At 47.3% G+C, this 56,677-nt stretch carries 50 protein-coding genes and 1 tRNA gene; 26 read left to right on the top strand and 25 right to left on the bottom strand.

Annotated features, from left to right (window positions below; genetic code table 11):
- The first annotated feature begins 147 nt into the window (after positions 1-147).
- From Q7P68_RS07185 to Q7P68_RS07155, 7 genes are all read left to right on the top strand, one after another.
- Positions 148-1,545: an ABC transporter substrate-binding protein gene (locus Q7P68_RS07185; RefSeq protein WP_304224414.1), complete on the top strand. Its 1,398-nt coding sequence runs from the start codon at positions 148-150 to the stop codon at positions 1,543-1,545.
- Between the two features lie 105 nt (positions 1,546-1,650).
- Positions 1,651-2,541, top strand: a complete 891-nt coding sequence (locus Q7P68_RS07180) for a carbohydrate ABC transporter permease (protein WP_304224413.1) — start codon at positions 1,651-1,653, stop codon at positions 2,539-2,541.
- A 1-nt stretch (position 2,542) separates the two neighbouring features.
- Positions 2,543-3,400, top strand: coding sequence for a carbohydrate ABC transporter permease (locus Q7P68_RS07175; RefSeq protein ID WP_304224412.1), 858 nt, complete (start codon positions 2,543-2,545; stop codon positions 3,398-3,400).
- Positions 3,401-3,453: 53 nt separating this feature from the next.
- Positions 3,454-5,769, top strand: a complete 2,316-nt coding sequence (locus Q7P68_RS07170; RefSeq protein ID WP_304224411.1) for a glycoside hydrolase family 65 protein — start codon at positions 3,454-3,456, stop codon at positions 5,767-5,769.
- A 3-nt stretch (positions 5,770-5,772) separates the two neighbouring features.
- On the top strand, positions 5,773-7,974 hold the full coding sequence (locus Q7P68_RS07165; RefSeq protein ID WP_304224410.1) for a glycosyl hydrolase family 65 domain-containing protein: 2,202 nt from the start codon (positions 5,773-5,775) through the stop codon (positions 7,972-7,974).
- Positions 7,968-8,615, top strand: a complete 648-nt coding sequence (gene pgmB, locus Q7P68_RS07160) for a beta-phosphoglucomutase (protein WP_304224409.1) — start codon at positions 7,968-7,970, stop codon at positions 8,613-8,615. The genes Q7P68_RS07165 and pgmB (Q7P68_RS07160) overlap by 7 nt, the downstream gene beginning before the upstream one ends.
- A gap of 119 nt (positions 8,616-8,734) precedes the next feature.
- Positions 8,735-9,646 (top strand): hypothetical protein, encoded by a 912-nt coding sequence (locus Q7P68_RS07155; RefSeq protein WP_304224408.1) that lies wholly within the window; start codon positions 8,735-8,737, stop codon positions 9,644-9,646.
- A gap of 74 nt (positions 9,647-9,720) precedes the next feature.
- Here Q7P68_RS07155 and Q7P68_RS07150 read toward each other — a convergent pair whose 3' ends face one another.
- A complete protein-coding gene (locus tag Q7P68_RS07150) occupies positions 9,721-10,500 on the bottom strand; it encodes an AraC family transcriptional regulator (protein ID WP_304224407.1) in 780 nt (259 codons plus the stop codon).
- A 160-nt stretch (positions 10,501-10,660) separates the two neighbouring features.
- Between Q7P68_RS07150 and Q7P68_RS07145 the strand changes: the two genes are divergently transcribed.
- From Q7P68_RS07145 to Q7P68_RS07120, 6 genes are read left to right on the top strand one after another with little or no spacing between them, the layout of a single operon-like run.
- Positions 10,661-11,872: an ABC transporter substrate-binding protein gene (locus tag Q7P68_RS07145; RefSeq protein WP_304224406.1), complete on the top strand. Its 1,212-nt coding sequence runs from the start codon at positions 10,661-10,663 to the stop codon at positions 11,870-11,872.
- A 60-nt stretch (positions 11,873-11,932) separates the two neighbouring features.
- Positions 11,933-13,102, top strand: coding sequence for a carbohydrate ABC transporter permease (locus Q7P68_RS07140; RefSeq protein ID WP_304224405.1), 1,170 nt, complete (start codon positions 11,933-11,935; stop codon positions 13,100-13,102).
- Entirely contained in the window at positions 13,099-14,022 is a 924-nt protein-coding gene (locus Q7P68_RS07135) for a carbohydrate ABC transporter permease (RefSeq protein WP_304224404.1), read from the top strand. Before Q7P68_RS07140 ends, Q7P68_RS07135 begins: the two co-directional genes overlap by 4 nt.
- The gene (pgmB, locus tag Q7P68_RS07130; RefSeq protein WP_304224403.1) at positions 14,019-14,684 is read left to right on the top strand and encodes a beta-phosphoglucomutase; all 666 of its coding nucleotides are present in this window, start codon (positions 14,019-14,021) and stop codon (positions 14,682-14,684) included. The genes Q7P68_RS07135 and pgmB (Q7P68_RS07130) overlap by 4 nt, the downstream gene beginning before the upstream one ends.
- A gap of 20 nt (positions 14,685-14,704) precedes the next feature.
- A complete protein-coding gene (locus tag Q7P68_RS07125) occupies positions 14,705-17,017 on the top strand; it encodes a glycoside hydrolase family 65 protein (RefSeq protein ID WP_304224402.1) in 2,313 nt (770 codons plus the stop codon).
- 50 nt (positions 17,018-17,067) lie between these two features.
- Positions 17,068-18,312 carry a lysophospholipid acyltransferase family protein gene (locus tag Q7P68_RS07120; protein WP_304224401.1) on the top strand — a complete coding sequence of 415 codons (1,245 nt, stop codon included), beginning with the start codon at positions 17,068-17,070 and terminating at the stop codon, positions 18,310-18,312.
- Here the strand turns inward: Q7P68_RS07120 and Q7P68_RS07115 are convergent.
- Genes Q7P68_RS07115 through Q7P68_RS07100 form a run of 4 tightly spaced genes read right to left on the bottom strand, consistent with a single transcriptional unit; the run spans position 18,302 to position 21,957 of the window.
- Positions 18,302-19,708, bottom strand: coding sequence for a sodium/glutamate symporter family protein (locus tag Q7P68_RS07115; protein WP_304224400.1), 1,407 nt, complete (start codon positions 19,706-19,708; stop codon positions 18,302-18,304). The genes Q7P68_RS07120 and Q7P68_RS07115 overlap by 11 nt on opposite strands.
- Before the next feature lie 24 nt (positions 19,709-19,732).
- Positions 19,733-19,972: a sensor histidine kinase gene (locus tag Q7P68_RS07110; RefSeq protein WP_304224399.1), complete on the bottom strand. Its 240-nt coding sequence runs from the start codon at positions 19,970-19,972 to the stop codon at positions 19,733-19,735.
- A 9-nt stretch (positions 19,973-19,981) separates the two neighbouring features.
- Positions 19,982-20,914 carry a sensor histidine kinase gene (locus Q7P68_RS07105; RefSeq protein ID WP_304224398.1) on the bottom strand — a complete coding sequence of 311 codons (933 nt, stop codon included), beginning with the start codon at positions 20,912-20,914 and terminating at the stop codon, positions 19,982-19,984.
- Positions 20,911-21,957: a cobalamin-dependent protein gene (locus Q7P68_RS07100; protein WP_304224397.1), complete on the bottom strand. Its 1,047-nt coding sequence runs from the start codon at positions 21,955-21,957 to the stop codon at positions 20,911-20,913. The genes Q7P68_RS07105 and Q7P68_RS07100 overlap by 4 nt, the downstream gene beginning before the upstream one ends.
- Positions 21,958-22,064: 107 nt before the next feature.
- Here Q7P68_RS07100 and Q7P68_RS07095 point away from each other — a divergent pair, with 107 nt between their 5' ends.
- Positions 22,065-23,030, top strand: a complete 966-nt coding sequence (locus tag Q7P68_RS07095) for an aromatic ring-hydroxylating oxygenase subunit alpha (protein ID WP_304224396.1) — start codon at positions 22,065-22,067, stop codon at positions 23,028-23,030.
- On the opposite strand, the gene Q7P68_RS07090 is transcribed toward Q7P68_RS07095, so the two are convergent.
- From Q7P68_RS07090 to Q7P68_RS07080, 3 genes are read right to left on the bottom strand one after another with little or no spacing between them, the layout of a single operon-like run.
- On the bottom strand, positions 23,027-23,425 hold the full coding sequence (locus tag Q7P68_RS07090; protein ID WP_304224395.1) for a DUF6941 family protein: 399 nt from the start codon (positions 23,423-23,425) through the stop codon (positions 23,027-23,029). The genes Q7P68_RS07095 and Q7P68_RS07090 overlap by 4 nt on opposite strands.
- 41 nt (positions 23,426-23,466) lie before the next feature.
- The gene (locus Q7P68_RS07085; protein ID WP_304224394.1) at positions 23,467-24,297 is read right to left on the bottom strand and encodes a TIGR03915 family putative DNA repair protein; all 831 of its coding nucleotides are present in this window, start codon (positions 24,295-24,297) and stop codon (positions 23,467-23,469) included.
- Between the two features lie 42 nt (positions 24,298-24,339).
- A complete protein-coding gene (locus Q7P68_RS07080; RefSeq protein WP_304224393.1) occupies positions 24,340-25,710 on the bottom strand; it encodes a putative DNA modification/repair radical SAM protein in 1,371 nt (456 codons plus the stop codon).
- Between the two features lie 38 nt (positions 25,711-25,748).
- On the opposite strand from Q7P68_RS07080, the gene tpx reads away from it, so the two are divergent.
- Positions 25,749-26,258, top strand: coding sequence for a thiol peroxidase (gene tpx, locus Q7P68_RS07075; RefSeq protein WP_304224392.1), 510 nt, complete (start codon positions 25,749-25,751; stop codon positions 26,256-26,258).
- A 63-nt stretch (positions 26,259-26,321) separates the two neighbouring features.
- On the opposite strand, the gene Q7P68_RS07070 is transcribed toward tpx, so the two are convergent.
- The 8 genes from Q7P68_RS07070 to Q7P68_RS07035 all read right to left on the bottom strand — a co-directional run bounded on the left by Q7P68_RS07070 (position 26,322) and on the right by Q7P68_RS07035 (position 33,391).
- Positions 26,322-26,918 carry a DUF6657 family protein gene (locus tag Q7P68_RS07070; RefSeq protein WP_304224391.1) on the bottom strand — a complete coding sequence of 199 codons (597 nt, stop codon included), beginning with the start codon at positions 26,916-26,918 and terminating at the stop codon, positions 26,322-26,324.
- 64 nt (positions 26,919-26,982) lie between these two features.
- Positions 26,983-27,666, bottom strand: a complete 684-nt coding sequence (locus Q7P68_RS07065; protein ID WP_304224390.1) for a 5-formyltetrahydrofolate cyclo-ligase — start codon at positions 27,664-27,666, stop codon at positions 26,983-26,985.
- 2 nt (positions 27,667-27,668) lie between these two features.
- On the bottom strand, positions 27,669-28,025 hold the full coding sequence (locus tag Q7P68_RS07060) for a hypothetical protein (protein WP_304224389.1): 357 nt from the start codon (positions 28,023-28,025) through the stop codon (positions 27,669-27,671).
- A gap of 62 nt (positions 28,026-28,087) precedes the next feature.
- Entirely contained in the window at positions 28,088-28,912 is an 825-nt protein-coding gene (locus tag Q7P68_RS07055; RefSeq protein WP_304224388.1) for a carbohydrate ABC transporter permease, read from the bottom strand.
- Positions 28,909-29,763 carry a carbohydrate ABC transporter permease gene (locus tag Q7P68_RS07050; RefSeq protein WP_304224387.1) on the bottom strand — a complete coding sequence of 285 codons (855 nt, stop codon included), beginning with the start codon at positions 29,761-29,763 and terminating at the stop codon, positions 28,909-28,911. The genes Q7P68_RS07055 and Q7P68_RS07050 overlap by 4 nt, the downstream gene beginning before the upstream one ends.
- A gap of 183 nt (positions 29,764-29,946) precedes the next feature.
- Positions 29,947-31,227 (bottom strand): ABC transporter substrate-binding protein, encoded by a 1,281-nt coding sequence (locus tag Q7P68_RS07045; RefSeq protein WP_304224386.1) that lies wholly within the window; start codon positions 31,225-31,227, stop codon positions 29,947-29,949.
- A gap of 182 nt (positions 31,228-31,409) precedes the next feature.
- Entirely contained in the window at positions 31,410-32,111 is a 702-nt protein-coding gene (locus Q7P68_RS07040) for a response regulator transcription factor (protein ID WP_304224385.1), read from the bottom strand.
- The gene (locus tag Q7P68_RS07035; RefSeq protein WP_304224384.1) at positions 32,111-33,391 is read right to left on the bottom strand and encodes a sensor histidine kinase; all 1,281 of its coding nucleotides are present in this window, start codon (positions 33,389-33,391) and stop codon (positions 32,111-32,113) included. The genes Q7P68_RS07040 and Q7P68_RS07035 overlap by 1 nt, the downstream gene beginning before the upstream one ends.
- Positions 33,392-33,877: 486 nt before the next feature.
- Here Q7P68_RS07035 and Q7P68_RS07030 point away from each other — a divergent pair, with 486 nt between their 5' ends.
- From Q7P68_RS07030 to Q7P68_RS07015, 4 genes are all read left to right on the top strand, one after another.
- Positions 33,878-34,378, top strand: coding sequence for a hypothetical protein (locus Q7P68_RS07030; protein ID WP_304224383.1), 501 nt, complete (start codon positions 33,878-33,880; stop codon positions 34,376-34,378).
- A 166-nt stretch (positions 34,379-34,544) separates the two neighbouring features.
- Positions 34,545-35,966 carry a DUF2147 domain-containing protein gene (locus tag Q7P68_RS07025; protein ID WP_304224382.1) on the top strand — a complete coding sequence of 474 codons (1,422 nt, stop codon included), beginning with the start codon at positions 34,545-34,547 and terminating at the stop codon, positions 35,964-35,966.
- Positions 35,967-36,064: 98 nt separating this feature from the next.
- Positions 36,065-36,137: transfer RNA gene (locus Q7P68_RS07020), tRNA-Asn, on the top strand.
- A 116-nt stretch (positions 36,138-36,253) separates the two neighbouring features.
- The gene (locus tag Q7P68_RS07015) at positions 36,254-37,153 is read left to right on the top strand and encodes an Rpn family recombination-promoting nuclease/putative transposase (protein ID WP_304224381.1); all 900 of its coding nucleotides are present in this window, start codon (positions 36,254-36,256) and stop codon (positions 37,151-37,153) included.
- A 186-nt stretch (positions 37,154-37,339) separates the two neighbouring features.
- Here Q7P68_RS07015 and Q7P68_RS07010 read toward each other — a convergent pair whose 3' ends face one another.
- The 5 genes from Q7P68_RS07010 to Q7P68_RS06990 form a co-directional block, all read right to left on the bottom strand.
- Entirely contained in the window at positions 37,340-37,819 is a 480-nt protein-coding gene (locus tag Q7P68_RS07010; protein WP_304224380.1) for a flavodoxin family protein, read from the bottom strand.
- 28 nt (positions 37,820-37,847) lie between these two features.
- Positions 37,848-39,704 (bottom strand): ABC transporter ATP-binding protein, encoded by a 1,857-nt coding sequence (locus Q7P68_RS07005; RefSeq protein WP_304224379.1) that lies wholly within the window; start codon positions 39,702-39,704, stop codon positions 37,848-37,850.
- Positions 39,701-41,470 (bottom strand): ABC transporter ATP-binding protein, encoded by a 1,770-nt coding sequence (locus tag Q7P68_RS07000; RefSeq protein WP_304224378.1) that lies wholly within the window; start codon positions 41,468-41,470, stop codon positions 39,701-39,703. Before Q7P68_RS07000 ends, Q7P68_RS07005 begins: the two co-directional genes overlap by 4 nt.
- Positions 41,471-41,537: 67 nt before the next feature.
- Positions 41,538-43,220: a SulP family inorganic anion transporter gene (locus Q7P68_RS06995; RefSeq protein WP_304224377.1), complete on the bottom strand. Its 1,683-nt coding sequence runs from the start codon at positions 43,218-43,220 to the stop codon at positions 41,538-41,540.
- A 133-nt stretch (positions 43,221-43,353) separates the two neighbouring features.
- On the bottom strand, positions 43,354-43,965 hold the full coding sequence (locus Q7P68_RS06990) for an NUDIX hydrolase (protein WP_304224376.1): 612 nt from the start codon (positions 43,963-43,965) through the stop codon (positions 43,354-43,356).
- A gap of 108 nt (positions 43,966-44,073) precedes the next feature.
- On the opposite strand from Q7P68_RS06990, the gene Q7P68_RS06985 reads away from it, so the two are divergent.
- The 3 genes from Q7P68_RS06985 to Q7P68_RS06975 are packed head-to-tail and all read left to right on the top strand — an operon-like array spanning position 44,074 to position 47,414.
- Positions 44,074-45,990, top strand: coding sequence for a glycosyltransferase (locus Q7P68_RS06985; RefSeq protein ID WP_304224375.1), 1,917 nt, complete (start codon positions 44,074-44,076; stop codon positions 45,988-45,990).
- Between the two features lie 53 nt (positions 45,991-46,043).
- Positions 46,044-47,054, top strand: coding sequence for a hypothetical protein (locus Q7P68_RS06980; RefSeq protein ID WP_304224374.1), 1,011 nt, complete (start codon positions 46,044-46,046; stop codon positions 47,052-47,054).
- Between the two features lie 27 nt (positions 47,055-47,081).
- Complete coding sequence (locus Q7P68_RS06975) at positions 47,082-47,414, top strand: YqfO family protein (RefSeq protein ID WP_304224373.1); 333 nt, start codon at positions 47,082-47,084, stop codon at positions 47,412-47,414.
- Here the strand turns inward: Q7P68_RS06975 and Q7P68_RS06970 are convergent.
- Together Q7P68_RS06970 and Q7P68_RS06965 are read right to left on the bottom strand one after the other, a co-directional pair.
- Positions 47,402-48,568 carry a nucleotide sugar dehydrogenase gene (locus tag Q7P68_RS06970; protein ID WP_304224372.1) on the bottom strand — a complete coding sequence of 389 codons (1,167 nt, stop codon included), beginning with the start codon at positions 48,566-48,568 and terminating at the stop codon, positions 47,402-47,404. The two genes, Q7P68_RS06975 and Q7P68_RS06970, sit on opposite strands and share 13 nt — an antisense overlap.
- Before the next feature lie 107 nt (positions 48,569-48,675).
- Complete coding sequence (locus tag Q7P68_RS06965) at positions 48,676-49,491, bottom strand: AAC(3) family N-acetyltransferase (RefSeq protein ID WP_304224371.1); 816 nt, start codon at positions 49,489-49,491, stop codon at positions 48,676-48,678.
- A 192-nt stretch (positions 49,492-49,683) separates the two neighbouring features.
- On the opposite strand from Q7P68_RS06965, the gene Q7P68_RS06960 reads away from it, so the two are divergent.
- On the top strand, positions 49,684-50,916 hold the full coding sequence (locus Q7P68_RS06960; RefSeq protein ID WP_304224370.1) for an LA_2272 family surface repeat-containing protein: 1,233 nt from the start codon (positions 49,684-49,686) through the stop codon (positions 50,914-50,916).
- A gap of 24 nt (positions 50,917-50,940) precedes the next feature.
- On the opposite strand, the gene Q7P68_RS06955 is transcribed toward Q7P68_RS06960, so the two are convergent.
- Both Q7P68_RS06955 and Q7P68_RS06950 read right to left on the bottom strand, forming a co-directional pair.
- On the bottom strand, positions 50,941-51,561 hold the full coding sequence (locus Q7P68_RS06955) for a carbonic anhydrase (protein ID WP_304224369.1): 621 nt from the start codon (positions 51,559-51,561) through the stop codon (positions 50,941-50,943).
- Position 51,562: 1 nt separating this feature from the next.
- On the bottom strand, positions 51,563-52,534 hold the full coding sequence (locus Q7P68_RS06950) for a carbohydrate kinase family protein (protein ID WP_304224368.1): 972 nt from the start codon (positions 52,532-52,534) through the stop codon (positions 51,563-51,565).
- A gap of 209 nt (positions 52,535-52,743) precedes the next feature.
- Between Q7P68_RS06950 and Q7P68_RS06945 the strand changes: the two genes are divergently transcribed.
- The 3 genes from Q7P68_RS06945 (at position 52,744) to Q7P68_RS06935 (ending at position 56,660) form a co-directional block, all read left to right on the top strand.
- Positions 52,744-54,093: an MATE family efflux transporter gene (locus Q7P68_RS06945; protein WP_304224367.1), complete on the top strand. Its 1,350-nt coding sequence runs from the start codon at positions 52,744-52,746 to the stop codon at positions 54,091-54,093.
- Positions 54,094-54,154: 61 nt separating this feature from the next.
- Positions 54,155-54,922, top strand: a complete 768-nt coding sequence (locus Q7P68_RS06940) for a substrate-binding periplasmic protein (protein ID WP_304224366.1) — start codon at positions 54,155-54,157, stop codon at positions 54,920-54,922.
- Between the two features lies 1 nt (position 54,923).
- A complete protein-coding gene (locus tag Q7P68_RS06935; RefSeq protein WP_304224365.1) occupies positions 54,924-56,660 on the top strand; it encodes a sensor histidine kinase in 1,737 nt (578 codons plus the stop codon).
- Positions 56,661-56,677: the final 17 nt, after the last annotated feature.

Genomic DNA, 56,677 nt, shown 5'->3' with positions numbered 1-56,677 from the left:
GGGGATATCTCAAAACCAGTATTGAAATAAAATATTAATTTGAATCAATTGGTTGACAGTACCATTTTTATGTGTTTAAATAACGTTAGGTTTAACGTTAAACCTGCAAGGTTAGGTGCGGGGAATATACGAAACAAGGAGCGATGTATGAAGAGGACGATCGTTGCATTATGCCTGATATTGGGCATTGTAAGCATGGTTGCCGCGAGCGGTGCTAGTGACAAGGGTAGTGGTAATTCGGCGGGTAAGGTTATCGTTAAGCTGGGGATATGGCCTGAGGATACCCTCGCAGGGGATATTGCCATGCACCAACAATTTGTTAAGGATTTTAATGCTTTGTATCCGAATGTAGTAATTCAGCCGGCAAATTATAAATATGCCACTGATACTTTTGTTTCTTTGGCGGAATCGGGTAAACTTCCGACTATATTTGAAACTTGGTTTACTGAACCTCAAAAATTAATTGCCGGTGGTTTTGTAAAAGATATTACACAGGAGTTAAAAGCCCTCGGTTGGGATACTAAAATGAACGAAAGTATCCGAAATCTGCTATCCAAGGATGGAAAGATTTATGGCGTTCCCCGGGATGCGTATGCTTTGGGACTTATGTTAAATGTAGATCTATTCAGAAAGGCAGGGCTTGTAGATAAAAATGGGATTCCGCTATATCCGAAAACCTGGGCTGAATTAGCGGAAACCGCGAAAATTATCAAAAATAAGACCGGGAGTGCAGGGCTTTGTCTCTTAGCAAAGGACAATGCAGGGGGCTGGCATTTTACTAATATTGCTTGGGGGTTCGGTGCACAGTTCGAAGTTCAAAAAGGCGGAAAATGGATAGCACAGCTGAATACACCAGAGGTAATCGCCGCTGTTCAATATGTACAAGATTTAAAATGGAAATATGATGTATTGACTCCTGATCCAACCAATGAAGACTGGGGAACTGGATTCCGGGCTATAGGAACTGGAGCAGCTGCAATGTATATTGCTGCTCAGGATGCGGTAAATCAGCCCACCCAGGTGAATGGACTTCCGGTAACTGATCTTGCCCTTGTTCCAGTGCCTGCTGGACCAAAAGGTCAATTTTCGCTTATGGGTGGGACACCTTATATGTTCGCTGCAAATGCAAGCAGTGACCAGGTTAAAGCAGCTCTCAAATATCTAGAAATTATGGGTAAGGCTCCTGTTGTAACTGAAAAGTCAATTGCAGGTATGAAGGCAGATGCTCAGAATCGGCAGAATGAGGGAATTCCAGTAGTACCTACTTTCCCCGCATGGACTGATCCCTCATATCTCAAGGCTCAGCAGGATGTCATTAACCAATATTCCAATGTGGATATGCGCTTGTACAAGGACTATTATACTAAGGTTGCAGAAAAGACAAATCTAAAGACCGAAGAACCTATGCTAGCCCAGGATCTATATGCAGAATTAACTAAGGTTTTGCAGGCAGTGCTCACTGATAAGAACTCGGACATAAAAGCTCTTCTGGATAGGGCACAGAAAAATTTCCAAGGCTTGCTTGATGCTCAAATAAATAAATGATGTTTTTTCAAAAGAGATTGGTATTCGAAATGAGCTCTACCTAAAAAATCTATAATTCCGGTTTCAGCTTAAAAAGCTGAAACCGGAAAACAAAGGAGGCAGATTGTGAGCTTACCTGGAAAATATAAAAAACCGTTCATCAATGATGTTCCTGGCTGGCTTATGATGCTGCCAAGTGTTTTACTTTTCGTTTTTTTTGTCTGGGAACCTCTATTAGAGAGTGTTCGGTTATCCCTATTTCATGCACAGGGCATGAGGCTCATTAATTTTGTTGGTTTGGATAATTATTTTGTCGTTTTCAATCATCCTGATTTCATCGCAGCAATCCGTAATACCTTTTTATATACAATATGGTCTTTGGTTATCGGTTTTTTGGTGCCTATTGTACTTGCAATTCTAATAAACGAAATAAGAAGGGGTCAATCTGTTTTCAAGATTGGTGTGTATTTGCCTAGTATTGTTCCAGGGATGGCTATTGTTTTTATGTGGGGCTTTATTTTTAGGCCCGGGCCAACAGGAATCTTGAATATTCTTCTTAATTATATTGGTGTTGAACCACAGCCATGGCTGACTAATCCGCAATGGACTATTCCTCTTATCGTTCTTACTTTGACCTGGAAAGGTGCAGGAGCAACTACACTATTATATATCGCAGGTCTACAGAGTATTGATCCTGAATTATACGAAGCAGCAATAATTGATGGAGCTGGAATAGTAAAACGAATTAAACATATCACAATTCCGCAAATCTATAATCTGGCAAGAACTTTGCTGATATTGCAAATTATTGCGGTGTTCCAAATTCTGTATGAACCGCTTGTTTTAACTAATGGAGGTCCAAACAATGCATCAATTTCAATTATGCAGCTTGTGTTTAAATATGCTTTTGAAAAATATGATTACCCAAAAGCTGCAGCAGTTTCAGTTGTTGTTTCGATTATCCTTGTAGCTCTGACTGCTATTTATAGTAAAATGAATAAACCGAAGGAATATTAAAATGAATAATGGAATTATCCGTGATCTTGATTTAAAGCAAGCTTCAGTACGATTCATTTATGATGTAATACTTTTTTTTGCAGTAATGACTCTTTTTCTCTGTTTAGCTCCGGTTGTATGGGTTTTGTTTTCCGGTTTTAAGGATATTAAAGAATTTACGATAGGTAAAAATATCTTGCCTGAACGGTTTGACTTGCAAAGATATATTGAAACCTGGAAACGGTTGCGATTCGTACGATATTACCAGAATTCTTTCATTTCTGTAGTAGGTAGTGTTTTTTGTGCAGTCATTTTTAATGGGCTTTTAGGATATGTGCTTTCCAAGATAAAACCCCGGGGGGCAAAACTTATTTATGGTCTTGTTATGTGGAGTATGCTCATACCAGCAACAACTAGTATAGTTCCACTTTTTATCAATATAAACCGAATTGGTCTTAGTGGTAGTTTTATTCCTCTCTGGCTATCCATGGGAGCAAATGCCTTTTATGTCATCATGTTTAAAAATTTCTTTGATGTGCTTCCTATGTCGCTTGTTGAAGCTGCAAAGATTGACGGAAGCACAGATCTCCAAATATTTAGAGATATCGCTATACCCCTGAGTCAGCCAATCATTATGGTTATTATAATGTTTTCTATAAATGCAGCTTGGTCAGATTTTCTCTTGCCATATTTGGTCTTGAACAATACGGGTCTTGAAACAGTTATGGTAAGACTCTTTCAATTTAGAACAGCAACAAAGGCTACCGATGTAGAAATACTGAGGGCGGTAACCTTTGTCATGGTTCCGCCTATACTTTTGTTTTTAATTTTCCAAAAACAAATCACACAGGTAAATCTGCAATCAGGAATAAAGGGATAAACATTCCGTTTTTCTTTTTTTTGCAGAAATAGAATACAAGGGAGATATTAGTAATGCAAAAATACGCTGACAAGTTCTTAATTGTTGATCCCTGGAAAATTGTTGAAAATAGCTTGGATTCAGATCATCGGTTGGTTGCAGAATCAGTATTCTCATTAGCAAATGAATATATTGGTATACGGGGATATTTTGAAGAAGGTACTGTTCTTCAAACACTCAGAGGAAGCTATTATAACGGTGTCTTTGATGTTGAACGTTCAACAAACCAATCTGCATACAAAGGTATCGTTAATGAAACTCATTTTATGGTGAATGCTCCTGATTGGCTGTATACAACTGTGATCATTGATAATGAACAACTACAAATGGGGCATTCAGATATATCAAGTTATAGTCGTGTACTGGATATGAAAAATGGTACTCTCACCCGTTCATTTATTTGGAGGACCAGAACCGGCAAAGAAATTGAAATGATTTTTGAACGTTTCCTAGATATGACAGATGTTGAAAAGGCTTATCAAAGGATCTCCTGCACACCTCTGAATTTCTCTGGACAACTATATATTTGTATTGGGCTCAATGGTAATATTATACAGGAAAGCAGGAAAAAGAAATATTGGAAGGAAGAGAGCTTTCAATTTTTTACTGATGGTGCGGCTATGGCTTGGTCTACTATAGGGACAGGCCAATCAGTTGCATCTGCTTATTTATGGAAGACTTCAAATGTTAAGGATGTCCATAATATACATGAAACAGGTATAGTCGCCCAAGAATTGATATTAACACTTACTCAAGGGGTGGAAGCGATTGTTGATAAGTTTGTAATTAATCGGGTTTATAAAAATGGTTGGAACGAGGAAAAAAATAAAGAAAACTTGTTAGCATATCTTCAAAAAGAAATAATAGATCTTGATTATAAAAAAGCTTTGAATGCACAAGAAGAATATTGGTCACGAGTTTGGAATACTACTGATATTGAAATTGATGGTGATGATATAAATCAACAAGGTATACGGTTCTGTATTTTCCAAATGCAGCAAACCTATCACGGCCAGGATCCTGAACATAATATAGGTGCCAAAGGCCTTACGGGAGAAGCTTATAACGGTCATGCTTTTTGGGATACTGAAACGTATTGCCTTTCCTTTTATCTTTTTAATAATCTAAATGCTGCAAAGAACCTGCTTTTATACCGTTATAATACATTGCCCCAGGCGAAGGCGCGAGCGAAAATGCTTGATTGTCACGGTGCTTGTTATCCTGTTGCAACACTGAACGGAAACGAAGCCTGTGATTTATGGCAGCATGCGAGTTTGCAGTTTCAACCAAGCACTGCTGTAGCATACGGTATTTATCATTATCATCGGCTAAGCGGAGATGATGATTTCTTATTTCAATATGGTGCAGAAATCCTTGTGGAAGTAAGCCGGTTTCTTATTTCTCGGGGAGCATGGAATGCTGATAGAAGTGGATTTGGTTTCTATGGTGTTATGGGGCCTGATGAATTTCACATGATGGTAAATCATAATACATATACTAATTTTATGGCAAAAAAAACTTTTGAGTTTACATTGCAAACATTAGAAAGGATGTCACGGGAGGCATCTCAATTATATCAACACTTAAAGGAATCAATCAATTTTACAGAGCAAGAATTAGATGAGTTTAGAATTTGTGCGGATCGTATGATTATTTTGTATAATGAAAAGACAAAGCTTTTTGAACAGCATGAGGGCTTCTTTAATCTTCCCCATACAGATATTCGTAGTATACCTGTAACTGATTTTCCATTATATCACCACTGGTCCTATGACCGAATATACCGGACGGATATGATTAAACAACCCGATGTACTCATGTTTCTACTGCTTCATAATAGCGAATTTGACCCTGATATCATCAGAGCCAATTATAATTATTATGAACCAAAAACGATACATGAATCATCCTTGTCACCCTCGGTTCACTCTATTCTTGCTGTTGAACTCGGTGAGTATGATCAGGCATACCAATTCTTTAATTTTGCAACCCGTATGGACTTGGACAATTATAACCGTAACACTGGAGAAGGTCTCCATACAACTAGTATTGCCGCTGCCTGGATGAATATAGTGTATGGATTTGGTGGGCTTCGGAGTGACGGATCAATGCTTAAATTAGCACCAATACTTCCTGCAAAGTGGCATTCCTATTCATTTAGTATAACATATAAGGGGTATCAATTAAAAATCTTAGTTATGAGAGACAGCCTTAAGATTAAAGCTGAACAGGGAGAAGGAACTCAATTGCAGATTGTCTTGTATGGAAAGCCCGTATCTCTAGTACCCGGGGTAAACAATTTTGAAATTCCTCAGAAAATAAGAGGCTAAGATATGTTTAAATTAGGGGAATGGACAATAAGCGATACTGGGACTAATGACTCGGAGATTATCACTAACGGTAATAGATTTATAATCGGCAATGGATATCTTGGATACAGGGGAACAGTTGAAGAAGCAGATGCTTCGTATCTACCAGCAACCATTGTTAATGGACTGTATGATAAGCAGGGAACAAAATGGCGTGAACCGGTAAACCTGCCGAATCCCATAGTTGTCAGACTTTATACGCTGCATGAAGAGCTACTCAGCATAAAGTCTCCTCATTTAATCAGTCATGAACAGCAACTCAATTTTAAATACGGAATATTTTCAAGAAAAAGCAATTGGCGCATTAATGAAGTGACGGTGAGTGTTCAATCAGAGCGATTTGCCAGTATGGTAGATATTCGCAGGCTTTATCAGAAATACACTGTCACAGCAGACAAATCAGTTGATTTGCGTATTGAACGGGGAATAGATGGAACTGTTCATGATATTAATGGACCTCATCTTATACAGTTCGAATGCAGTTCCATAGAAAATAAAATGATTCTTTTATGCAAAACACAAGAGAGAGGCATTCCTATTCAAATAATATCAGAGGGGTTTGTAGAAGGGAGGAGTTTTCGTAAGCAAATTAAAGATCAACCTCTTAAAACAACCTTTTCTGCAGAAACAATCTACATTCATCTCGAAGCTAATGAAGTATTTACTTTATATTGTAATGCACAGATGTTTATAGGAAGTACAGAAGTTGCATATGAAGCTGATTGTTTATTACGGAAGGATCATGGCCGCTCTTTGTATACGAAAGCACTTCAGATCCATAAAGAACGGTGGGATAAGATATGGTTGGATGGAGATGTAAAAATAGAAGGTGATCCTATCTCACAATCTCAGGTAAGATATAATTTGTATCAGCTGCACATTATCGCTCCACGTCATGCAAATGCTTTGTCCATACCAGCTCGGGGGCTTTCAGGCCAGACCTATAAAGGCGCAGTCTTTTGGGATACGGAACAGTTTATTTCACACTATTTTTTAAGCACTGATCCTGTGGTGGCAAATAGTTTTATCAATTATAGAATACAAACACTTCCCGGCGCAAAAAGAAAAGCTCAAGAGTATGGATATCTAGGAGCTTTTTATGCATGGGAAAGTCAGGAGTCCGGAGATGACGCTTGTTCACACTTTAATGTGGTAGATGTGTTTACTGGCAGACCTCAGCGTACATATTTTCGTGATAAGCAAATTCATATCAGCGCTGATGTGGTATATTTAATCAAGCGTTACTGTGACGTAACAGGTGATTTTACTTTGCTGAGAAATGGCGCTTTAGAAGTAATTGTAAACTGTGCATTGTTTTATATTTCCTATATTGTATATGTTCCTGCAAAACAAAGATATGAAATACGGGATGTAACGGGTCCTGATGAATATCATGAACGGGTAAATAATAATGCTTTTACAAATATTATAATATTGTTTACCCTAAAAACCGCTGCTGATTATCTAGAATACTATGACAAAGAAGATACTTCATTCTACAAAGAAATCATAGAAAAGACAGGCATAGAACCTTATCTTCAAATTATAGAAGATATTATTAAAAAATTGTATATACCTGAACCAAATTCTGAAGGGATTATTGAACAGTTTGATGATTACTTTAAGTTAGAAGATATCGATATAGATAATTTGAAAAAACGACTTCTGGATCCGAAAGAATATTGGGGCGGAGCGAACGGTATTGCATCCCATACACAGATAATTAAACAAGCTGATGTTGTTGCCATGCTATACCTGTTTAAAGATGACTATTCTGAATTTATCAAAAGAAATAATCTTTTGTTTTATGAGAGCAGAACCGAACATGGTTCTAGTCTCAGTGCATCCATGCATGCCCTCCTTTATTGTGATATCAACGAACCTGATAAGGCTTTTAACTATTTTAAAAAAACAGCTGAAACAGATTTGACGGGAGAATCAAAACAGTTCGCCGGGCTCATCTATATTGGAGGCACTCATCCCGCTGCAAATGGTGGGACATGGATGAGTGTTGTGTATGGATTTTGCGGCTATTCTGTTAAAAATGGAGTTATACAGGTCAATCCACGATTACCCAGGGAATGGCGTAGCGTCTCCTTTGTTTCATATGTCAAAGGAAAACGATATACAATTACCGTTACTAAGGATGGATATACCATATGCTGAAAGATTTGCATCATGTTATGCAGGGCTTTATTTTTGATTTAGATGGAGTTCTTGTCGATACCGCCCGTTTTCATTACCAGGCATGGAAACGGCTTGCTGCTGAAATGGGTTTTGACTTTTCGGAAAGGGACAATGAACTGCTGAAAGGGGTAAGCCGAATGAGATCCCTTGAAATATTGCTAGAAATCGGGAAGTTAACTATTTCTGATGAAGAGAAAACATTCCTAGCGGAAAAGAAAAACCACTGGTATGTTGAACTGCTGAACCAGATTGATGCTAGTCATCTTCTTCCTGGGACATGGGAATATCTTAATATGCTTAAGACAGCACAAAAAAAGGTTGCATTAGGATCTGCTAGTAAGAACGCTAGTTTTATTCTGCAAAAACTTAAAATTTATCATTATTTTGATGTAATTATAGACGGAAATTTAGTTTCAAAGGCAAAGCCTGATCCTGAAGTCTTTGTAAAAGCAGCAGATGGCTTAGATGTGCCATATCAAAAATGTGTGGTATTTGAAGATTCACAGGCAGGAATTATGGCTGCGAAATCAGCGGGTATGAATGTGGTGGCAGTTGGAAATAGAGAGCTTTTGCCTGGTGCAGATTGGTATGTTCAGGATTTATCCCAGATAATCGAATGATAAAAAAGTATTTAACATTATAATTATAGTATATTTCCCCTTGATACCTCAGCTTTTGAAAGCTATTTTTAACGTATGCCCTAAAGGCATATGCTCTTAAGGGTGGGGGAGTATCGATTATGGTTCGCAGAAACATTTCTGGTTTACTTTTGTTTTTTATCTCCATATCAGTTGGCATGAGGCTTTTTGCTCAAGAGATTCCCCTTTTAAAGGTGAACGAGAGCTTTATCCTCAGGGCGGCCTCTGAACTTGCTCCCGAGGGCAAGTATCCTACTATTGGCGGGGGCTACTACACCAGTGTGTGTCGCATCGCTCTTGAGAAGGGCAGGAAATATACCATGCGCTCTGTCTGGAAGACCGAAGGGCGGGAACCCCGACTTATTATGGTCCTTGGTTATGATCCTACCCTCAAGTCCCGGCCTTCTCGTTCGGGGGTCACAGCGAGCATCGCTTTAAACACCTCAGGGAGTTCCGCGGGGGAATTTAAAGACTGGACAAGCTTTACGGTAAGCGAAAAAAGCGAAGGCAGTTTTGCCTGGGTTGTTTACGCAGCCAAGCAACCGGGAGAATCAACGACGGTGTATTTTGCCGATCCGGCGGATCCTGATGATTTTGTGAAGGGATCGGAAAAGGGCTTTACCCGAGGCCAGGTCTGGTCAACGCCGCTTTACCTGGAGCGGGATCCAGAGCCTGCGGTGCCCGCTCTGGGGAATCTTGTTCTGGCCCTGGGCCGGGATACGAAAGGTTTCGCCATTGGACCTTCCCTGCGTTTCCCAGTCTCTACCGGCACCATTCGCGTGGTATTTGCTGTTAATGGTATCTCTGGCGCACCAAGGCTATCTGTAGCGGTTATGCATCTCGCGTCAGGTAAAATTGTTCTCCAAGGCGATGTCACGGCTTCCGTCTCAGGCGATGTGGGTGACATCGCTCTCGAAGCTCCAACGGGTTCCTGGCGGCCGGGCTGGTACAAAGTAACGATTGGCTTGGGGGCAACAGAGCGGCATGAACTTTATTTCCTAGCGGTGGAGTAGGGCTGCTCAGCTCAATTCCGGCACTGCAGCCGGTATTGAGCCCGTCGCCCGGCTTTCACCGAGACGGTAGTCCTTCAGCTCAATTCCGGTTCCACATGCCGCTTTCGGTAACACTGGGGTGAAATCCCTTCGTACAATTTGAAGATCCGTGAAAAATAGAACTCATCCTCATAGCCCAGCTCCCGGGCTATAGTCCGGATTGGTTTATCCGAATTGCGGAGGCTGTCCTTGGCGGCGTCCATTTTAAGGTTAAGATAATAGCGAAGGGGGCTCGTGCCCATGGTTTTTTTAAAAAGCCTGATAAAATAGGATTTGTCGATACCGAGCCGCTGGACAAGATCGTCCATTTTAAGGTCCCGCCGTATCTGGGCCTGCATATAGTTAAGCGCCTCATTAATATAGATCTGACCCTGATGGCCTGTGCTTTGCCCTTCGCCGCTTAAAAGTTCATAGAGATAAGCTAAAAGCTGGAATTCTGCCGAATGCCTCAGCCAGCTGTCCCGGCTTGCGTGCTTTCGCCGGATTTCTTCAAAAACTAGGTTAGTTGCCCGGCCCACCTTCATGGCCGCCTGGCCTAAAAATCGTTCCCGCAGGGCATGCTTTAGATTCTGGTCCTCAGGATAGAGCCAAAAGTTACAGTAATAAAGAACCATAGGTATACTGCTTCGGGCTGCATGGGTTTCCTCAGGCAGAGAAAAAAAGAGGGTCCCCGGTTCCAGGGGATAATCCCGGTCTCCGTTATAAAACAATCCCTGCCCTTCCAATACCAGGTGAAATTCGTAGACTCCCTCATCTCGGTGGCTATGGGCTTCAAAGGCTTCACCGATACTCAGGCCGATATAGCGCAGATCCATGGCTTAAGTATGGATGTCAATATTATCCATGTCAATGCCAATTATTGTAATGGCGGGCCTATCAAAGGGGTGCTACCATTCATCCATAACAGAGCGGACGCTGCGGATACCCGGGATCCGCAGCTAGTTCCGTATCAGATTATCAAGAAGGAGGACATTCATGAAACGTAGTGCCCTATTTGTATCGCTGTTTTTGGTATGCGCCCTGATTGGCGTACCGCTTTTTGCCCAGACCCAGATCCGTATTTCCGGTTGGCCCGGAAACCCCGATGAAGAAGCGGCCATAAAGGCCATGGTAGATGCATTTAATGCAAAAAATAAAGATATTGTTATGGTATGGGAACCCACACCGGGGGATTACAACCAGACCTTAAAGACCCGGCTTGCTGGCGGAACCGCAGCGGATCTTTTCTATCTTGATGTTTCAGCCTTTGAAGAATTCGCCCGTTCCGGCAATCTTTTGCCCTTGGACAGCTACCTCAAAGATGGCACCCTGAAAGATTTTCCCCAGCCCTTAATTGATGGCTTTACCTTTAACTCCCGTATTTATGGTATCGCCAAGGATTTTTCTACCCTGTCGGTATTGTACAACAAAGAAATCTTTGATAAGGCCAAGGTTCCCTATCCCAAGGATGGCATGACCTACAGCGAGTTCATCAAAATGCTTGAAACCCTTAAGGCCAAGGGTGTGGCCAATCCCATGATTATCAACGCGGACTTTAACCGCATGATTCCATTTATCATCGCTAATGGCGGCAGGGTAACCGATGACAACATGAACATTGCCTTTGCGGAACCAAAAACCAAGGCTGCTATCCAGATGTATGTGAATATTTACAAAAAGGGTCTTGGCGTAGAGGCCTCCTCAGTAGGTGCGGGCTGGGAAGGCGAGGCCTTTGGCAAGGAGCAGGTAGCCCTTATTATGTCCGGCCCCTGGTGCCTTGGGTACCTCAAGGGAAGTTTCCCCAATGTATATAAGAAACTTGGCGTTGTGGAAATGCCCCGGGGAACCCAGAAATCTACCATGATTTACACCGTAAGCTGGTCTATTAACAAGCAGACCAAAAACCGGGCTGCGGCTATTACAGCCTTGAAATTCCTTGTGAGCGAAGGCCAGAGAATATTTGTAGAAAAGGCCGGTGTCCTTGCGAGCAACAGGACCATTGCTGCCCAGGATAAGGATCCAATCAAGTTGCCCTTCTACCGGGGCGCAGAATACGGAACCGCTTGGCGGATCAAAACGCCTTCGGGCCTTTTCTCCCGGGCCAATGACGAAATCAACTCCCGTATTAAAGATGCTTTCTACGGAAAGCTTTCGGTGGATGACCTGGTTAAGCAGGTTACCGAAAACTACGACAGCTGGGTCGAGTAATTACTTAGCGCAGCTCCAGCCTCAATGCATGGGGCTGCGCTTTATACCAGGAGTGCTGTGATGCGTTCAGGTTTACGGAATCGGATTCTGGAGGGAATGTACGGGTACCTCTTTACCTTACCAGTTATTGTGGGGGTCCTTGTTTTTACGATTATTCCCATTTTTAGAACCTTTTATTTCAGCGTTACCGATTACAACCCCCTGGAGACTCAAAAAAATCTCATGACCGTGAATATCCAGGACGAGCTTTTATTGAATCGGGATATAGATGTGGCCCAGATTACCGATATCAAAGCCCTCGCAGACTCCTTTGATATGGTTGCCTTTCTTGCCGATGATCTGCTCCTGGATCTCACAGAAACACAGAAAAAATTAGTGGCATCCTATTTTGATAAGGCCGCCTTTTTTGCCGATCTTGCCCGGGGAAAACTGAATGAAAACCGGGAACTGAAAAGCCTCGTGACTGCCTATATGGGCCCCCACGGGAAGGAACTTTTCCCAGCCTATCGGCCCCTCTTTACGGGAATAAAAAATTATATACGGATGATCGGGGATCAGTATTTTTGGATATCCCTCTGGAATGCGGTGCAGTTTGCTCTGATTGTGGTGACCATCCAAACCATGCTGGCCATAATCCTCGCGGTGGCAGCCAATTCGTTAAGCGGCGGGGTACAGATTTTTAAGATCCTCTATTTTATTCCGAGTATTACCTCTTCTTCTGCAATCAGCATGATCTTTCTCATGATTTATTTTAAGACGGGCCTTTTAAACCAGATGCTCGGAACCTTTGGTTTTGAGCCCGTGGACTGGCTTAACAATCCTGCTACGGCCCTGCCTGCGGTCATGGCCATGAATATTTGGACCACCGCAGGCTACTTTATGATTACCTTTTTAGCGGGACTTAAAGGGATACCCCTTGAACTCTATGAAAGCGCCGAAATAGAGGGGGCTCCTGCGAGTACCGTATTCTGGAAAATTACGGTCCCCCTGCTGCGGCCCCAGGTGCTTTATGTCATTGTCATGGGGACCATCGGGTGCCTTCAGGTTTTCGATCAAATCTACTATTTAATACCCAATCTTCGGAACCGAACTATAGCCTATTACATTTACCATGTGGGCTTTAAGTACGGTGAGATGGGCTATGCCTCGGCCATTGCGGTCATTCTTTTTGTGATTATCCTCGCTATCACCATGCTGCAGCGCCGCTTTATAAAGGAGAGCCTTGTATGAAAGAGAAGGCCCCCTTGCTCAACAAAAGAAATAGATCTCAGGATCTAAGCCCTGCAAAGGTGCTGGGATTCTTGCTCATGCTTGTATACGGGATTATCTGCCTTATTCCCTTTGTATGGGCCCTGCTCGTTGCCCTGGCGCCCCTTACCTATGTGCCCCCTGGGGGCAGCGAACCGGTCGGGGTGGACCTCACGGCCTGGCCTCCGCGCATCAACCTGTTTAAGCTCCAGGTCTTTGGGGCTCCTATGACGGCGGAGAATTTCCGTATTATTTTTGAAAAGGTACCCCTCCTAGCCCGCTGGTTTTTGAATACGGTGCTCTATGCATCCACCGTGTCGGTGGGGCTCGTGGCCCTTTCCACCCTGGCAGCCTATGCGTTTGCCCGGCTGCGCTTTCCCCTCCGGGATTTCTGGTTCTCCCTCTTTTTAGCTTCCATGATGATACCCAGCACGGTAACCCTGATACCGGTTTACCAGCTTCTAGTGGGTCTGCGCTGGGTAGATAGTTACGCGGGACTTATTATCCCAAAACTATTCAGTGTGGCTATCGTGTTTTTTATGCGCCAGTTTTTCCTGGATTTTCCCCGGGCCTTGGAAGAGTCAGCTTATATTGATGGGGCTAGCATCCCGCGGATTTTTGCCTCCATTGTATTGCCCAACTCGCGGGCTCCTATGGCTGCCCAGTTTATCTATGTGATCATCGGGACCTGGAACGAGTTTATGTGGCCCCTTATTATTATGTCAAAGGCGGAAAACTACACCCTCACCTTGGGACTCGCTTTTTTCCGCTCAAGCTATTACACGATTCAGCAATATATGATGGCCGCGAGCCTCCTGGTGACGCTCCCTATGGTCATCATGTTCCTCATATTCCAGCGTCAGTTCATCAGCAGCAACATAGCATCGGGAGTTAAAGGATGATACAAGCCTTTATTTTTGATTTAGACGGAGTTTTGGTGGATACCGCCAAATACCATTATCTAGCCTGGCGCAGGCTGGCCCAAAGTCTGGGTTTTGACTTTACCGAAGAAGACAACGAACGGCTCAAGGGGGTTTCCCGAATGCAGAGCCTGGATATTCTGCTTTCTATTGGCAACATCCAGGCGGATGAAAAAACTCGTCATGCCTATGCGGAACAGAAAAACCAGTGGTATGTGGAGTATATCTCCCGGATGGGCCGGGACGAAATCCTTCCTGAGGCAGACCGCTTTGTCCGGGAAGCCCGGGAGAGTGGGCTTAAAACTGCCATTGCCAGTGCAAGTAAGAATACGCCCCTTATTTTAGAGCGTCTCGGAATCGCAGACCTGTTTGATGCTGTTATAGACGGCAGGATAACGAGCCGGGCAAAGCCGGACCCCGAGGTGTTTCTGCTGGCGGCCCAGTCGTTTGGCTCTGAGCCGGTGGCCTGTGTGGTATTCGAAGATGCTGCGGCGGGCATTCAGGCAGCCCGGCGGGCCGGCATGTACTGTGTCGGGATTGGATCCCCCCAGCAGCTATCCCAGGCTGATATCGTTATTCGCACTTTCCGGGGCCTTAGTCCCAGACAGATACTGCTTCAGCTCGAAGACATAAGAACTAATTAACAGGAAAAGGAACACCGCAGATGTACACTCAAAAATCAGCAGCACAGAATACGAGCTGGCTTATTGAAGAATCGGATCTTTCAGCGGACACGACCGCTGCACATGAAACCCGTTTTACCCTGGCTAATGGGTATCGCAGTCTCCGGGGCGAGTCCCCCTTCTGTCAGCCCCGCTTTCCAGGAGCCTTTTATGCAGGCCTCTTTGACAAGTCCGAGGCCGCGGTCACGGAACTCGTGAACTGTCCCAATCCGCTTCCCTTCAGGATCTATGTGGATTACGAAGAAGCCTTGGTCGGTAAAAAGGGTGCATTGGAATATCACCGGGCGCTCGACATGGAACAGGGACTTGTCAGTACCAGCCTTGTTTACGAAGCGGAAACCGGATCCCGGCTCAGGATGCAGAGTGACCGCTTTGTAAGCCGCAGTGACCGGCACCGCTGGGCCGAGCGCTGGGTCTTCCAGGCGGAGAATTTTTCCCGCCGTATACTTTTTAAAATAGCAATCGACGGGGCGGTGCTGAATAATTGGCAGCATCCCCTGGACGCGGTCCAGCACATAAAAGTTACCGACCGGGGCCGGCTTGAGCTGGAAGGCGCGGCGGGCATATTTTTGGAGTCCCAGACGCGAGACCAGGGGATGCGTGTTTGCGAAGGAGCGCTTCTCCTTTGTCCCGAGACCGAGCCAGCCTTAAAACTGCTTGTCCTCCGACCCCTGGCTGAACGGGTGGAGGCGGTATACGAACTCACCTTAAGCGAAGGCCGCCCTGTCGTCATCTACCGGCTGGGTTATGGCATGGTAACGCCGCAGGCGGGCTCTGAGCACAACTATGATATCCGCTCCGCATTGGCCGCCTTTGCTGCAGAGGGCTATGAGGCGGAACTGGAGGCCCACCGGAAAGTGATGCGGTGCTTCTGGGACGATGCGGATATTCAGATAGAAGGGGATGAGCGGGCCCAGCGGGCAATTCGGTTTAATTTGTTTCACCTCTCTTCCTGCGCCGACCCGGGAACAAGCAGGGTCAGTATCGGCGCTAAGGGCCTCCACGGCGAAGGCTACAAGGGCCATGTGTTCTGGGATACGGAAACCTTTATGCTCCCCTTCTTCATTTTTACCCAGCCGGAGACTGCCCGCAGCCTCCTCTCGTACCGCTACCATACCCTTGCCGGTGCGAGAGAGAATGCTCGCGGTGGAGGCCACCGGGGAGCCCGATTCCCCTGGGAAAGCGCCGATACGGGGGTGGAGGTGACGCCGCCCTGGGGGGTAGACTATGCGGGGCATCTGGTCCGTATCTGGACCGGAGAACTGGAAGTCCATATCAATGCGGACATTACCTATGCGGTCCTGAAATATCTCCAGGTTTCAGGGGACCGGCAGTTCCTTATCGAAGAGGGCCTCCAGATACTCCTTGAAACAAGCCAGTTCTGGGTGAGTTTTGTTCAGTGGAATGAGGCAAAACAGCGCTACGAAATACGGAATGTCATTGGCCCCGATGAATTCCATGAACATGTGGATAACAACACCTATACCAATTATCTTGCCGCCTGGGCTCTGCGAAAAGTACGGGATTTAGTTCATCAACTTGATAAAGAAGACCCGGCTCTTTTAAAGGAGATCCTTTCCCGGTCCCAGGTTACACGGGAAGAGCTTGAGTCCTGGAAGGAAGTGGCGGATAAACTCTCTATTCCCCAGGACGGAGAACTTCTTGAACAGTTCGAAGGCTATTTTAAGCTTAAAGACATTCCAATAACCGAATGGGACAAGAATGGCATGCCCCTCTGGCCCAAAGGATTGGATGTACGGCGTCTGAATGAGACCCAGCTCATCAAACAGCCCGATGTGGTCATGCTTTTTGCGATGATCGGCGAAGAGTTTACCCTGGAGCAAAAAATTAAAAACTACGAATACTATGAACGGCGGACCATGCACAAAAGTTCTCTGAGCCCTTCCATGTATGCCATGGTCGGTCTTGGACTTGGTAAACATAATCATGCCTACGAGTATTTTATAAAGGCCGCCGAGACTGACATTGTGGATAATCAGGGGAACACCGCCCACGGGCTCCATGCGGCCAATGCGGGCGGCACCTGGCAGAGCGCGGTTTTCGGATTCGGCGGCCTGTCCCTGGACAAGGATGGGATGCTGCGTATTGAACCCTGGCTGCCGCCCCAGTGGAAACGGCTCCGATACCGTTTTTTCTGGCGCGGTATCTCTGTGGCGGTTGATGTGGCTCCGGGTGTTTTCACTGTCCAGGCTCAAGAGCCGCTGGTTTTCAGATCTGGCGATGAGGAATATTCCACAGGAAAGGATGGTATAACAGTTTCCCGGGTAGAGTAAGCCGGTATTGAGGGCTCCCAAAATCATAAAAAATACTCCATACTATTGCTATGGAGCATGGAAAAAAACTGCGGAAGAACCTGACTAACCTACGATGGTTTAACCGCCTGTTAAAATGGACCTTTGGCAGGTGGCTGAAACGGGTGTACCGGATAGAAGTCCGAGGACATGAAGTGCTGCAAAATCTCAGGGCCCCCTATGTTGTTGTAGCTAACCATGTCAGTACCCGGGATCCCTTTTGGATTTCTGTGTTTATTCCCGGTCCCGTGTTCTGGGTCGGCAGTGACAGCAACATGCGGTCCACCCTGATGCGGTGGCTCTTAAAGCTGGTGGGCACTATTCCCAAAGCAAAGGTGATTCCCGATATAGAGACAGTAAACGATATTGTCCAGGTGGTGCGGCGTCAGAAGGGCATAATCGGTCTATTTCCCGAAGGTGCCCAAAGCTGGAACGGCTCCACATTACCCCTGGTTCCGTCGACCGCAAAGTTGCTCAAGCTTCTTAGGGTTCCTGTTGTTCGGGTGCTCATCCGAGGCGGCTATTTCGCGCTCCCCCGCTGGACCTGGAAACGCCGCCGCGGTGCGGTGATTCTGGACTTTTCGCTTTTATTCACCCCCGAACAGCTTGCCTCTTCACCGGTAGAAGCGCTGTCTCTTGCTTTGGACCAGGCTTTAAGCCATGATGAGTTTTCCGATCCGCACCTTGCAGAAAAGCCTTACCGCAGCCCCCGCAGGGCAGAACATGTTGAGCTTTCCCTGTATCTATGTTCTAACTGTGAATCTATGGGCTCCCTGCGGGGCCGGGGCAACCGGCTTTTCTGTACCGCCTGCGGGGCCCTTTGGAAATTGGACTGTTTTTATCGTTTACGGGAGGAGTCGGCACCGTATCGCAGTTTTGCCAGTATTCCCGAATGGGATGCCTGGCAGGCGAAGATGGTGCAGGAGAAGGTAAGACGAGCCGCGTCTGAAGCTCCCAATCATCCGATCATTTCCGATACGGGGGTTCTTTTGCTTCAGGGGCATAAGGCTAATCCCCTCCGCCGTATCCGTACGGGGACCCTGATTTTGTTCCTCGACAGGCTGGAACTCGCAACCCTTTCGGGCGAACGGATCCAGTTCCCCCTGCAAAGCCTGGAAGGAATAACGGTGCTGAAGCGGCAGCTTTTAGAATTTTACCAGGGCCGTACTTTGTACCAGGTCCGTTTTCCCTTCCGGTACATATCGGCCCGTAAATGGCAGGACCTCTTGCTGGCTCTCCAGGACTTTCAGGCTAAAACTGCTCGTCCTATTCCGTAAACCACCAGGAAGCAGGCCGTGCCAGGGTTGTACGCCCAGCGAGGATCCCGTAAGTGACAAATACATATACCAGATAGAGAAACGCGATTCCCATCATGATCCAGAAGGGTACCATGGTACCCTGCACCGCAGCCTGGGCCGGAAGGTTTATTGCCAGTATAAAAGGTATGGCAAGGAGAAAGGTAAGTCCCGCCGAAAGCATGTAATCCGAGGCAACCTTTGTTTTAAATTCCGGGTCAATGACCCTGAGCAAAGCAAGCCCTGTGGAAAGGGTTCCTGTGGAGACCCCATATATCATGAGCATCCGTTCGAATTGGTAATCCCGGAACATCCGGGAACAGAACCAGGGCACAATGATCGTGGTCATGATCCCGCAGAGGGTAGACATGAGCAGAATGGGGAACCAGAATGTGGTAACAAACACCAAAGAAATCGCCGCAATGGAGCCCGCGACCATGTAGTCCACAGAGAAACCGGAAATGCGGGAAAGGGTTTCATTATCCAGAAGATGATCTATTCTTATCGCCTCAATTACTTTTCGCATGATGATAGCGGTAATCGATGAAAAAATAAAATTGATACCCCACAGGTTAACCGCCAGATCCCGGCCTGCCTTGCCGAGCAATGACAGGCCCATGGTAAGTGCTGAGAGCAAAAGAAAGGACAGAAAATAGGTTAATAAGACCGCGGCACTGTGAAAACTAAAGGAGTCGATAGCCTCATTGTCTGTGGTGAGCCGGGCTCCTACCGGTTTTGTCTCTTCCCGGCCCACAATACCGGTCAGCATGGACCTGTTTTGCATGCTCGAAAGGAGTTCACTCTTAAGCCAGCCTTTTTTAAGTCCATGGTTAATCAGGAATACCCCGCCAAAACTAGCCCAGAGGTATCCGATGGCCGCAAAGGTGAGTCCGATGCTGGAGGCTCCGCTAAAGCCCATGGTTTCCCAGCCCTTGCCGATCGCGAAGGCCTGCCCCGGGCCTAAGGCAAAACCCAGGGGTAAAAAGAGTCCGAAGGCGGGGAATATTTTCGGCAAGAAAAGGAGAGTAAGACCCAAGCCGAGCAGGGCCTGGGTTGCATATCCCAAAAGAATCCCGGTAGACATGCCAAGCACCCCGCCTCCCTTGTGGCCCTTAATTTTGGGGGGCGATGCGCGGAGGCTCATGGAAATAAAGGAAATATTCAGGAGATGGTACACCAGTTCCCCGAGCTTATTCTGATCATAACCTAAGGCCGGAAAAAGGTAATTGTAGACCGGCAGAAGCAAAAAACCTGCGGTCAGAGCATTAGGAATTAAATATTTTTGAAAGAACCGTACCCTGGCCCTCAGAAAGGTCGCCGCAATGAGGGCTATGGAAATTGCCCCCGCATCAATTACCGGTTTCCATGAAAAATCCATTACAATAGCCTCCTTGCGATTTGCTCAGGTTTCACTGCTGGTTAGATCTGGCGGTACTGTGGGCAAACGGACCGTAAAAGTAGTTCCAGATCCTTCCTTGCTCTGTACCGTAATGGTCCCCCCAAGGGCTTCTATTATTCGTTTTACAATGGTCAGCCCCAAGCCGGTTGTCTTTTCTCCATGAAGTCCCCGTTCACCCTTTTGAAAGGCCTTAAAAAGCTGTTGCTGCTGGGTTTCACTCATCCCCTTTCCTTGGTCGGCCACTGCAAGTTCCTAATATTTAGCAGCGTTTTTCAGTATAACCTGAATTTCTTTCCCCTCGCCGCTAAATTTAATGGCGTTGCTTATGAGGTTGTTGAGAATCTGGTTAATCTTAGCAGGATCAGTGTAGACCGGATCCAGGGGATCCGCGATAAAGGATATAGGAATCCTGTGGCGGGCCGCCAAGGTTTTGTTAATACGAAGGTTATCTTCCACAAGCTTTACAACATCAACCTGTTCATACTCCAAGTTGACCGACCCATTTTCTATTCTGGAATAATCCAGCAGGTCTTCTATCAGAGACACCATAAAATGGCTGGCCTCTTGGATCGCCCGAATGATTTCTAGATGTTCTTCGTTATCGATGACTGATGCAAGGTAATCGCACTGAAGCAAAATTCCATGGAGGGGATTTCGCAAATCATGGGCCGCCATACCGAGAAATTTATTTTTTTCTGTATTGATGAATTCCAGTTCGGCATTTTTTTTAGCCAGTTCACGTTGTACAGTAACTAATTCATTGTTGAGCCGGCTGATTTCTTCATATAAAGAAGGTTCTATTGCATCTCTTTTGATGTAATTGCGTATGATCGTAGCCTGTTCGTTGGTCATTTTCATGAGCTCTTCGAAGAGCCGCTGGGTTTCTTGACTGTTTTCTGATGAGATGATAAATGTCCGGTTTTCCGAAGCAATACCACTGAAATGTAAAACCCGAGGTGAATTATACAGAACAAGCTCCCAATCTAAGACCGTGCCAGCTTTATGAAGCTCCGCGAGAAAGGACAGGGCTTTTCCTAACGAATTGTGATCTATAAGACGGGTAAATAAAAAGGGCGGTTCAAGTTCAATGCCAATATCATCCCTTACAATTTCAAGAACAGTGCCATTTATATCACAGTTAAAAATGAGACCATGCTGCATCTCTTGGATCGAGGTATCATTCATGCGGTTAGCCTTTCTGCCATCTTGACTGCCAGAACCGCATCAGGAGCCCAGGCGTCTGCACCGACTTTCTGCCACAAAGTGGGGCTAGCGTTGAATGGGTATCCACCTACCATGATTTTTATTGATGGCGAAATACTGTGTATTTCATTGATATAGGTTTTCAGTTCCGGTAGATGAAAGGTCATGGTGACCGACAGGGCAATGAGATCCGGTTTCTTTTCTGTTATGGTTTTTAACAGGTCCTTAAGCGGCGTGTTGGCTCCGATAAAGTAAGAATCCCATCCTTCAAGCTCAAAAATGTCTGCCACCATACGGGCCCCGAGTTCATGCAATTCTCCGCCTACGCAGGCAACAATCACATGCCTATGCTTGAGTTCTCCGTTAAACAATTGTGAATACAGTTGAGCCATAATCATCTGAGTGGCGGCAGAACAAAAATGCTCCTGGGCTACTGAAATCCTGTTAAGCTGCCAGAGCCTACCAATTTCCTGCTGCGATTTCTGGAAAACCTGCAAATAAATATCTTTTATAGAGGCTCCATTCTTTATTGCATGTCCAATAATTTCGCTTGCCGTTCTGCGGTCTGCTGCAAGCAGCGCATTTAAATAGCTACGAGCTACAGTCCCCAGAAGAGACGATTCATCAATATAGCTTGTTTGAATCGGTTCTTCCGAAGTCACAAGCTGAACGCTTTGTTCAAGCAAATTACAGGCAGGTTCAGCCTGTGGTGGGCTAAAGCGCAAATTCAGAACATCTTTCATTAATTGGATTGTTTCTAGCAGTACCTGAATAGGAAGTCCTATGGAATTGAATAGTGTTTTTACCCAGCTTATGTAGTTAATAAAAAGAATTGGCTCTTCTGTCTCAAGGGCTTCGGCAAGGAACAAAAAGTGATATTCCCCATCCTGGACACTTTTTTTATATCCCTCAGTTTTATACCGGCTTGTAAATTCCGGATGACGTTCATAAAACGTATCCACGACCGAGGCCGCTAGTTCAGTTTTAGCAAGTCGAATCTGAATTCCAAGTTCTGTGCGGGTCATAGTTTTAGTATATAAATTAAATTATGAAAATCAAATCACCTAAGTTTGAAAATAGACCAAACCTAGAATACACTTAAAAGCGGTCCCCAAGGCAAAAAGGAGGCTCTATGCTGCGAAACCAATGGTATGTGGTGCTCGAATCCCGGGAAGTGACAAAAAAACCGGTAGGCTGTATCCGTTTGGGAGAACGGCTTGTTTTTTGGCGGACCTTCGCTGGGCAAGTTGTCTGCCAGCTTGATCGCTGTGCCCATCGGGGTGCAGCCCTGGTTAAAGGCAAGGTCTTACCGAATGATCACATTCAGTGTCCCTTTCACGGTTTAGAGTATAACGAAAAAGGCCAGTGTACCTGTATCCCCGCCAACGGCCGATCTGAGCCCGTCCCAGAACAATTCAAAGTTAAAAGCTATCCAACCTATGAAGCTCAGGGGTTTATTTGGATCTTCTGGGGAGATGAAGTCCCCCCAAAAGCCCCCCGTTTTTTTGATGACATAGGGCCAGAATTGAGCTACGGCACTGTCATTGACCCCTGGGAAAATCACTACAGCCGGGTCATCGAAAACCAGCTTGATATGGCCCATCTCCCCTTTGTGCATTACAACACTATTGGCCGTGGAAACCGTACTGTGGTAGATGGACCGGGGCTGCTCAAGGTAGATGAGGGCTTTTTTATTTATGTTTACAACCGTCGGGATGATGATACCAAACGGCGGACCAGCGAAGAAGTACCGGTTCCCAATCCACACAATGAATTTAAGCTTGAGTTCATCTTTCCCAACCTGTGGGAAAATTATATATCGCAAAAAGTGCGGGTCATGGCAGCCTTTGTGCCCGTAGACGATACCCACACCCTTATGTACCTGCGGTTTTATCAGTCCTTTATGAGGCTCCCTGTGCTATCTCGCTTTATAAATTGGCTGGGAGGACGGACGAACCTTTTTATCGCCCACCAGGACAGGCGGGTGGTAGAGACCCAAATTCCGAAAGGTCCCGGCGAGGGCACCGGCGAAAACCTTTTCCCCGGAGACCTGCCGATTATGGAATACCGTAAAATGCGGCTTAAAGCAAAGGCTTAAGATTTTTTAGCTGCAGCTTTTATGTAGAGGGGGGTACTGGTAATTTCTTTGTCATCAATGTAGAGAATAAAATTGATGACCGTGGGCATTTTACATTTAAGATCCATAAATGAATAGAGCAGGTGGACTACCGAAGATGCGTTTCCCACATCCCGTATAGTTAAGGTGCCTTCCACGGGCTGGACATAGCTGTTTCCGTCCAGGTCTCTCGCCTCAATTTTAAAGCTGTGGAGCCCCAGTTCCCAGATGTCAAAGCGGAGCCGCACCGCCAGAGCAAAGGACTGGTGGGTCATGGGAAACACTTTAGCCACAATAGTATCAAAGGTCCCCACTATCGTGAGTTTTCCGTTGTTTTCCTGGGCGAAATCGCAGAGCGTATAGAGTTCTACCTTCATAGAGTAGGGCTACTATACCAAAAGAACCACATTGCTCCTAGCTAGGAGCGGCGGAACTGCACCTCAGGCAAATACTTCCAGTACCGCAGGGGCATGAGCCGTTTTTGCAGCTCCGGATTCTTTCGGGAATCTATATTGATGACCTCATGGTATTCCTGCCAAAGGGCTTCGAATTCGTCGGGCACAAGCCCCTCGGGGGGCGAAAAAGGTGGAATCTCCGGATCATAGGCTGCCAAAACTGGCTCGTCTCTGCCGTTGCAGGAAAGTACCAGATGCCGTTTTTCGTCCTGTACGGCCCATGCGGAGCGGCCAAAGCGGCGCTGTAGTGGTTCTGTCAGGCCAGGCAAGGCAAAGGTGTCGGGTTCGCAGCGGGCTACAAGATAGCCCTCTTGGGTAGGCTTAAAACGAAGCAGCCCCAGGAGCCGGTCCAGTTCCCTGAGGTATCGCTGCGATGCCCGTAAAACGGTCTCGCAGGATTGCCAGGAACGGTCTGTGCGGAGCTGTTCCTTGATTATTCTGTTCGGAGCCTGTAGCAGCTTAAAGGCGAAATTAAGAATATCCTGTTCTATGGGCTCATCGCTCATCCATGCCTGAATACAGTCCTGATAGACTTCCGGCGAGCATGCTTTAAGGGCGCTAATAGCTGCCTTGCTTTTCTGTTCCAGGTCGGGGCCGGTGAGGGGCCCTGTAATACCTAGTTCTTCCTCTGAAAAGAGTGATGGACCGGATGTTTCATCCCGTCCTTCAGGTTTGCAACGCCGGACCCGTTTTGGAAGTCTTCCCGAGTCCAATACATCCTGAAGGAGGGCAAAAAAGCCCTCGAGAGTTCCATTGTAAAACACTTCCTGAGCCGACATTTTCGTATCTCCCATACCATCGGTATTTCTCTGTTCAACACATATTTTGAAAGCCTCTTAGAAATCGAATAGGGGAAGCTGCAATCCCGCTCCATCAGAATCGGAGAGAATGCGCCTAATATAGGCTGTGTCCTTTTCACTATCCGATGTAAAGCCCGGTAGATTAATAAAATAGCGGGCCCGTTTTATCGTAACCCCAAGCCGCTGGAGCATTTCTGCCGTCAGCTTCTTGCTGCGCCGCTGTTCCAGGATACGCCGGGCGGATCTGACCCCGATGCCCGGCACCCGCAGGAGCATTTCGTAATCCGCCTGCTGCACGTTTACGGGAAACAGGTCCCGATGGTTCAGTGCCCAGGCTGTCTTAGGGTCCAGGTGAGGATCCAGGTATGGCTGGGCAGAACTTAGGATCTCTTCGGCCCGGAACTTGTAAAACCGAAGGAGCCAGTCCGCCTGGTACAGCCGGTGTTCCCGCACCAGGGGCGGCCCCGGTATGTTTGGCAGCCGGGGGTCGGGCAAGCCGCCCCGGCCTGGTTGCCCTACGGGAATAAAGGCTGAATAGTAGACCCGCCGCAGGCCGAACCGCCGGTAGAGGGCGCTGGAAAGGCTTAATATCTGGTGATCATCTTCCGGACTGGCTCCGACGATAAGCTGGGTGCTTTGTCCTGCGGGTGCGAAAAAGGGTTTCTCTGCATTGTTTTTTCTCCCTTCCCGAGCCTCCTGTTCAAGGTTGTTCACTTCTTCCATGGCCCCCATAATGAGCTTGCCGCTCTTTTGGGGCGCCAGGTACTGGAGACTCTTATCGGTCGGGAGCTCTATGTTGGCGCTGAGCCGGTCGGCCCAGCGGCCCGCCTCGGCTATCTGTTTAGGGCTTGTTCCAGGGATTATCTTTAAGTGTATATAACCGCCAAAACCCCCTTCTGTTCTGAGCCGGCGGGCCACCTCGATGAGTTTTTCCATAACAATATCGCTGTCTGAAAAAATGCCGCTCGACAGGAAGAGCCCCTCTATATAGTTCCGTTTATAGAATTCTAGGGTAAGTTTTACCAGTTCTTCGGCGGTAAAACTGGTCCGCTGAATATCCGCCGAAGAGCGGTTTACGCAATAGGCACAATCGAACCGGCACACATTAGAATAGAGTACCTTAAGGAGAGAAACACAGCGGCCATCCTCGGTCCAGCTATGGCAGACCCCAGCGGGGGCGGTGGCCCCAATGAGCGGTATCGAACCGGTCTTGGTCTTAAGCCCCTGTTTGCCGGATCCGCTTTCCAGAACCGGTCCATGGTCGCTGCCAGAGGTCGCACAGGATGCGTCATACTTAGCCCCGCCTGCAAGGAGTCTTAATTTTTCTGCCAGTTCCATAAAAATACTATACATCTGTACAGTAGATATGACAAGTGCGGGGTCATCATTTTTCTTGAATTTGCCCATGATAATTATTACTATAAAAGTAATATAAGGAGGTTCTTATGGCCCACATTACGTTTAAAGGTAGTCCCATTTCCACCCAGGGTAGTCTTCCTGCGGTAGGTTCCAAAGCTCCGGATTTTCGTCTTGTTGATGCAGGCCTTGCGGACCGCCGGCTTGCCGACTATAGCCAGAAAATAAAGATTCTGAACATTGTGCCCAGCCTCGATACCTCAGTTTGCGCCCTGTCGGCTAAAAAGTTCGATGCCGAAGTGGCAAAGCTCGCCAATGTGGTGGTTCTCAACATATCCTGTGATCTCCCCTTTGCGGCAAGCCGGTTTTGCAAAACCGAGGGGGTGAATAACGTGGTGACCCTGTCTCAGATGCGGGACCGTTCTTTTGGTAAAGATTATGGGGTAGAAATACTGGATGGACCCCTTGCAGGCCTATTAAGCAGGGCTGTGGTTGTTCTGGATGGATCTAATACGGTACGGTACACCGAGCAGGTTCCTGAGATTGCCCAGGAACCGGATTATACGAAGGCCCTGGCCACAGCCAAGGCACTCTTGTAAGGCGCCTGTGCAATGTAAAGTTCCCAGCCTGAGACCTGCAATTTCCTCAGGCTGGCATAGGCGTTACTTTTTAGCTGCTTCAAAGAGTATGGTAGCCTGGTCGCGGACCTGGCTGATGGCCTGCTCGTATCGTTCCTTTAAGGCGTTCATATTCTGATTGTAAAAGTTAACAAATTCCGGGTCCTGAAATGGATCGATCTGGACTGCCCTTCCCAGCCGCCGGGCCAACTCTTCTTCTTTCTGGCGTAGTTTCGGTGCATACTGGCGCCGTATTGCCTGATCGAACTGTTCCACCTCTCCCAGGTACCGCTGAAAGGCCTGTACGAGCTGTCCAAAAAGCTGGCCGAAACGGCGATCATTCACAAGAAACTGGATACCTTTGCCGACCGCTTCCTGTTTAGTCACATCATCCTGTGTTGCGGGGAGGCGTATTTGAGAAACTAAAATCTCGAACATGCCCTGCCTTAAGGCTTCCTGCTTATCCTTAGGATACTTTTTTAAACCCTCTTCCAAACTTTTCTCCGAGGGGTTTTCAAGAAATGCGCTGGCGAGCCTTTTACCCTCCCGCTTAAGTTCATAGAGTTCAATGCTTTCCTTGTCACTTTTAACCGATTCGGTGCGTTCCAATGCTAGTTCAAGGGCGCTTTTTATTCGTGCCATAGTATACCTCTTACACAAAGGTAAAAAATATCCGCCATTGGGGCAAGTCCCTGAGCGGTGCTTCTTAGGGGACCAGGATCACTTCATCAACCAACATATCAGAAAGATCTCGGGGAACCTGATCTACCAATTGTTCAGGGAGGCAAAGGCCGATTGTGTAGAGGCTCATGGAAGGGTAAGAGGGGGGATATACTAATACGGTCTTTCCTATTGATGAAAGGAAGCGGTCATAGTAGCCCTTCCCTTTGCCCAGCCGGCCCCCCTGGCGGTCAAAGGCGAGGCCCGGGATAATACCGCAGATGGGGACCTCTTCTCTAGTTCTGCTCCCTGCATCCGGTGGTGCCAGCTCTGCTTTCTGGCCTGCAAGTCCCATAAGCCAGTCTGAAAGGCTTACAAGGCTCGTCCGCGGCTCCGGAATGCGCAGCGGGCTCTGGATCTCCAGGTCCGTCTCATCATCAACCTGAAAAAACTGAATATCTTCTCCTACTATCCTCGGGAAAAAAACTTTTTTACCCCTTTGGCGGGCAAGACGAAATAGGGGAGCCGTATCGATTTCGGTGGGCAGGGACGCATAGAGCAGCACCGCGAGGGCTTTCTGCCAATACGGATGCTCTTCGAGCCGGGCGGCGGAGGCGAGCCCTGCATGCAAAAGATACTCCGGATTTAACTCTTTCAGTCTGTGCCGGATCCCCCTGCGCAGAGCCTTTTTTTGTTCTGCCAGACTGTCCCTGGGTGCCTGGTTTTCCATGATTAGATTTTCCGGGTTCCCCCTGAGCGCAAGCCTCCTTCAAAGAGCTTACCGCAGGCAAGGTACATGGGTAATTTAGTGCCCGCCAGGATTATCTGGGCATTTTGGGCCATATCGATCATATCCAGGGTTGGGTGTTTACCCCGGACAAAAACTATCACTTTAATGTCCATGAGTTCCGCAGTCCTGATAACCTGGGGGTTTACAAGGCCGGTGAGCAGCAACACCTGTTCCTTTACGAAGGCCATCACATCGCTCATAAGATCCGCACCGCAGGCTGAATGGACTTCGGTGTTGGCCCATTCTTCACCGCAAAAAATCTGCCCTTCCAGTATGTGCACCGCTTCTTTAACTGTCATCGGTTCTGCTCCTTGCTCCAGCATAGCAGAACCGGCCCAAAGAGACAACTGTCGATAAAAATTTACCCTTTAACTGCCCCAGCTGTAAGACCTTTGATAAACTGTTTGGACATTGAAAGATACAACAATATAACTGGAACAGCTGCTAAGGTTAGGACTGCCAGTATTTTAGACCAGTCTGTCTGGTACTGGCCGAAAAGACGAGTCACCCCTAGAAGCAAGGTCTTATGTTTATCGCTATTGATGAAAATAAGGGGAAACCAGAGATCGTTCCAAAAGGGAACCAGATTGAATATTGCAACAGTGGCTAAAGCAGGTCTTAGTAGGTGGATAATGATAGAGTGAAAAACTCTGAATTTTCCCGCTCCATCAATAACTGCCGCTTCAGTCAGCTCATAGGGAATCTCACGGGTAAACTCGGTGAGTACAAAAACAGCAATGGGGAGTCCCATTGCAATATAAACAGGGAAAAGACTGTAGATTGTGTTGATGAGTCCTAGTGCTTTAACCATTTGTAGCAGCCGAATTGAGCCAATTTTGATTGGCAGCATCATACCTGCAATAAAGAATGCATAAATCCAATGACTTGCCTTATCTTTCCAGTTAGCCAGCGCATAGGCTGCCAAAGAACCGAAAATGAGTACCGCTAAAATTGATCCGATCGTTACAAATATGCTATTTCTGAAAAACAACACAAAGTCGCTGTCCTGTAAAACCGAAAGGTAACTCTGAAAATTCCAGATACGAGGGATACCAAAGGGGTCACGGTAAATATCATATTTTTGTTTAAATGAATTAACGATCATGGTCCATAAAGGGAATAGAACCATGACAGACCATATTGAAAGTGCTCCATGAGCAAAAGGGTGCATTGTTTTTTTTTTCATCGTATAGACTTCCTTTCAGAGGATTCACTTGTAAACCTCAAGACCAGTGCAGAGCCTAAAGCTAGTAAGATAAACGTGGTGGTAGCAATAGCAGATCCCATACCTGGATCGGGAATGCTTACGGGGTGTTGTCCTGCAATACCTACACGGTAAAATAAGGTCCCCATAATATCTGTTGAATACAGAGGCGCGCCATTAACATTTTCCATAGCGAAAACGACGTCGAAAGCGTTAAAGTTTCCCACAAAGGTAAGGATTGTTACGATACCTATTACAGGCCGTAAAAGGGGAAGGGTAATAAACCAAAAGGTTTGCCAATTGTTAGCGCCTGCAATTTCAGCGGTTTCATACATATCATCACTGATATTCTGCAGACCTGCCAAGAACATCATGGTGGGCATACCGACCCACTGCCACGCTGATACTAGGGATACTGTACTAAGGGCATATCGAGCATCTCCCAGCCAGGGTTGAGAGAACTGTCCAAGACCGATAGTTTTTAAAAAAAACGAAAGGGCTCCCCATTGGGGGTTCAAAATGAGTTTCCAAAGATAACCGGTAACTAATACCGCTAAAGTTGCAGGAATAAATATGATAGTTCTGTAAATGCCGGATCCCTTGAGATCTTTTTCCATAAGCAATACTGCGAAGAGAATCCCGAGTATATTTTGCACAGTCATATGGATAAAGAAAAAGTACCATGTGTTACGGAACGCACTCCAGAAGCGATTGGAATTTTGTTTTTCTAAAAAAAGCTGGATATAATTATTAAATCCGACAAAATCTCTAGATAAAAACGAACCAGATTTAAAGAAAGAAAGCCGCACTGAATCAAAAAGTGGAAAAGCCATAAATGTGGTATAGATAAGAATGGCTGGTAGCAGGTATACCGACCATGTAATCGCTGTACCTGTTCGCTGCCGAAAAGTCTCCTGTCTATATTGTGGTATCATCCTGGTACTCCTGGTTTTATTTCCAAAGAATAGAGATGTCCGAGTTGTATGATTCGAACACCTCCAATATGTATTTAATTGTTACTTCGTTGGTTTAAACCATTTTGCAAGACCAACAGCAAGGTCATCAGCAGCTTGTTGGGGTGTTTTAATTCCTTTCATGACTTGAATGGATCCATACATGATGAGGTTATACCCAGAAGGTTCGCCTTCCATGAGCCTCGGCCAAGCAAGCCGGACATCGAGACCTCGGCCTTTGTTAAGAGCGAGCATTTCATTAGCATGAGGATCCGCGATTGTTATCTGAGTATTTATCATAGGATAGAATCCTGTTGGCAGATACTTTGCTGCTATGGTAGCTCCTTCTTTGGAGGCTATCCAGGCAAGGAATTCAGAAGCTTCTTTGGGATATTTGGTTTTAGTGTTCATTGCAATGCCTGCATCTGCATGGAAACAGAGCTGAGGAGCCTTGCCTTTAGGTGGAGGAGGGGCAAAAACGCTCCACTGGAAGGGTACATCTTTAAAGGTTCCTAATGACCAAGAGCCGTCAAAATACATAGCGGCTTTTCCAGTCGCAAAAAGGGCGTTGGAATCGTTATAGGTGAGGGCTTCGAAACCCACAGGTAGATAGGGCACAAGATCTTTCATAGCTTGAAAAGCAGCAACCATATTTGTATCGTTCCAAGGCCGCTTCCCGCTTTCATAGGCAAGCCGGCCTTCTCGGCCTCCGATAAAGTTAGGAGCAATGCTCATAAAGACTACTTCCGCAATGTCCCATTCATCTCCCAAGCTGTTGGCGATGGGGGGTATTCCTTCGGCTTTAATTTTTGCACAAACTTTAAGGAAGTCTTCCCAGGTTTCAGGAACTTTAAGGCTCAACTTATTAAAAATGTCCTTATTGTAGTATATACCGTGAGATACAGCCACGAAGGGAACTGCGAAAGATTTGCCATCATTGGTCATCCAAGGAGAGCGGGCTCCTTCGGAAAAATTTTCTTTAAGCCCAGGTATATTAGACACATCAGCAAAGAATCCATCGTTAAAGAGTTGTATGCCTGTTGCATAAGACCGTGCATACATGAGATCCGGTCCTGAACCGCTTGTGAGTTGGAGCCGTAGAGTTGCATTGTAATCCGGTGGATTTGTGGGTTTGAATTCAATAATCACATTGGGATGGGTTTTTGTATATTCTGTCAAAAGTCCCTTCATCTGTTCCACATCATCTGCCCGCCAGGACCCCATAACGAGTTTCACCGTTTCTTTTGTTCCGCTGGCACCCGTATCGGATGTTCCGTTTGCGAATAGAAGTGTTCCATTTGCGAGCAATGCAAGCACCGCAAAAACCATCATTACCTTTTTCATAGCATACTCCTTTTATCGAGAATCTAAGCCCCTTTCCGCATTAAGTGGCACAGTTATAGTATCAGCCTAGAATAGGATGAAGCCCAGTTACGAATGTAATTGAATTTGTACTTATGTAGTAATTTTCATTACATCCTGTGTGTGTTATTTTGATACTAAAATAGTTTTTGTGTGATAGTTCTTTATACAAACCAGCAAGGGTCGATAGAACGCAGTACATTAATTGCTTCTCTGCGATCCGATACCTGTAGTTTGTCATAGAGAGCTGAAATATAATTCCGAACCGTTTGTTCTCCCAGGTGGGCTGCTGCAGCAATTTCCTTATTAGTCATTCCTCTGAGAATAAAGCTGATGATGGTTTTATCCCGTGGGGTGAGGCTGTAGTACCAATCAGGCAGCCGAAGCTCTCCAGACATTTTATTTCCGATACCTGATGGACCTCCTACGTTATTTGCACCTGCTAGCGCTTGAGCGAGGTGTCCTGCTAAGTCCGGAGCAATCAGAATTGAACCGTCCCGTACCGCCCGTATAGCAGAAACCAGCATATGGGGGGCTATATTTTTCAAGAGGTATCCCTGGGCTCCCCGCCTAAGGGCTTCCGACACATACTCGTCGTCTTCAAAAGTTGTGAGCATGATGATCGAAACTGAGGGCCATCGTTTATGAATTTCGCCCGCTGCCTGTACCCCGTCCAAAATAGGCATCCGAACATCAAGCAGGGCTACATCAACCTGTTCTCGTTCAAGAAAATTAAGGGCTTCCTCGCCATTGCTGACCGTACCAACGACCCGCAAGTCTTCTGCAAGGCTTTCCAGTACCAGTTTAAGACTTTCAAGGAATAAATATTGGTCATCGGCGAGTAAAATTTTAATTATATTTTTCATTATTTATTTCCTTCTTCAGTTTCTTGTACCGGAATTGTTGCTTCTAAAATAAAACCACCAGAGACAGCTCCTGCTGTAAAGTTGCCCCCCAGTTGTTCTACCTGCTCTTGCAGGCCCGCTAGTCCAATACCTGACCTTTCTACTATATGATCAGTATTCTGATTTATAAGAGATGATCCCCCATTCCCATTATCGCGGATTCGTAAGGTTATGCTATTCTGCTCATACCAAAAGCTTATAGAGATTTCACTTGCTTTTCCATGCCGGAATGCATTGGTCAGGCCTTCTTGTATAAGGCGATAGATTATTTTTTCTGTTTTCACCGGCAAAAGGGAAGGAATATTTGCAAAATCAACAGAAATGGTTACTCCAGTAACCTCTTGAAACGTCTGGGTAAGCTTAAGGAACAAGTTAGCTCCCCGAGGCCGGTCTGCTGGTTCCGCACGCAGAGTAGCCAAGGCATATCGTACTTCTTTAAGACTTTCATCTGCATGGAGCCGAGCCTTTTCTAGTATTGCATGGGTCTGTTCACTGTCTCCTTTACCGATCTGTGCAGCCTGTATAAGCATGATGACATTGGTCAGTGAGTAACCGATGATATCATGAAGTTCCCCGGCGAGCCGCCGTCGTTCTTTTTCCATGGCTTCCTCCCGAGCAAAGAGTGCATAGGTTTGGAAATCGAGATTTGCATCTACAACCTTTTGATAGGCTTGATCGAGTCTTTCTATAGAAGCGGTCAGATTTTTAATATACAAATATTGCCGTTTTAATAACAAAAAAAGAAAAGTCACAATGACTGAAATCATCGCGAACATAAGTTTATTGTAAATCGTCCCTTCCATGACGGGGGTCCCCCAAGCGTTGTGAGTATTGAGGGCAAGTAGTATGCTTGTATTAGTAAATATAATCCAGAAAAGGGTCTGTAAGTATGATAATTGCAGTGATACAGCATAGAGCATGGGAAACATGATCGGAATTAAGAGTGAAAGGTCTGCTCCCACAGCTAATGCGATAAAGAGTATGCAGCCAAGACTTCCTAAAGTGGCTCCGTTAATGACGGGCACAACAGGGATAAACAATAACGGAGCGAGTGTTATTAATACGAAAAATACAAGTCTAACCTGGTTAAAAAGACTATCCTGCATTAATCCCATGTAATCCTGGCCAAAGCAAGCTGCTGCTAGAATGTAAAGTAGGAAAGTCAGGAATATAAAACTAAAACGAATAAATAATTCAAGTACACTGTTATTTGTGGTGTTGTTGTTCATCAGTGTATTCACATTAGCCATCCTGTAAGTATTGTAGCATAACTTATTTCTATAAAAAATAATTGAATTAATGTGATTTTATGATATGATAAAAACCACATTTTAGTGTAAAAGGGGTATTAAGGATGAAAAATGAGAAATTGTTTGGTCTGCTTGCTAGCGCTAGTAACAGGCTGCGATCTCATGGGAACTAAGGATACAGTGAACGCTCCAAGCGCTCCAGACATGGGGAGTCCCTCAACTATATCTGCTTCCGGAGGAACAGTTCCCAGTACAGCCTATGACGCAAAAGCTTTATTTAGTGATGCTGTTTTGAACTTAAATTCAGTGGACTTAAACAGTACTAGTTCTTACAATAACATCTCAAAGGTTTTATCGAGACAGATACAAAGTGCTGCAAGCAATGAGAGTAGAAATCTCCTCGCGAGGGAAACTTAAACAACCCCAATTAATGAGGTTTTAACTATTGGTGGAGGAGCTATCACTTTAACAGGATCAATGGATGAAACAATAATAACTTCGAGTTCGACAACAAATAATTTTGTGTACAATGTATCAATAAATCAAAAGCTTACCGGTATAATAAATAATGTTATTTTGCCAGAAACAAGTAGTTCTACATATACCTATAAAGAGAAAACAATTAATAATTTTCAAGTAAAAGAAATTATGGATATAACGACCGATAATGATAGTAATTCTGTATCTATAGATTTGGACCTCACTATGACTGTTCAAGCTGGCTTTGCGATTTCTGTTAAACGAAATAGCGATGGTGCAGGTGCCAAATTTATTCTCAGCTATGATTTTGATTATAGTAAAAATAATATTGATTTCTTAAGCGAAACAGAAGGCTTTTCTGACTTGCAGGCAGCTCTCGTAGCTAAACAGTCAACGCTAAAAGTATACGATGACAACAATAATTTATTGTCCTCTATTAATCTTTCCCTTGCTGAATTAAATATGATCGATCCTAATGAATTCCTATCTGTTAATTAAAAGTTAAATAGCAGCATTAAAAGCATTAGATAGCTTGCGGTTGTGTTTTATCCGCAAGCTATCATAAAAACAATTTTAAAACTTTAAGATTAGTAATCTACTTTTAAATTACACAACTGTCGATAAAAATTTACCCTTTATATTTCTCTCATGCTATACTAACCATATGAATACCATACCAGCAGATGCGATTCTTGGTTCCTGGATGACCGAGGGGTGGCGTTTTCGGGTGGATATTGTGGCGGAAGCTGACGGATATGCAGGCTACCTTACGGAGGGGCTTGAAAACGGTGAACGGGATATGGCTAATCCTGATCCAGCCTTGCGGGGACGGTCTCTCTTAGGCAGTAGGCTGTTTTACGGACTTGTCTATAAAGATAGTCTCTGGAAGGGCGGCAAGCTCTATAACCCTGAAAACGGTACCTATTACGATGTAGAAATGCAAATTGCCGGGGAAAACAGGCTTGACCTCCGAATATTTATGGGGCTTCGGTGGTTGGGGATAACCCAGCATTGGGAACGTTTTGGGGTACGTAAAGATTTAGAGTACGAAGAAATCGAAACAGCCGCAGGACTCAGTTCCGACCTTGTATGGCCCACGAAACGAGCCCAGGCATGGTACGCAGCGCACCCCTGGCCGGTGGGCTGCAATTATATACCTTCCAACGCAATAAACCAGCTGGAAATGTGGCAGCGGGATACCTTTACTCCAGAACTTATTGCAAAAGAATTGGATCTTGCCCAATCCCTCGGTTTTAACACCCTCAGGGTGTACCTCCATGACATACTCTGGCGACATGACCGGGAGTCGTTCATCAATAGAATAAAACGCTTTCTTGACCTCGCAGCCTCTCGGGGGCTTTCGGTCATGTTCATTCTTTTTGATGACTGTTGGAACGATAGGGCCCATCCGGGCCGGCAGCCCAAACCTCGAAAAGGGGTGCACAACTCAGGCTGGGTTCGATCGCCGACCTCACGGTTTATCAACGATGAAAAAGCATGGCCCCTCTTAGAAGACTATGTGAGCGGTATTATTTCGGAATTTCAATTTGATGAACGGGTCTACGCATGGGACCTGTACAACGAGATCGGCAACTCGGTTGGGTTTTTGCCCAATTCTACCCGCTTGCTGGGGCTCACCTTTCGCTGGGCTCGGCAAATGAACCCATCACAGCCGGTGACAGCGGGCATTTGGAAGGGCTCATCCTGGTTTAGGGGGCTCAACGAATTTCTTATCCGTAACTCGGATATTATCACTTTTCACGATTATTCCCCCCTTGATACGCTTCGCTCCAAAATAGAAGCCCTTTCAGCCTATGGTAAACCTTTAGTTTGTACCGAATACATGGCCCGAACACAAAACAGCCGTTTCGAAACCCACCTGCCCTTGTTTCGTGAATGGGGTGTCGGGGCCATGAGTTGGGGCCTTGTGTCGGGGAAAACACAAACCATATATCCGTGGGGCTCCCGCCCGGGCTCGGAGGAACCGGAAGTATGGTTCCACGATATCTTTAGGCCCGATGGCACTCCCTGGTCTGAACAGGAAGTGAGGGCAATCAGGAGTATTACTGGGCTCGTAGCACCTTAATGAGTCCATATAAAAATGAATAGTTTCTGAAAGCACTGGCTATTGACAAAAAAAATTATTTTAGCTATAGTGCCGAACGTACGATACGTACAGCCCATTCCCCTGTAGCTCAGTCGGCAGAGCAAGTGGCTGTTAACCACTGGGTCCCTGGTTCGAGCCCGGGCGGGGGAGCTGATGACGGCCCATCCAGCAGGATGGGCTTTATTTTTGTATCAGGGACAAAAGAACCACCCACTTGCTTCATATCTAGTTAACGCAGCCTATCCATCTTTTCCTGTACTATCCTCATGAAGGATAGTTATGATAAAAGTTACAAGGAACTTTTTTCCCATCCCCAGATTCTGAAGGAGCTTCTTACTTCCTGTGTAAGATCCCCCTGGGTGGATGAGCTTGATTTTACCAGGGCTAGCAAGGTAGATACATCATTTGTTACCCTATCCCGGAACAAGGCTGAGTCAGACCTGATCTGGCGCATTCCCCTACGTTCAGGTAGCGAAGTGTACCTGTACATCCTAATTGAGTTTCAGTCCACGGTGGACCGCTTTATGGCACTGAGGATGCTTCGTTATACGGTGGAACTCTATGGGAGCTTGATTAAGGCCCGACCAGCCATGAAAAACCTGCCGGCGGTTTTCCCCATCCTACTGTACAATGGGGACGGCCGGTGGACTGCTCCTGAGAATATGGCTGATTTAGTAGATCAACGGATTGGTCTGGACTATATTCCCCGGTTTCGCTATTTTAAAATAGCGGAGAACGAATTCAGTCGGGAACGGCTTTTGTCGCTGAAGAATCTCATTGGGGCTTTGTTTTTGGTGGAGACGAGCAGCCGGGATCAACTGGTACCGGTCTTACAGGAGATTGTGGAGATTCTGCAGCAGGAACAACCTGAAGTGTATCAAGCCTTTGTACGCTGGCTGTACGGCTTGTTTTCCCAACCCGTGCCCGACTGGGTAACGGAACTATCCCAACTCAGGGAGGTGCCTGCCATGCTGGCTACGACGATTAAAAAATGGGAACAGGAACTGTTGCAACAGGGACTTTTTCAGGGCAAACGCGAAGGCAAACTAGAAGGAAAGCTAGAAGGAAAGCTGGAGACCGCCCGGAAACTGAAAGAAAAAGGAATGCCGCTTCAGGAGATTGCAGAAGTGACCGGGTTAACCTTTGAGGATTTGCAAGACCTGTAATCCGCTGTCCTTTATACCGCTTGTGCTTGTGTTGTCTACTCTTTAATTGGGAAAAGGGGCACAGGACCCGCCACAACCTTTTCTAGGTCTGCTGTTGCTGCCCTGGTGAGGGGTTTAAAGCGGCATGCAATTCCCACAGCCCGCTTATACAGCGTTCGATGGCTTCGGCTACATAGTCATCGGCTTCTATTCATTTTTAACCATCTGGGAGACGAAGGCGCGAATAAGGTCCTGTTTAGTCTGTACAGGTTCTTTTTCATTGATGATAGCAAAAGCCTTAAGGGGGAAAAATTCCCGCTCAAAGGCTGCCTGCACCCGCTCTCCCGGGCTGCCCAGGTTGCTTGCGATAAGGCCGAATTGTTTGTTGATAAGTTTATTGTGGTGCTGTTTGAGCCAGGTGCGAATTGGCGGACAGACTGAAGAAGCCCACACTGGATATATCAAAATGATGGACTCTACATCGTTAAGATCAATCTCTGGCTCCCGTATCGGTGATGCTGCTCCCGTGGTAGCTTGAAAGCCCGCGTAAAGCCAGCCGAATATACCCTTTCTATTTACCAGATCCTCTATTTCATGTACCGGAAACCCTGTTTCCTGTGCCGCCATGGCCGCGAGATGGCGGCAATTTCCGCTTCGCGTTACATAAACAATGAGCCCCTTTGCCATAGTAATCCCTCCGTATACTGCCAGTATACTACATTTTTCCCTGCATGTGCTCTTGGATAAAAGCGCGATAGGCAGGACAGGTTTCTTGGAGTTCTTCATGCCTTCCAAAGGCCTGTACAATACCGTCTTCGAAAAAGAGTATACGGTCCACATACTGCAGTGTGGAAAGCCGGTGGGTGACTACAAGAGATGTCATATTTTGATATTGTTCTGTCAGGGCTCGCCAGAGAAGCTCTTCGTTGGCCGCATCGAGACTGGCGGTCATATCGTCTAAAAGCAGCACCTGGGGTTTACGGGCTAAGGCTCGGGCAATAGCAAGCCGCTGCTTCTGACCTCCGGAAAGGCTTAGGCCCCGCTGACCTAACATAGTTTTATCTTGTAAAGGAAAGGCTTCTATCTCTTTTTTCATCTGGGCGATGGTAACTGCCTCTTCGTATGCTTCCTGGGAAATATCGCTTCCGGGGCCGGGGCTGCCAAAGGCGAGGTTTTCCCGTATAGTTCCCGAAAAGAGCAGCGCTTCCTGGGGGACATAGGCCATCATGCGGGAAACCAGGGCCTGCGGATATTCTGATATGGGTTTATTGTTAAGGAGAATTTGGCCCTCATGGGGGGGAAGCAGCCCGGCAATAACTTTGAGCAGCGTAGATTTTCCAGAGCCGACGGCCCCCAGAATTGCAACCCGTTCACCCCGGCGGACCGAAAGGTTTACCCCCTGCAAAGCCAGGGAGTCCCGGTCGCTGTACCGGAAGCTCACATGTTTGAGCGAGAGGCCCTCGAATTGCGGTACCTGGGCTTGGTTTGGATAGGTGGCTGCGGTTTTACTCGCAGTGCCCGTATCGTCCGCGGTTATAGTAGCGGGCGGCGTAGTGGCAGCAAGCTGGGCCGTCGCCGCTGCCGCAGGAAACCTGGCTAGTTCCTCTAGGCGGTCTATGTTTACAAAGGCCCGTTTGCCGGACACGAAGAGCTGGGGAATATCCAATATCGGATAGATGAGCATTCCCAGGTAATTGTAAAAGGCATAAAAGGTCCCAATGCTGATTTGTCCGCGCACCGCCATATAGCCCCCTGCAAACACGACCACCAGTTGGGCAATATAGTCGATATACATGTAGATCATATCCAAAACCGTCCCGAGTTTTACCACCGCCATTTCGGTCTTAAAGCGGCGGGCGAGGGCATCGGAAAAGAAACGCCGGTACTTATGTTCACAGGCATAGGCCTTAATAATCCGGACACCGGAAAAACTGAGCTCCAGCTGGGAGTTAATATCCGATATCGCCTCCTGATTTCGCCGGAACGTGTCATAAATCCTGTCTTGGACGATATAGAACACCAAAATAGTCAAAGGAAGGGGAATAAGTGAAAGCAGGGTAAGCTTCCCGTTAAGAAAAAACATGGCGGCAAGACAAAAAAGGACCTTGCTGATCGATTCTACCGCCCGGAATATTCCGGAACAAAGGAACCAGCCCAGCTTGGGGAATTCATAAATGTCATCGGTCAGCCGGGTAACAATGTCACCGGATCGAAAGGTGGCAAAAAATCGATAGTCCTTTACCAACACGGTGCTGAAATATTTCATGCGGATCAGGTGCTCAAAAACTACGTTCACCGCCCCTCGGATCCCAGGGAAAAGGGATGCCACAAGCCCTGTCATCCCCACAGCGATAAAAAGCCCCGCAAGACGGAGGGTTTCTTTTTTTACCTGCGCCATGGAAGGATGGGACTCGATAAGCTTTTGGAGCATATCAATGAGTATTTTTGTCAGGTAGGGGTAACTCACCGCCACAAGGCTCGAAAGAAGGGTGAGAAAAAAGAGGAGGAGGATTAAGCCTTTGCGTTCCCGCCAAATGTTCCAAATCCAGCGAAGGTGCCCTGTATTTTTCATCGCTCGCCTCCTTCGTCCAGGTTAGGGAACTGGAGTCTGACCAGCTCCGCATAGGGCGGAAAGCCTGCGAGTAATTCTTCGTGCCGGCCCCGTTGTACAATCTGGCCGTCCTTAAAAAAGAGTATACAGTCGGCGCTTTGTATTGATGAAAGCCGGTGGGCTACCACGAGGGCGGTTCTTCCTGAAAATAGTGCTTGCATGCTCTCGTGTATTTTCCGTTCTGTCCGGACATCCACACTGGCGGTGGCCTCATCGAGAATGATGAGCTGGGGATTAAAAGCCAGGGCCCGGGCAAAGGAAAGGAGCTGTTTTTCCCCCGCTGATATGTTTCCGCCCCGTTCCCGCAGTTCACTTGCGAGCCCCATGGGCAGGTCCCGCACAAAGTCTGCCCCATGAACCGCCTCCAGAGCCTGCCAAATGTGTTCCTCGCCGACAGAGTCGTCATAGAGCCGTATATTTTCCAGTATCGAGCCGGGAAAGAGGTATACGTCCTGCAGCACGAGGCCGATGCTCCGCCGCCAACGGGATAGGTCTATGGCTGCCAGGTTCTGTCCATCAATAAGAATTTCTCCACGCTGGGGCCGATAAAAGCCGCAGAGGAGGCCGATGGTGGTGCTTTTCCCTGAGCCTGAGGCTCCTACCACCGCGATAGTTTCTCCTCGTTTTATCGTAAAGGATACATCCTTAAGAACCCAGTCTTCGCCCTTGTAGGCAAACCAGACATGGCGGAATTCAATTTCATGTTCAAAATGGATGACCCCATCTGACTCCTCCAGCCTGCTTGCAGTTTCCGGTTCCAAGTCTAGGATTGTGAAAATTCGGTCCAGGGAAACCCGGGCTTGCTGGATACCCCGGATGTTTTCGGCTATGGCCATGAGGGGTTCAAAAATGCGGCGGCTGTATTCAAAAAACACAAGAAGGGTCCCCACCGTCAGGGCTCCTTGTACAACCTGGGGAACAAAAAAGAGAATAATAAGGACCATAAAAAGGGGACCGAGAGAAAAATTAAGAGCCCCCATAATGCCGTACTGGAGCATGCTGCTTTTTACATCCACATCCCGCCGCTTGCGCGAACTTTCATCAACCTGTGCGATTGCCCAGGCTTCTCGGTTAAAGACCCGCAGAACATCCCAGCCCTGGATAAACTCGGTAATGCGGGCGAGTATCTGGGCATAATACTGCCGGTGAAGGTCATAAAGATGTCTGAGTTTATCGAATACGAAAATGACTAAAATGAGGACTGTTGGCGTTGCCAGTGCGAGATAGAGGGTAATCCTCGGCTCTAAGTAGAAGCAAACTCCCAGCATGCCTAGAAAAAAGAGGGTGTTCACGATAATAGTGACGGCGATTTGGGAAAAAAGCTCCCTCACCCGTTCGCTGTCACTTTCTGTACGGGATATTAGTTCCCCCACCGGATGGGCATCGAAATAGGAAACGGGAAGGGTAAGAAGGTGGGAAAAAACGTCGTATTTAATGCGGGTAACTACTTCCAGGCCCAACCGTGATATGGTGATTATCCCCATATAGCTTAAGAGCCCCATGACAAGGAGTATGGCCAGATATGCCCCTGCACGGATCATAAGTCCTGTTAAGTCTCCCCGGGGGATTGATTCGTCGATAATGGATCGGAGAATGAGGGGGCCTGAAAGCTGCCCTATGGTTACCACCAATATTGAAACGAGGCCGATACCAAAGAGCCGCCGGGAATCTCCCACATAATGCAGGGCCCGGTGAAGATTTGCATATTTTTTTATTGTTTTAGACATAGCCGGGAGTATATCCCGCTCATTTTGTAAGGTCTAGCAGGCAGCATGGGGCTGCCTGCGGTCCTATTTATTTTAACGCTTCTAGTGCATCTTCCACCTTGGCGACAAGGTTTGTTGTTCCCAAAGAGTCTATAAAGCCTGCACGTTCCAGGGCTTTGCAGGGCTGTTCTCTAACTTCAGAGAGGTACAGCGCTATATGGTGTTTACGGCAATAGGATAAAAAAGATTCTAGGGCCGCAATGCCGGCGGTGTCTACCGCTGGGACCTGTCCCATACGGAGAATAAAGGCCCGTGGTTTCTTTTCCAAGGTCATAAGAGTGTCTTGTAAAAGGTCCGCCACCCCAAAGAAGAAGGGCCCGGTAATTTCGTAAATTTCTACATCCTTAGGATGCCGAGGCATATCGTGGGGCTGGTCCTCAGGACTGCCATATACAAGCTCAGATCCCACGTTTTGAGTACCAAGCTTAATTTCTGCGGTCTCCACCATGCGCCTTAAGAAGAGGAAGGCTGCGAGTACCACACCGACTTCTACCGCTACGGTCAGGTCAATCAACACGGTAAGAACAAAGGTGGTAAGTAGGACCATCATATCGCTGCGGGGAGATTTCTTAATAATCCGTACGAAGCGGTGAACTTCGCTCATGTCCCAGGCGACTACCATAAGGACCGCCGAAAGGCTCGCCAGGGGTATAACTGATGCGATGGGTGCAAGGAAAATCATAAAGAGGAGCAGTGTAATGGCATGGACCATGCCGGAAACAGGGCTCTGGGCTCCGGATTTGATATTGGTGGCGGTCCTCGCAATAGCGCCGGTCGCAGGAATACCACCGAAAATAGCGCTGGTGATATTACCCACCCCTTGGGCTACCAGTTCCATGTTTGCATTGTGCCGGTCTCCGGTCATGCCGTCGGCAACCACCGCAGACAGGAGGGATTCAATAGCCGCCAGCATGGCAATGGTAAATGCATCGGGAAATACCGCTTTAATGGTGCTCCAGTGGAAAGCAGGAATGGTAGGAGCAGGCAAAGAAGAAGGGATACCGCCGAAACGGGAGCCAATGGTTTCTACCGGAAGTTTCAGCAGATAGCAGCCTAATGTCGCGACGGTCACGCCTACCACAGAGGCGGGAATGCGGGGAAAAAACCGGCGGATTAGGAGAATCACTACAATGGTTCCCATGCCGACCGCCATGGTCAGGGGGTTAAGCGTGGGAAAATTTTCTACATATTGGGTCCATTTTTCAAAAAACTCAGGAGAAACCTTATCTATTTGCAGTCCAAAAAAATCTTTTACCTGTTGGGAAAAAATGAGAAGCCCAATACCGGTAGTAAAGCCCGTAGTTACCGGATAGGGTATAAACTTAATAAGTTTGCCCAACCCAGAGAGCCCCATAAGGATGAGCATGAGGCCCGCTAGCAGGGTTGCCAGAATAAGGCCTTCCATGCCCTGGCGGCTAATGACACCGAAAATGATAACCACAAAGGCTCCGGTAGGACCTGCAATCTGGTACCGGCTTCCTCCCAATAAGCTGATAAAAAAACCTGCGAAAATCGCCGTATATAAACCCTGAGCGGGGCTGCCCCCTGCAGCGATGCTAAAGGCCATGGCGAGCGGAAGAGCCACAATTCCGACGGTAAGCCCTGCCACTAGATCTTTTGCCAGACTTTCCCACGAATAGGGGAATTTTTTGCCGATCTCAAAGGTGCGGGGAACGAAATTCCCCAGTGAAAAGAGGTTTTTGATGTCCATAGTGCCAAAACTATAGGACTGAAAATAATAAAATTCAAGGGGATGTTTTTGTATATTCTGTAAATAATCGCAAAATAATGCTATTTTCTGTCGTTTATTGCGGATGTTGTTGCACTGCGCGGTACTGCACCCTTTAATGCCTTACCAGTTCTAGCAGTACCGCAAACTCTGCCAATATCATCGCAGTAGCGCCCCAAATGGGCTTTCCTAAAAGCAGATAAGCTGGGGTATAACGGCCGTCTTCCAGCCTATAATCGATTATATGGTTTCTATCTAAAAGGTCGGTAAGGGGAGCCGCGAACCAGCTGGCTACCTCCTGGGGGTTGGGATCAAAATGGGAAACCTGTTCGCAGAATCCTACCACGGGCTGGATGGTGTATCCGCTAGACGAAAGGCCCAAAGGACTTAAACGTCCTAAAATGCTGATCTCTTCTTGTGGTATTCCCATTTCTTCTTCTGTTTCCCGAAGAGCCGCTTGTTCAGCTGTTTCGTCTGGTTCGAGGGCTCCGCCGGGAAGGCCAATCTGGTTTGCATGATGGTTCAAATGGCTGCTGCGGTGTATGAGGGGAAAAAACAAATTCCCAGAATCCGGATAGAGCATAATGAGCACCGCCGAAGGACGGTAGTGAGCTTTCGGTTCAAGTTCATCGCGCCGCCAGGGCGGGGCCATGGCTAGATGTGCGGTCTTGCCCGGCAATGGGGTCTGCAAAGTCCTTTGAATCAAATTTTTATCCAGATCTTTCACGCCGGTTCCCCCTCGACCAAATACATAGGATTCACTACTATTTTATCCTAATAATGTGTGGCTGTGAACGAATACAGCGCTTATTAAAATGCCCATGAGGATCAGTCTATGGTCATTGTGTTTGTTATCGATAATTATGGCATCCTGACCAATGGGACCACCATGACAGCCTATCGTTTTGTAGAAGCTCTTAAGGAACGGGGCCACCAGGTTCGGGTGGTAAGTGTGGGCGTTCAAGGCCCCGACATGTATAGCTTAAAAGAACACTATATACCGATTGTGACTCCGGTGGCCCACAAACAGTCCATGTTATTTGCAAAATATGATCATAAAGTTATGCAGGAAGCCCTGACCGGCGCTGATGTGGTTCATTTTTTCATGCCCTGGCAGCTTGCCCGCCGGGGACTCTTGCTCGCTAAAAAAATGGGAGTCCCCGCAACAGCAGCCTTTCATGTGCAGCCTGAAAACATTACCTATGGAGCAGGCCTCGGGAAACTTGGTGCTCCATTGGCTTCTTTTATATACCATTGGTTCCGCATCCGTTTTTACCGGAAGATCGAACATATCCATTGCCCTTCGCCCTTTATTGCCCGGGAACTTATGAGGCACCATTACAGCGGGAGACTCCATGTTATTTCGAACGGAGTTGGTCCTGCATTTCGGCCTGAGCAGGCTCTTAAGTCAGCGCTGGCTTTTCAGCCGGAGCCAAGCCTTGAGCCCGCTTTTCGGCCCAATGCGGATTTTGCTGCGGGGAGCCGAGCCGAAGGAGCCCCCGGTAGAGGATGTGCCGAATCGAAGATCTTCCATATACTGATGGTAGGCCGTTTCGCGCCGGAAAAGCGCCAGGACGTACTCATTCGGGCGATTAAAAGATCAGCCTACGAAAGCCGCATTCAACTGCACCTGGCCGGCGCCGGGCCCCGGGAAAAGAAACTGCGCCGCCTCGCTGCGGGGCTTACAAATCCGCCCAGCTTCGGTTTTTATAAGCAGGAAGAGCTCATCAAGCTGATCCATTCCTGTGACCTCTATGTACATGCTGCAGATGTGGAAATAGAAGCCATTGCCTGCCTGGAAGCCATCGCCTGCGGCAAGGTACCGGTCATTTCGGACAGTAAAAAGAGCGCCACAAGCCAGTTTGCCCTGGATGAGCGGAGCCTCTTTAAGGCTGGGGACAGCCGGGACCTGGCGCGTAAAAGCGATTACTGGATCGAACACCCTGAGGAACGAGTTAAAATGGAAGCGGCCTACGGCGAACGAGCCCAGGTTTACCGCCTGGAATACTCTATCCGCAAGGCAGAGCAGATGTTCGATGCGGCCCGGAAAGATGAGCAGACGAAGCGGCTCGAAAAGCAGAAACCCGGCCGGGACTACAAACGGCGCATCAACAAGGGGATCCCCACACGGCTTTTTTCCATTGTGTTTTATTATACCATCGCGATTCCCCTGCTTTGGCTTTATTGTACCTTTGTCCTGCGGGTACGGATTAAAAACCGCCCAGTACTTCGTAAGGTTCGCAGAAAGAGCGGGGCGGTCATCGTGGCAAACCATGTACATACCCTGGATTCAGCCATGGTGGGCCTTGCGGCCTTTCCTAAAAAGCCCATATTCACCTCCCTGCCGAGCAACTTTAAACTTCCCGTAGCGGGTGTTCTGGTGAACGCCCTGGGGAGCGTTCCCATACCGGAAACTATTACTGAGGGCCGTATCTTTTTTTACGAGCTTTCCCGGCTCCTGCGCCAGCGGCGATTCATCCATGTATTTCCCGAAGGGGAGCTTGTTCGTTTTGATGCAGAGCTGCGGCCCTTTAAGCGGGGTGCCTTTCAGCTTGCGGTGGAGGCCTCTGTTCCGGTGGTACCCCTGCGGATTAGTTTTCGCAGGCGAGAGTGGGGCTTACTCCGTTTCCTTTTCGGCCAGACCATATATGTACGCATTGGAGAACCCCAATATCCTGACCCACAGCTCCTTGAACGGGAAGCTATTGCGAACCTCATGGAACGGACCCGGGCGGAAATGGAACGGCTGTAGCAATCCTCGCTCATGATGGAAATTATTATTAAAATGGTGATATATTCATATTGATGAAAGTTTCTGCTGTTTTAGTTGCCTTAATGCTGCCCTTGGTGTTCACTTCCTGTTTTTTGTGGCCCAATTATGTACAGTCCTTTGTGGAGGCCAATGCGGTCTGGTCCGAATCGGATGACGAAATCGCCATCATCAGGTCGGTCTATGAAACGACAAACCCTCTGGTTCCTTTTTACGCTGACGAGTCGGCCCGGAACTGGACCAATGTGGTATACCTGGCGGACGGGACCCTGGGAAACCGCCGGGAAGTGTACCGTTGGGCCGACGAGCGGGGAGATGCGGCCCAGGGCTGGATACAAAGCGCGCCGGTCTACTACCGCAGGGGAACGCAATCAATCTACTACCCCTATCTTACCTATGGTATTGTCCGGAATATCCAAACTGGAGCCCGCTACCAGCTTGCAATCCCGAAAGAGAAAATACGGTCTATATTTCGCTATGACGGCTCACCCATGTACGAGGAAGACGGGCTTGTACCGGTTATAGAGGTGCTCCCTTCGCCTTCGGGGAACTATGTGGCGGTGGTGCACCAGGTCTTTGTAAGGACTGGTTCTTTTGATGGGATATATTTGACCGCTGTTGGGGTTTTTACCGCCGATGGAACGTACAAGGGTGCAGTTACGCTTACCGAGTGGAATGGTACAGATATCTACCTTAAGGACCTCTATTACCCAGAGTTCCCCGATCTCAATCCGGCGCCCCCCGCATTCCAGACATATCGGCCCGTACCAACCCATGTGGATACCATGATTGTCTGGCACGAAGAAAGCGGCAGCGCTGTTTTTTATATTTGTAATATAGATCATCTAAAAAATGGTAAAGCCACTGCAATAAAGGTAAGCATTAACGCAACGTCGCTCACTACCGAAACTCTCAACTCGCTACCAAATCTGACCGCGAATCGGTCTACTGCCGGGGGTCCCATCAATTCTCAAACTAAGCTGCTCATGGTACGGGCCTATTCCGGTGAGCCCAACCGCTTTACCGTGATGCTGAGGAACTTATAACATGAGCTTAGGAGTCTAGAACGCCCCATGCATGTCCTCGTTACCTTTGTGCCCCCTCACTCTACCGAGGCTGTCCTTTCTGCCCTTTTTGCTGCCGGTGCTGGAAATTACGGCAACTATGACCACTGTGCCTTTGTCTGTGCCGGGGAAGGCCGCTTTCGGCCCCTGGCGGGCTCCTCGCCTTTCATTGGCACGACTGGGCAGGACGAGCGCTTTGCAGAAAACCGTATAGAACTCCTTGTGGCAGACGATGCGGTAAACCAGGTTCTCGAAGCCTTAAGGCAAAGTCACCCCTACGAGGAGCCCGCCATCTATCTCTTTAAACTCGACGAGCGGGCCCTTCCGCCTCAGTCCCGCTGAAAGAGGTCCCGGGTATACACTTTGTGTTTTACATCATCTAATTCGGGATAGAGCCGGTTGGATACTATAAGATCCGCTTCCTGTTTGAACTTATCCAGATCCCGGTAGACCGGGGAACGGAAAAAGCTCGGTTCCTTAAGAGCCGGTTCGTATACAATGACAGGGATACCCTTCGCCTTAATCCGTTTCATGATCCCCTGTACGGCACTGGACCTAAAATTGTCCGATCCTGCCTTCATGGTAAGCCGGTATATACCGACAGTTTCAGGGTTCTTTGCGATAATACGCTCAGCAATAAAGTCTTTTCGAGTCGTATTGGAACTGACGATGGCCTTGATGAGCCTGTTGGGGACCTTCTGGTAATTGGCTAAAAGCTGTTTTGTGTCCTTAGGTAAGCAATAGCCCCCATAGCCAAAGCTCGGGTTATTATAAAAATGTCCGATCCGGGGATCCCAGCAGACTCCGGAAATGATGTTTTTTGTGTCCAGTCCGTGGGACTCAGCGTAGGTATCCAGTTCATTAAAATAGGCGATGCGCATCGCAAGGTATGTATTGGAAAAAAGCTTTACCGCTTCTGCTTCCGAGGATTCCATGAGGAGTACCGGTACATCAGCCTTTTCTGAAGCTTCCTGCAAGAGCTGGGCAATAATGCGGGCCCGGTCATCGGTCCCCCCTACGATAATCCTGGAAGGATACATAGTATCATACAAGGCATGGCCTTCCCGTAAAAATTCGGGAGAAAAAATAATCTGTTTTGTCCCGTATTTTTTACGCATCTCCGCGGTAAATCCTACCGGCACCGTAGATTTTATGACAATTAAAGTATCATTGTTGATTTTTAAAATGCTTTCGATAACCTGTTCGACGCTTTCAGTGTTAAAATAGTTAGTAACCGGGTCATAATCGGTCGGAGTGGCAATGATTGCCACATCGGCATCTTTAAAAACAGTTGCAGGATCCGTGCTGGCGATGAGCTTCAGTGCGCTGGTGCGAAGCATAGCTTCAAGCTCCGGATCTACAATCGGGCTTTGCCGCTTATTTACCAGTTCAACCCGTTCTGCATTGATATCCAGGGCGTACACGGTATGCTTCCGCGCAAGAAGAACCGCATTCGCCAGCCCTACATAACCTAACCCCGCAACTGCAATGTGCATTTCTGCCTCCATCGCGGCAATTTTATGCGGAAATAGTTAAATCCTTGTTTGCCTTAGGTTAGAATTGTGTGCAATTGAAATTCAGATGATTTTTGAATTTAGCTTATCTACCCCCTATTTCCCTCTATCCAGCGTACCGCAAAGTCCACAAGCTGCCGCTGGGAAAAGAAGCGAGAAGGGGCGTCCCCGACGGTGCAGGGGCTTATGCCTGCTGCTTTTTCAAAGGCTTTGCCGAGCTCATTAAAATCCTCTCCTCCATAGGCAATGTCATCGAACTCCTGCCATGATGTGTGTCCTCCTTCCTCTACCGGCATGCCGTTTTTTATCAGCAATTTGGATGGCCAGGATGCTCGGTATTCTGCGAGGTGAATGGACGTGTTGCGGTCATGTCCCACCCCAAGCAATAAGACATATCCGTCCAGTTCATAGAGGCGGCCCAGCGGACTTTTATCGTTCATGGCAAAATCATAGTGTTCGTCCTGGGTGATATATTCCTTGTGCTTGCCCCAGGCTGCAAAGGATGCTTGGGGATGGCTAGAACGGAGGACCCCGTCCATTTTACGGAACGTTTCCGGTATGGTCCCCATGCCCCTTGTGGGGGTCCGATCTTTCCTGTATGCGGGCATGGCAGCCCGGATAGTTTCCCACCATTCCCGGGGTACCGGAGGATGTTCCCATTGGGCCGGATCGGAAAGGTCTCCCGAATGGGTTGGCATAACAAGGGTTCCTTCTAGGCTTAAAACATTTTGGAATGCGAGAATAACGGTCACTGCTCCGCCGCAAACCCAGCCCAGGGAACTGAGAGACGAATGGAGGAGTACGGTCATGCCAGGCCGAAGACCTGCGGCGCGCAGGTCCTGTTCTAAACTCTGCACCGTATTCGGTCCTTCCCGGCGCTGCTGGATAGTTTCTAATTCACCCATGGGTGCAAGCTTAACCAATATAATTGCCCCTGTCAAAAGTGAGTAATTCCTGAAAAACTGTACCTCCTGTGCTATATTGGAACCGATGCGCTCATCCGAGGCATCCGGGGATTTATGAATGTTCCCCGAACTGTAGTCCGGATTGCCAGGGCCAGTGCTGCGCCTGTGCGGTCGGATAATAAGGAGCCAACAATGAAAGCTACGGTTCGTTCTCTCCTTTCGGTTATGCTAGTTCTTGCCCTTGGGGCGGGAACCCTTTCTGCCCAGGAATCTGATGATCCTGTGCTGCAAAAAGCCCGGGACAAATACCAGGAAAAACTGGACAAGGGCAAGCAAGACAGCGGGACGCAAGGTTCCCTTGCCAGCAGCGGTTCTGATACTGCGGACAATGAATCAGAGGTCCCCTATGTGCCCGTGCTGCTTTCCTTTACGCCTGGCCTTTCCATTCCCTTAGGCTATTACCGGACTTCCGCCTCCTTTGCGGCTATCGGAGCTGCTTTTGATACCTCTTACGGTTTTGCAGGGGCCGGAGTCTTTAATATGTATGACAGGGGCTACGGTTTTCAGGGTGCCGGTGTATTTAATATTTCGGGGAAAAAGATTGGCGGTTTCCAGGGCGCGGGGGTTTTTAACATCGCAGGAGGCGAGGTAGATGGCTTCCAGGGTGCGGGGATCTTTAATATAGCAGGCGGTTCGGTACGGGGAGCCCAGCTAGCCGGTATATTTAACATTGCAGACAAGGTTCAGGGTTCAGTCCAGGCTGCGGGACTCTTTAATATCGCATCCACCGTTAAGGGCATCCAGATTGCAGAGATGTTCAATATTGCCGAGTCGGTGAACGGTATGCAGATTGGGTTTGTGAACATTACCGGCGAACTGCGGGGCCTGCAGATTGGGTTCATCAATATAAGCAATAATGGGGTCGACAGTCTGAGCGCCCTCTATATGCCCGCCACGGATACGGCCTTTGTGTACTGGCAGGCCGGCAGCCCCTTCCTCTATATGGTGCTTGGCGCGGGAGCCCCTCGCAGCGACTGGTTTGTCCGCAATGATAACCTCATGGTGAGCGCCGGTATCGGGACCCGGGTAAGGCTTGGCGGTCCCTATGTTGATGTTGATGTGTCCGCCGAACAGGCCATCGGTTCAGATATCGATGCCATATATCAGGCTGCGGTAGATCATGACAAGGCTGCCTTGGTTTCCTATTGCAAACCCTATCCGTCAGGCCGCATCAGCCTCGGGCTTCCCTTGGGGCGGAATCTTCATCTTACCGGCGGTGTAAAGGTCCTGGTGCAGCTTGAAGAGGGCGGTCTGGTTCCCGAATCCCAGAAAACCCAGGACAGTCTTTCCGCGACCTGGTTCGGTGTTCCCTTTACCGCCTGGTCCCAGTGGTTCTTGGGCGCTAAGGTACGGTTACACTTTTAGCAGTGTTTTTGGCGGTTCCAATTGTTAGTTTATTTTGATGAACCGTTTTTCCTCGGCCTGGTAATTAAAGACCGCTCCGGTTTCGATGTGGTAATACCAGCCGAGGATATTTATTTCCTTGTTCCTGTATTTTTCTTTAATATAAGGATAGGTAATAAGGTGGTTCATCTGTTCCACCACGTTAAGCTGCTCGGTTTTCCATTCCCGCTCTATTTCATCTGTTATTGCTTCGGATTCTATCTTTTGTTTTACCCGGCTGGCTAATTCAAGCCATTTTTGTGTGTGGGGAATTTCGGCGGTCTGCTCTTTGTCCAAAAACAGGGCTTTGCAGCCGCCGCAGTTCGAGTGTCCGCAGACCAGGATGTTTTCTACTTTAAGCACCTTAACTGCGTATTCAATAGCCGAGGTTGTGGCCAGGTATTCTTCGGACTGCCGGTAATAGGGCACAATGTTGGCGATATTGCGGATAACAAAGAGTTCCCCCGGCAGGGTCTTTGTTATCAGGTTTGGTACGATGCGGGAATCGGAACAGCCGATGAACAAGGTATGGGGGGCCTGTTCCCGGCCGAGTTTCTTAAAGAGGTTCTTATATTCTAAAAAGTCCCGGGTACTGAACTCCCGAACTCCGTCAAACAGGTATTCCATTTTAGAGTTCCAAAGCATCCATCTCCGCCATGGTGGGCGGCTCCGCACCGTGTTTAGTACAAACCAGGGATGCGGCCTTGTTTGCAAAGAACAGGGCTTCCTTAAGTTCCGCCTCCGAAAGCTCTGCCAAAGCTGAACGGTTCAATTTCTCCTGCAGCTCAAAGTAGGAGAGGAGGGCTGCGTGGAAGGTGTCGCCGGCGCCGATGGTGTCCGCCACTTTCACAGGAACGACCGGGGCCGTGGCGCTAAAGCGGCTGCCGTCTTTTCGGCGCCCTATGGCCAGGGCACCATCGGCGCCCAAGGTGGTCACGACGAGGGTGGGGCCCAACGAAAGCACCTTTTCAAGCGCCGCTTCCCGCGAGAGGGATGGGTACACATATTCCATGTCGGCGCCGGAAATTTTTACGATTGTGGCGCTGGAGATCCAGCCTTCCAGCCGTTTGACATAGGCTCGGTGGTCATGAATCATGACGGGCCGGACGTTGGGGTCAAGGGATATAACCGGCGCATTGGGGTCTGTCCGCTGGCTTTGAGTGCGGACAAACTGTTCTATGGTGCTGGCCACCGGTTCCATGGTCATGGAAATGGACCCGAAGAGTATTCCATGGAGGTCCTGGGGCAGCTTGTGGGGCAGGTCTTGGAGCGAAAATGAACGGTCCGCGGTGCCTTCGGTGTAAAAAGCATACTGAGGCTCTTTCCCTGATTCTATTTTTACAAAGGCTAAGGTTGAATTTTGTTTTGAGCGGACAATGAGGTCAGTTCTGACATTGTTTTTTTGAAGCCGTTCTACCAGCATGGTGCCGAAGAAGTCAGAAGAAAGGCGGCCCATAAAGCTGACCGGGGCACCAAGGCGGCCCATGGCAATGGCACTGTTATAAGGACTGCCTCCGGGGAGCGGCCGGTAGGTATCAATCCCATCCTGGGTTTTGTAGGGGACCATATCGATAAGGGCTTCGCCGCAACAGAGTATCATCGCTGCCTCCAGAGAAAGAATGATTTTCAAATACTACTGGCTGTCTCTTTGTTGCGCAAGTGGATAATGGTGTTTCGTGTATTTTATAAAGAACTAATGCCCGGTATAAAATTCGTTGGAAAATTTCATCCATCTATACCAATGTTAGAAAATTGTTTATTATTGGCAGCGCAGCCTATAGCGCTGCGTGTGGAGTAACAAAAACAATCATGAATTCGCAAAAATCAGTAAATCCCGGTACTGTCAGCCTTCTGACCCTCGCACTGCCCATATTCCTGGAATCGCTTTTCAGGATGCTGGTCTCATCTATCGATACCTTCATGCTCAGTTCCTATGCCCAGGAAGCGGTAGCTGGTGTGGGAATGGTTGCCCAGTACATGTTTTTTATTCAACTTCTCTTTACTATTGTTTGTACCGGTTCCAGCATTGTGCTGGCCCAATATCTCGGGGCGGATCGGAAAAAGGATGCGGGGCTTATTGCCCAGGCAAGTACTATTCTTATTTTGATGCTCGCCCTCTTGATGACTTTGCTCGTACTGACAGGTTCCTGGTGGCTCCTGTCTCTCTATCCCCTGGAGCCGAAGGTGAGGCTCTACGCATGGCAGTACTTTGTTATCTTTGGCGGTTTTGGCTCGGTTTTTATCGCCTTTAACATGCTGCAGTCGACGGTCCTGCGAACCTATGGTTATACCCGGGATACCATGTACATTTCAATTATTGCCAATCTTATAAATGTGCTTGGCAATTCTTTGGCCCTCTACGGCTGGTTTGGTCTCCCGGTCACCGGCGTAGCTGGTGTGGCTGTTTCTTCGGTCGTATCCCAAATTGCGGCGGTCCTTATGACCCGCTGGCGGATTAAGTCCCATCATTCTATTTTGTTTAAAGCCGAAGGTTGGCGAAACGTCCCTGCATCAATTTATAGAAAGATTCTTGAGATCGGTGTGCCCTCCGCTGGGGAAGCCCTTTCCTACAATGTGGGGCAGATTGTTATTATGGCCATGGTTACAACCCTGGGCACATATGCTATGTCGGCTCAAGTGTACGCCCAGACCTTGGTTCGGTTTGTGTTTGTGGCGGCCATGTCGATTGGAAATGCGGCTCAGATTAAGACTGGGTATTTTGTAGGGGCTCGGCAGCCCGAATCGGCGTACAAAAGGGTATTTATGTATCAGCTCGCGGGAACCATGATATCCTTTACCCTGGTTTTGCTGCTTAATCTGTTTAAGCAGCCGCTTATCGGGATCTTTACCCATGTTAAGGAAATTGCCCAGGTAACCTACAACATGCTCTTTGTTTCGTTCTATGTGGAAACCGGAAGGTCTATCAATTTGATTACTATTCCTGCCCTCAAAGGCGCGGGAGATGTGAAGTTCCCTGTCATGGTTGGCATTGTTTCTATGTGGGGCCTTGGAGTCTTTGGTGCCTGGCTTTTGGGGCTGCATTTTAGTCTTGGCATGGTCGGTATTTGGCTTGCAGTGGGGACCGATGAAACAATCCGGGGTATTATTATGCTCTTCCGCTGGAAGAGCAAGCGCTGGATGGCCAAGGCTATTGTGTAAGAAAAAAGAGAAAATTTGACATTCATATCAACGGTCTCTTAAAATTCTCATGGGGTATTTCATGAGAAAAACCGGTAAGATCGCTGTCCGGGTTTTAATACTTGCACTCTTTTTCTCGCAAGCAGTTATTGCTGAAAGCGGTCTTTTCGCCCAACAGATCCTCATGGTGAACGAAGTTTGGGCTCCGTACCGTATAGGCACAAACGATAAACCTCATGAGTGGACCGGTATTGATATAGACCTGGTCCGAGAACTGGAAAAGCGGCTTAACATAAAGGTTACAATTACGAGCGCTTCTTGGGCCCGCTGTCTTGAAATGATTCGAAATAATCAGGCTGATATGCTTACTGGAGTAGCTTGGACTGAGGAGCGGACTCATACCATGTTATACGTTCCTACCAGCTATAGCACGGTACAGCCTGTATTTTATACTAAGAAAGGACGAGAGAATCAATTAAAATCCTATGAAGACCTGCGAGGTTTGACAATCGGACAATCTATAAGCTCCGCCTATTTTGAACCTTATAACTCCGATGCATCCATCAATAAATTGCACCTAAAAGATGAAATAATTATTCTCAAAATGCTTGAATCTGAACGAATTGATCTTGCTATCGGTACTGAACCAAACATCAGCTGGGATGTGGCTCAAAATGGTCTTCGCGGTGTTCTTGTTCCGACACGGTGGCAGCCGGAACAAAAAACGGCTCTATTTATCGTATTTTCATCTAAATGGAAGGATTCCAAACTGATAGAGGATGTTAACCGTGCGATAAAAGATATGATATCGGACGGAACTATAACGGCAATTCATGCAAAATATAAATAACATGAAAAAAGTATTCATGCTTACATCTATAAAGAGAAATCTTCTTGATGAAATAGGTTTTTTATTGATCGGTCTTACTTCCCTCGGCATTATCCTCGTAGAAATTGGGGCCCTCTTTTTTATAAGCCAGACCATGACAAGGGAACTACAGCAGGAGTCTGAGCGAACAACGAGTGAATTTGTTTCTATCCTGGAAATACCCTTATATATATTGGATGATGACCAGTGTATCCGGATTGGCCAGACTCTGCTTTCCTCGGGAAGAATTTCGGGGATACAGCTGATTTCATCCTATTCAAATGTGCTGCTGGACATACCAAACAGGGATCCCCGATCCTCGATTAAAAGCCGCGAAGGAACGATTTATTACAACAATGTATTTTTAGGGTCCTATCGTTTGGATTTCAGCGACCTGCAGATCCGGAGTGTAAATGCTAATTTATTAAAAGTAATTCTGCTCGCGATATGCGCTATGATCATTATTACCATTACATTGCTCCGTTCTATTATTTATCCGAAGGTAAATAAGGAATTAGCGCCTATTCTTGAAAGTTTATATCGTATCAAGGAAGGAGAATATCAGCAGCGAATTCCCGAAAGTTCCTATCCTGATGTCAATATGATGATTACGACTATTAACTCAATGAGCGAGCAGATTTACAAACACCGGCAGGAATTGCTGCATCTCAATGAACAGCTGGAAGAAAAAGTTGCAGATCGTACCTGCGCCTTGGAGGCATCTCTCAGGGAACTGCAAAGAACGCAGGACCAGCTGGTAAGAACAGAAAAATTAACTGCCCTGGGAACCCTTTCTGCAGGCATAGCCCATGAGCTTAATTCCCCCCTGGGTGCTATACAATCTTCGGACAATATTATTAAAAATTTCTTTGTCAGTGAGATTCAGAAATTTCTTGAAGACTTTGCATCATTGGGCAAGCATTCCCAGGCCCGTCTCATCGAATTGTATCAGTACGTGAAAAAACAGATTAGCCGCAAACAGAATGATAGTTCATCAATTATCTTATATAAAAAAGCAGAAGAAATACTGTCCGCAGAAGGGATAGATAACGCTGCTCTTTTAGCCGAGAACCTGGTAGAAATTGGTTTAATGCCAGGAACAAGTATCCCTCTCGAATGGCTTAAGTACCCTGACGCAGCCCTTCTTGTTTCCCTGGTGAGCCGGCTTGCGGTTGTCATGGATATGGCGGAAGTAATTCATCTAGCAACGGAGAAAGCCGCACGGGTAGTAGGTGCTATTCAATACTACCTCATGCCGGAAATAGCCGCATCTCAAACCGAATTTAAGCTTGAAGAGCGGATCGACAACATTTTAGTTTTAATGGAGTCTTTTATAAAGCAAGGGGTGAATGTTCAGAAACAATATACGGGAATATTGCTTAAGGGGTCTCCAGAAAAATTGGATCAGGTGTGGTTTAATATTATTAAAAATGCTTTGCAAGCTATGGATTATCAAGGTGTACTGACTATTAGCACTGAATTATTGGAACCTGATCGGGTCCGGGTGAGTATTACCGATACTGGCAAGGGAATAGCCAAGGAGAATCAGGCGCATATTTTTGAACCCTTTTTTACAACGAAAAAGGATGGAGAAGGTATTGGACTTGGGCTGGATATATCTAAAAAGATAGTCGAAAGCCACGGGGGCCTTATTGGTTTTTCTAGTGTTCCCGGGAAAACGGTCTTTTTTGTAGAGCTTCCCAATGCCCGGCTGAGCTGATTGGTATGGCCAGATCT

This window comes from Gracilinema caldarium (assembly GCF_029265695.1).
GTDB lineage: Bacteria > Spirochaetota > Spirochaetia > Treponematales > Breznakiellaceae > Gracilinema > Gracilinema caldarium_A.
Note: the sequence above shows the minus strand (reverse complement) of the source record. Positions and strands in the feature narration are given on the sequence as shown.

What these genes read in the sequence shown, in the direction of transcription:
- Q7P68_RS07185 (WP_304224414.1), top strand. Translation starts at nt 148, where the DNA reads ATGAAGAGGACGATCGTTGCATTATGCCTGATATTGGGCATTGTAAGC.
- Q7P68_RS07175 (WP_304224412.1), top strand. Translation starts at nt 2,543, where the DNA reads ATGAATAATGGAATTATCCGTGATCTTGATTTAAAGCAAGCTTCAGTA.
- Q7P68_RS07170 (WP_304224411.1), top strand. Translation starts at nt 3,454, where the DNA reads ATGCAAAAATACGCTGACAAGTTCTTAATTGTTGATCCCTGGAAAATT.
- Q7P68_RS07165 (WP_304224410.1), top strand. Translation starts at nt 5,773, where the DNA reads ATGTTTAAATTAGGGGAATGGACAATAAGCGATACTGGGACTAATGAC.
- pgmB (WP_304224409.1), top strand. Translation starts at nt 7,968, where the DNA reads ATGCTGAAAGATTTGCATCATGTTATGCAGGGCTTTATTTTTGATTTA.
- Q7P68_RS07155 (WP_304224408.1), top strand. Translation starts at nt 8,735, where the DNA reads ATGGTTCGCAGAAACATTTCTGGTTTACTTTTGTTTTTTATCTCCATA.
- Q7P68_RS07150 (WP_304224407.1), bottom strand. Translation starts at nt 10,500, where the DNA reads ATGGATCTGCGCTATATCGGCCTGAGTATCGGTGAAGCCTTTGAAGCC.
- Q7P68_RS07145 (WP_304224406.1), top strand. Translation starts at nt 10,661, where the DNA reads ATGAAACGTAGTGCCCTATTTGTATCGCTGTTTTTGGTATGCGCCCTG.
- Q7P68_RS07140 (WP_304224405.1), top strand. Translation starts at nt 11,933, where the DNA reads ATGCGTTCAGGTTTACGGAATCGGATTCTGGAGGGAATGTACGGGTAC.
- Q7P68_RS07135 (WP_304224404.1), top strand. Translation starts at nt 13,099, where the DNA reads ATGAAAGAGAAGGCCCCCTTGCTCAACAAAAGAAATAGATCTCAGGAT.
- pgmB (WP_304224403.1), top strand. Translation starts at nt 14,019, where the DNA reads ATGATACAAGCCTTTATTTTTGATTTAGACGGAGTTTTGGTGGATACC.
- Q7P68_RS07125 (WP_304224402.1), top strand. Translation starts at nt 14,705, where the DNA reads ATGTACACTCAAAAATCAGCAGCACAGAATACGAGCTGGCTTATTGAA.
- Q7P68_RS07120 (WP_304224401.1), top strand. Translation starts at nt 17,068, where the DNA reads ATGGAGCATGGAAAAAAACTGCGGAAGAACCTGACTAACCTACGATGG.
- Q7P68_RS07115 (WP_304224400.1), bottom strand. Translation starts at nt 19,708, where the DNA reads ATGGATTTTTCATGGAAACCGGTAATTGATGCGGGGGCAATTTCCATA.
- Q7P68_RS07105 (WP_304224398.1), bottom strand. Translation starts at nt 20,914, where the DNA reads ATGAATGATACCTCGATCCAAGAGATGCAGCATGGTCTCATTTTTAAC.
- Q7P68_RS07100 (WP_304224397.1), bottom strand. Translation starts at nt 21,957, where the DNA reads ATGACCCGCACAGAACTTGGAATTCAGATTCGACTTGCTAAAACTGAA.
- Q7P68_RS07095 (WP_304224396.1), top strand. Translation starts at nt 22,065, where the DNA reads ATGCTGCGAAACCAATGGTATGTGGTGCTCGAATCCCGGGAAGTGACA.
- Q7P68_RS07090 (WP_304224395.1), bottom strand. Translation starts at nt 23,425, where the DNA reads ATGAAGGTAGAACTCTATACGCTCTGCGATTTCGCCCAGGAAAACAAC.
- Q7P68_RS07085 (WP_304224394.1), bottom strand. Translation starts at nt 24,297, where the DNA reads ATGGGAGATACGAAAATGTCGGCTCAGGAAGTGTTTTACAATGGAACT.
- Q7P68_RS07080 (WP_304224393.1), bottom strand. Translation starts at nt 25,710, where the DNA reads ATGGGCAAATTCAAGAAAAATGATGACCCCGCACTTGTCATATCTACT.
- tpx (WP_304224392.1), top strand. Translation starts at nt 25,749, where the DNA reads ATGGCCCACATTACGTTTAAAGGTAGTCCCATTTCCACCCAGGGTAGT.
- Q7P68_RS07070 (WP_304224391.1), bottom strand. Translation starts at nt 26,918, where the DNA reads ATGGCACGAATAAAAAGCGCCCTTGAACTAGCATTGGAACGCACCGAA.
- Q7P68_RS07065 (WP_304224390.1), bottom strand. Translation starts at nt 27,666, where the DNA reads ATGGAAAACCAGGCACCCAGGGACAGTCTGGCAGAACAAAAAAAGGCT.
- Q7P68_RS07060 (WP_304224389.1), bottom strand. Translation starts at nt 28,025, where the DNA reads ATGACAGTTAAAGAAGCGGTGCACATACTGGAAGGGCAGATTTTTTGC.
- Q7P68_RS07055 (WP_304224388.1), bottom strand. Translation starts at nt 28,912, where the DNA reads ATGAAAAAAAAAACAATGCACCCTTTTGCTCATGGAGCACTTTCAATA.
- Q7P68_RS07050 (WP_304224387.1), bottom strand. Translation starts at nt 29,763, where the DNA reads ATGGCTTTTCCACTTTTTGATTCAGTGCGGCTTTCTTTCTTTAAATCT.
- Q7P68_RS07045 (WP_304224386.1), bottom strand. Translation starts at nt 31,227, where the DNA reads ATGAAAAAGGTAATGATGGTTTTTGCGGTGCTTGCATTGCTCGCAAAT.
- Q7P68_RS07040 (WP_304224385.1), bottom strand. Translation starts at nt 32,111, where the DNA reads ATGAAAAATATAATTAAAATTTTACTCGCCGATGACCAATATTTATTC.
- Q7P68_RS07030 (WP_304224383.1), top strand. Translation starts at nt 33,878, where the DNA reads ATGGATGAAACAATAATAACTTCGAGTTCGACAACAAATAATTTTGTG.
- Q7P68_RS07025 (WP_304224382.1), top strand. Translation starts at nt 34,545, where the DNA reads ATGAATACCATACCAGCAGATGCGATTCTTGGTTCCTGGATGACCGAG.
- Q7P68_RS07015 (WP_304224381.1), top strand. Translation starts at nt 36,254, where the DNA reads ATGAAGGATAGTTATGATAAAAGTTACAAGGAACTTTTTTCCCATCCC.
- Q7P68_RS07010 (WP_304224380.1), bottom strand. Translation starts at nt 37,819, where the DNA reads ATGGCAAAGGGGCTCATTGTTTATGTAACGCGAAGCGGAAATTGCCGC.
- Q7P68_RS07005 (WP_304224379.1), bottom strand. Translation starts at nt 39,704, where the DNA reads ATGAAAAATACAGGGCACCTTCGCTGGATTTGGAACATTTGGCGGGAA.
- Q7P68_RS07000 (WP_304224378.1), bottom strand. Translation starts at nt 41,470, where the DNA reads ATGTCTAAAACAATAAAAAAATATGCAAATCTTCACCGGGCCCTGCAT.
- Q7P68_RS06995 (WP_304224377.1), bottom strand. Translation starts at nt 43,220, where the DNA reads ATGGACATCAAAAACCTCTTTTCACTGGGGAATTTCGTTCCCCGCACC.
- Q7P68_RS06985 (WP_304224375.1), top strand. Translation starts at nt 44,074, where the DNA reads ATGGTCATTGTGTTTGTTATCGATAATTATGGCATCCTGACCAATGGG.
- Q7P68_RS06980 (WP_304224374.1), top strand. Translation starts at nt 46,044, where the DNA reads ATGAAAGTTTCTGCTGTTTTAGTTGCCTTAATGCTGCCCTTGGTGTTC.
- Q7P68_RS06975 (WP_304224373.1), top strand. Translation starts at nt 47,082, where the DNA reads ATGCATGTCCTCGTTACCTTTGTGCCCCCTCACTCTACCGAGGCTGTC.
- Q7P68_RS06970 (WP_304224372.1), bottom strand. Translation starts at nt 48,568, where the DNA reads ATGCACATTGCAGTTGCGGGGTTAGGTTATGTAGGGCTGGCGAATGCG.
- Q7P68_RS06965 (WP_304224371.1), bottom strand. Translation starts at nt 49,491, where the DNA reads ATGGGTGAATTAGAAACTATCCAGCAGCGCCGGGAAGGACCGAATACG.
- Q7P68_RS06960 (WP_304224370.1), top strand. Translation starts at nt 49,684, where the DNA reads ATGAAAGCTACGGTTCGTTCTCTCCTTTCGGTTATGCTAGTTCTTGCC.
- Q7P68_RS06955 (WP_304224369.1), bottom strand. Translation starts at nt 51,561, where the DNA reads ATGGAATACCTGTTTGACGGAGTTCGGGAGTTCAGTACCCGGGACTTT.
- Q7P68_RS06950 (WP_304224368.1), bottom strand. Translation starts at nt 52,534, where the DNA reads ATGATACTCTGTTGCGGCGAAGCCCTTATCGATATGGTCCCCTACAAA.
- Q7P68_RS06945 (WP_304224367.1), top strand. Translation starts at nt 52,744, where the DNA reads ATGAATTCGCAAAAATCAGTAAATCCCGGTACTGTCAGCCTTCTGACC.
- Q7P68_RS06940 (WP_304224366.1), top strand. Translation starts at nt 54,155, where the DNA reads ATGAGAAAAACCGGTAAGATCGCTGTCCGGGTTTTAATACTTGCACTC.
- Q7P68_RS06935 (WP_304224365.1), top strand. Translation starts at nt 54,924, where the DNA reads ATGAAAAAAGTATTCATGCTTACATCTATAAAGAGAAATCTTCTTGAT.